The 57671-nt window shown below is 70.8% G+C and carries 50 protein-coding genes and 1 pseudogene (1 of these 51 running past the window's edge); 15 read left to right on the forward strand and 36 right to left on the reverse strand.

Annotated features, from left to right (window positions below):
• The coding region (locus GWI24_RS01705; RefSeq protein ID WP_210944095.1) for an ABC transporter permease at window positions 1-2512 on the forward strand (2512 nt) is incomplete at its 5' end.
• A gap of 44 nt (window positions 2513-2556) precedes the next feature.
• Here GWI24_RS01705 and GWI24_RS01710 read toward each other — a convergent pair.
• From GWI24_RS01710 to GWI24_RS01730, 5 genes are all read right to left on the reverse strand, one after another.
• Window positions 2557-3738: a serine hydrolase gene (locus GWI24_RS01710; protein ID WP_210944096.1), complete on the reverse strand. Its 1182-nt coding sequence runs from the start codon at window positions 3736-3738 to the stop codon at window positions 2557-2559.
• Between the two features lie 96 nt (window positions 3739-3834).
• Window positions 3835-4545, reverse strand: a complete 711-nt coding sequence (locus tag GWI24_RS01715; RefSeq protein WP_210944097.1) for a response regulator transcription factor — start codon at window positions 4543-4545, stop codon at window positions 3835-3837.
• On the reverse strand, window positions 4542-5687 hold the full coding sequence (locus GWI24_RS01720; RefSeq protein ID WP_210944098.1) for a sensor histidine kinase: 1146 nt from the start codon (window positions 5685-5687) through the stop codon (window positions 4542-4544). The genes GWI24_RS01715 and GWI24_RS01720 overlap by 4 nt, the downstream gene beginning before the upstream one ends.
• 18 nt (window positions 5688-5705) lie before the next feature.
• Entirely contained in the window at window positions 5706-6281 is a 576-nt protein-coding gene (locus GWI24_RS01725; RefSeq protein WP_210944099.1) for a TetR/AcrR family transcriptional regulator, read from the reverse strand.
• Between the two features lie 42 nt (window positions 6282-6323).
• Window positions 6324-6797, reverse strand: a complete 474-nt coding sequence (locus tag GWI24_RS01730; protein ID WP_210944100.1) for a nuclear transport factor 2 family protein — start codon at window positions 6795-6797, stop codon at window positions 6324-6326.
• Window positions 6798-7064: 267 nt separating this feature from the next.
• On the opposite strand from GWI24_RS01730, the gene GWI24_RS01735 reads away from it, so the two are divergent.
• A complete protein-coding gene (locus tag GWI24_RS01735; RefSeq protein WP_247615738.1) occupies window positions 7065-8396 on the forward strand; it encodes an FAD-binding oxidoreductase in 1332 nt (443 codons plus the stop codon).
• 149 nt (window positions 8397-8545) lie between these two features.
• Window positions 8546-9352 carry an alpha/beta fold hydrolase gene (locus GWI24_RS01740; RefSeq protein WP_210944102.1) on the forward strand — a complete coding sequence of 269 codons (807 nt, stop codon included), beginning with the start codon at window positions 8546-8548 and terminating at the stop codon, window positions 9350-9352.
• A gap of 130 nt (window positions 9353-9482) precedes the next feature.
• Here GWI24_RS01740 and GWI24_RS01745 read toward each other — a convergent pair whose 3' ends face one another.
• Window positions 9483-10829, reverse strand: a complete 1347-nt coding sequence (locus tag GWI24_RS01745) for an MFS transporter (RefSeq protein WP_210944103.1) — start codon at window positions 10827-10829, stop codon at window positions 9483-9485.
• 240 nt (window positions 10830-11069) lie between these two features.
• A complete protein-coding gene (locus GWI24_RS01750; RefSeq protein ID WP_210944104.1) occupies window positions 11070-11861 on the reverse strand; it encodes a thioesterase family protein in 792 nt (263 codons plus the stop codon).
• A 110-nt stretch (window positions 11862-11971) separates the two neighbouring features.
• On the opposite strand from GWI24_RS01750, the gene GWI24_RS01755 reads away from it, so the two are divergent.
• Window positions 11972-12628 (forward strand): YceI family protein, encoded by a 657-nt coding sequence (locus tag GWI24_RS01755; protein WP_210944105.1) that lies wholly within the window; start codon window positions 11972-11974, stop codon window positions 12626-12628.
• Between the two features lie 86 nt (window positions 12629-12714).
• Here the strand turns inward: GWI24_RS01755 and GWI24_RS01760 are convergent, their stop codons facing one another.
• On the reverse strand, window positions 12715-13089 hold the full coding sequence (locus GWI24_RS01760; protein ID WP_044579634.1) for a helix-turn-helix domain-containing protein: 375 nt from the start codon (window positions 13087-13089) through the stop codon (window positions 12715-12717).
• Window positions 13090-13227: 138 nt separating this feature from the next.
• On the opposite strand from GWI24_RS01760, the gene GWI24_RS01765 reads away from it, so the two are divergent.
• Together GWI24_RS01765 and GWI24_RS01770 are read left to right on the forward strand one after the other, a co-directional pair.
• Window positions 13228-14196, forward strand: coding sequence for an NADP-dependent oxidoreductase (locus GWI24_RS01765; RefSeq protein WP_374103253.1), 969 nt, complete (start codon window positions 13228-13230; stop codon window positions 14194-14196).
• Window positions 14197-14261: 65 nt separating this feature from the next.
• Complete coding sequence (locus GWI24_RS01770; RefSeq protein ID WP_210944106.1) at window positions 14262-14582, forward strand: NIPSNAP family protein; 321 nt, start codon at window positions 14262-14264, stop codon at window positions 14580-14582.
• Between the two features lie 127 nt (window positions 14583-14709).
• On the opposite strand, the gene GWI24_RS01775 is transcribed toward GWI24_RS01770, so the two are convergent.
• Complete coding sequence (locus tag GWI24_RS01775) at window positions 14710-16065, reverse strand: MFS transporter (RefSeq protein WP_210944107.1); 1356 nt, start codon at window positions 16063-16065, stop codon at window positions 14710-14712.
• A 214-nt stretch (window positions 16066-16279) separates the two neighbouring features.
• Here GWI24_RS01775 and GWI24_RS01780 point away from each other — a divergent pair, with 214 nt between their 5' ends.
• Entirely contained in the window at window positions 16280-17554 is a 1275-nt protein-coding gene (locus GWI24_RS01780; RefSeq protein WP_210944108.1) for a glucarate dehydratase family protein, read from the forward strand.
• Between the two features lie 229 nt (window positions 17555-17783).
• On the forward strand, window positions 17784-19646 hold the full coding sequence (locus tag GWI24_RS01785) for a glycoside hydrolase family 9 protein (protein WP_210944140.1): 1863 nt from the start codon (window positions 17784-17786) through the stop codon (window positions 19644-19646).
• 76 nt (window positions 19647-19722) lie between these two features.
• Here GWI24_RS01785 and argG read toward each other — a convergent pair whose 3' ends face one another.
• The 13 genes and pseudogenes from argG to GWI24_RS01850 all read right to left on the reverse strand — a co-directional run.
• Window positions 19723-21171, reverse strand: a complete 1449-nt coding sequence (gene argG, locus GWI24_RS01790) for an argininosuccinate synthase (protein ID WP_210944109.1) — start codon at window positions 21169-21171, stop codon at window positions 19723-19725.
• A gap of 170 nt (window positions 21172-21341) precedes the next feature.
• Window positions 21342-23528, reverse strand: coding sequence for a discoidin domain-containing protein (locus tag GWI24_RS01795; RefSeq protein WP_210944110.1), 2187 nt, complete (start codon window positions 23526-23528; stop codon window positions 21342-21344).
• A 54-nt stretch (window positions 23529-23582) separates the two neighbouring features.
• A complete protein-coding gene (locus GWI24_RS01800; protein WP_210944111.1) occupies window positions 23583-25181 on the reverse strand; it encodes a glycoside hydrolase family 13 protein in 1599 nt (532 codons plus the stop codon).
• Between the two features lie 30 nt (window positions 25182-25211).
• Window positions 25212-26087 carry a carbohydrate ABC transporter permease gene (locus GWI24_RS01805; protein WP_210944112.1) on the reverse strand — a complete coding sequence of 292 codons (876 nt, stop codon included), beginning with the start codon at window positions 26085-26087 and terminating at the stop codon, window positions 25212-25214.
• Window positions 26084-27040: a carbohydrate ABC transporter permease gene (locus GWI24_RS01810; protein WP_210944113.1), complete on the reverse strand. Its 957-nt coding sequence runs from the start codon at window positions 27038-27040 to the stop codon at window positions 26084-26086. Before GWI24_RS01810 ends, GWI24_RS01805 begins: the two co-directional genes overlap by 4 nt.
• A gap of 4 nt (window positions 27041-27044) precedes the next feature.
• Window positions 27045-28388: an ABC transporter substrate-binding protein gene (locus tag GWI24_RS01815; protein WP_210944114.1), complete on the reverse strand. Its 1344-nt coding sequence runs from the start codon at window positions 28386-28388 to the stop codon at window positions 27045-27047.
• Window positions 28389-28605: 217 nt separating this feature from the next.
• Complete coding sequence (locus tag GWI24_RS01820) at window positions 28606-29604, reverse strand: LacI family DNA-binding transcriptional regulator (RefSeq protein ID WP_210944115.1); 999 nt, start codon at window positions 29602-29604, stop codon at window positions 28606-28608.
• A 498-nt stretch (window positions 29605-30102) separates the two neighbouring features.
• Window positions 30103-30537, reverse strand: coding sequence for a hypothetical protein (locus tag GWI24_RS01825; protein WP_210944116.1), 435 nt, complete (start codon window positions 30535-30537; stop codon window positions 30103-30105).
• A gap of 2 nt (window positions 30538-30539) precedes the next feature.
• A complete protein-coding gene (locus GWI24_RS01830; protein WP_374103254.1) occupies window positions 30540-30887 on the reverse strand; it encodes a substrate-binding domain-containing protein in 348 nt (115 codons plus the stop codon).
• 145 nt (window positions 30888-31032) lie between these two features.
• Window positions 31033-32577: a rifampin monooxygenase gene (gene rox / locus GWI24_RS01835; RefSeq protein WP_210944117.1), complete on the reverse strand. Its 1545-nt coding sequence runs from the start codon at window positions 32575-32577 to the stop codon at window positions 31033-31035.
• Between the two features lie 381 nt (window positions 32578-32958).
• The gene (locus GWI24_RS01840) at window positions 32959-33690 is read right to left on the reverse strand and encodes a DUF1775 domain-containing protein (RefSeq protein ID WP_308343344.1); all 732 of its coding nucleotides are present in this window, start codon (window positions 33688-33690) and stop codon (window positions 32959-32961) included.
• Window positions 33691-33848: 158 nt separating this feature from the next.
• Window positions 33849-34361, reverse strand: coding sequence for a DJ-1/PfpI family protein (locus GWI24_RS01845; RefSeq protein ID WP_308343346.1), 513 nt, complete (start codon window positions 34359-34361; stop codon window positions 33849-33851).
• A gap of 88 nt (window positions 34362-34449) precedes the next feature.
• Window positions 34450-35073: pseudogene (locus GWI24_RS01850) on the reverse strand (lantibiotic dehydratase); the annotation flags it as partial.
• Here GWI24_RS01850 and GWI24_RS46040 point away from each other — a divergent pair.
• Window positions 35024-35149 (forward strand): hypothetical protein, encoded by a 126-nt coding sequence (locus GWI24_RS46040; protein WP_281788791.1) that lies wholly within the window; start codon window positions 35024-35026, stop codon window positions 35147-35149. The pseudogene GWI24_RS01850 and the gene GWI24_RS46040 overlap by 50 nt on opposite strands.
• Window positions 35150-35410: 261 nt before the next feature.
• On the opposite strand, the gene GWI24_RS01855 is transcribed toward GWI24_RS46040, so the two are convergent.
• From GWI24_RS01855 to GWI24_RS01865, 3 genes are all read right to left on the reverse strand, one after another.
• Window positions 35411-36922 (reverse strand): MFS transporter, encoded by a 1512-nt coding sequence (locus tag GWI24_RS01855; RefSeq protein ID WP_210944118.1) that lies wholly within the window; start codon window positions 36920-36922, stop codon window positions 35411-35413.
• A 118-nt stretch (window positions 36923-37040) separates the two neighbouring features.
• Window positions 37041-37529, reverse strand: coding sequence for a MarR family winged helix-turn-helix transcriptional regulator (locus GWI24_RS01860; protein ID WP_210944119.1), 489 nt, complete (start codon window positions 37527-37529; stop codon window positions 37041-37043).
• A 72-nt stretch (window positions 37530-37601) separates the two neighbouring features.
• Window positions 37602-38456 carry a LysR family transcriptional regulator gene (locus GWI24_RS01865; RefSeq protein ID WP_210944120.1) on the reverse strand — a complete coding sequence of 285 codons (855 nt, stop codon included), beginning with the start codon at window positions 38454-38456 and terminating at the stop codon, window positions 37602-37604.
• A gap of 68 nt (window positions 38457-38524) precedes the next feature.
• Between GWI24_RS01865 and GWI24_RS01870 the strand changes: the two genes are divergently transcribed.
• Window positions 38525-39508 carry a DMT family transporter gene (locus tag GWI24_RS01870; RefSeq protein WP_210944121.1) on the forward strand — a complete coding sequence of 328 codons (984 nt, stop codon included), beginning with the start codon at window positions 38525-38527 and terminating at the stop codon, window positions 39506-39508.
• A gap of 116 nt (window positions 39509-39624) precedes the next feature.
• Here the strand turns inward: GWI24_RS01870 and GWI24_RS01875 are convergent, their stop codons facing one another.
• The 6 genes from GWI24_RS01875 to GWI24_RS01900 form a co-directional block, all read right to left on the reverse strand.
• The gene (locus GWI24_RS01875) at window positions 39625-40395 is read right to left on the reverse strand and encodes a nucleotidyltransferase domain-containing protein (RefSeq protein WP_374103255.1); all 771 of its coding nucleotides are present in this window, start codon (window positions 40393-40395) and stop codon (window positions 39625-39627) included.
• A gap of 199 nt (window positions 40396-40594) precedes the next feature.
• A complete protein-coding gene (locus tag GWI24_RS01880) occupies window positions 40595-41677 on the reverse strand; it encodes an aldehyde reductase (protein WP_210944122.1) in 1083 nt (360 codons plus the stop codon).
• Between the two features lie 78 nt (window positions 41678-41755).
• Window positions 41756-42214, reverse strand: a complete 459-nt coding sequence (locus tag GWI24_RS01885) for a MerR family transcriptional regulator (RefSeq protein WP_210944123.1) — start codon at window positions 42212-42214, stop codon at window positions 41756-41758.
• Between the two features lie 96 nt (window positions 42215-42310).
• Window positions 42311-43813 carry an MFS transporter gene (locus GWI24_RS01890; RefSeq protein ID WP_210944124.1) on the reverse strand — a complete coding sequence of 501 codons (1503 nt, stop codon included), beginning with the start codon at window positions 43811-43813 and terminating at the stop codon, window positions 42311-42313.
• A complete protein-coding gene (locus GWI24_RS01895) occupies window positions 43810-44451 on the reverse strand; it encodes a TetR/AcrR family transcriptional regulator (RefSeq protein WP_247615734.1) in 642 nt (213 codons plus the stop codon). Before GWI24_RS01895 ends, GWI24_RS01890 begins: the two co-directional genes overlap by 4 nt.
• A 108-nt stretch (window positions 44452-44559) precedes the next feature.
• Entirely contained in the window at window positions 44560-45459 is a 900-nt protein-coding gene (locus GWI24_RS01900; RefSeq protein WP_210944125.1) for a LysR family transcriptional regulator, read from the reverse strand.
• A gap of 167 nt (window positions 45460-45626) precedes the next feature.
• Here GWI24_RS01900 and GWI24_RS01905 point away from each other — a divergent pair, with 167 nt between their 5' ends.
• Both GWI24_RS01905 and GWI24_RS01910 read left to right on the forward strand, forming a co-directional pair.
• Window positions 45627-46127, forward strand: a complete 501-nt coding sequence (locus tag GWI24_RS01905; protein WP_210944126.1) for a hypothetical protein — start codon at window positions 45627-45629, stop codon at window positions 46125-46127.
• A complete protein-coding gene (locus GWI24_RS01910; protein ID WP_210944127.1) occupies window positions 46124-47635 on the forward strand; it encodes an FAD-dependent oxidoreductase in 1512 nt (503 codons plus the stop codon). Before GWI24_RS01905 ends, GWI24_RS01910 begins: the two co-directional genes overlap by 4 nt.
• A gap of 49 nt (window positions 47636-47684) precedes the next feature.
• Here GWI24_RS01910 and GWI24_RS01915 read toward each other — a convergent pair whose 3' ends face one another.
• Entirely contained in the window at window positions 47685-48140 is a 456-nt protein-coding gene (locus GWI24_RS01915; RefSeq protein ID WP_308343351.1) for a DUF6010 family protein, read from the reverse strand.
• 243 nt (window positions 48141-48383) lie between these two features.
• Window positions 48384-50783: a beta-L-arabinofuranosidase domain-containing protein gene (locus GWI24_RS01920; protein ID WP_210944128.1), complete on the reverse strand. Its 2400-nt coding sequence runs from the start codon at window positions 50781-50783 to the stop codon at window positions 48384-48386.
• 138 nt (window positions 50784-50921) lie between these two features.
• Here GWI24_RS01920 and GWI24_RS01925 point away from each other — a divergent pair, with 138 nt between their 5' ends.
• Both GWI24_RS01925 and GWI24_RS01930 read left to right on the forward strand, forming a co-directional pair.
• Complete coding sequence (locus GWI24_RS01925; RefSeq protein ID WP_210944129.1) at window positions 50922-51659, forward strand: class I SAM-dependent methyltransferase; 738 nt, start codon at window positions 50922-50924, stop codon at window positions 51657-51659.
• A gap of 394 nt (window positions 51660-52053) precedes the next feature.
• Window positions 52054-52908, forward strand: coding sequence for a hypothetical protein (locus GWI24_RS01930; RefSeq protein ID WP_210944130.1), 855 nt, complete (start codon window positions 52054-52056; stop codon window positions 52906-52908).
• 40 nt (window positions 52909-52948) lie between these two features.
• Here the strand turns inward: GWI24_RS01930 and GWI24_RS01935 are convergent, their stop codons facing one another.
• Together GWI24_RS01935 and GWI24_RS01940 are read right to left on the reverse strand one after the other, a co-directional pair.
• Window positions 52949-53344 carry a hypothetical protein gene (locus GWI24_RS01935; protein ID WP_210944131.1) on the reverse strand — a complete coding sequence of 132 codons (396 nt, stop codon included), beginning with the start codon at window positions 53342-53344 and terminating at the stop codon, window positions 52949-52951.
• A 105-nt stretch (window positions 53345-53449) separates the two neighbouring features.
• Window positions 53450-55204, reverse strand: coding sequence for a glycoside hydrolase 43 family protein (locus GWI24_RS01940; protein WP_374103256.1), 1755 nt, complete (start codon window positions 55202-55204; stop codon window positions 53450-53452).
• A gap of 247 nt (window positions 55205-55451) precedes the next feature.
• Here GWI24_RS01940 and GWI24_RS01945 point away from each other — a divergent pair, with 247 nt between their 5' ends.
• Complete coding sequence (locus GWI24_RS01945) at window positions 55452-56468, forward strand: polysaccharide lyase family 1 protein (RefSeq protein ID WP_247615736.1); 1017 nt, start codon at window positions 55452-55454, stop codon at window positions 56466-56468.
• A gap of 13 nt (window positions 56469-56481) precedes the next feature.
• Here GWI24_RS01945 and GWI24_RS01950 read toward each other — a convergent pair whose 3' ends face one another.
• A protein-coding gene (locus GWI24_RS01950; protein WP_374103257.1) for an FAD-dependent monooxygenase crosses the window boundary here: on the reverse strand, window positions 56482-57671 show its 3' portion. Its footprint extends 22 nt past the window's final position; 1190 of the gene's 1212 nt are visible here — the last part of the coding sequence; the start codon falls outside the window, past its right edge; it ends in the stop codon at window positions 56482-56484.

Genomic DNA, 57671 nt, shown 5'->3' on the forward strand with positions numbered 1-57671 from the left:
CAACGTCCTCGCGCACAAGGCCCGTCTGCTGATGACCATGCTCGCCGTCCTGCTCGGCGTGGCCTTCGTCGTGGGCACCCTCGTCTTCACCGACACCGTCGGCAACGCCTACAAGGAGCGCTTCCTCACCACCCTGCGCGATGTCTCGGTCCAGGCCACACCGCCCTACGACGAGAAGGCCGGCGAGCGAGGAACGGTGGAGGAGGACACACTGCGGCGCCTGCGACGGCTGCCCGGCGTGGCGTCCGTCACCGGCTCCGTCGAGGGGTTCGCCGCCGTGGCCGCGAAGGACGGCCACCCCCTCGGCGAGGACCATGTGACCGCGGGGGGCAACTACTTCCCCCAGGCCGACGGCAAGGACACCCGCCACCCGCTGACCGCCGGGCGCGCCCCCACCGGGCCCGACGAGGTGCTGCTGGACACCGCCACCGCCGACCAGGGCGGCTACCGGGTCGGCGACACCGTCCGGCTGGCCGTCGACGGACCGGTGCTGCACAAGAAGCTCGTCGGCATCGTCCGCACCGACGACACCCACGGCTCCGGCGGCACCCTGGCGCTCTTCGACGACGCCACCGCGCAGAAGCTGTTCCTGAAGCCCGGCCGGTACGACGGAATCACCCTCGAGGCCGACCGCGGCACCTCGGAGGCGAAGCTCGCGGCCGAAGCGCGCCATCTGCTGCCCGGGGACTCCGACATCAGCACCGGGGCGCAGTTGCGCGAGCGGCAGCGGACCGAGGCGGCCGAGGGGACGAAGGGGCTCAGCCAGGTGCTGCTCGTCTTCGCGGCCATCGCCCTGTTCGTCGGCATCTTCGTCATCGGCAACACCTTCACCATGCTCGTCACCCAGCGTTCGCGGGAGATGGCCCTGATGCGGGCCGTCGGCGCCGAGCGCCGCCAGGTGACCCGCTCCGTCCTCATAGAGGCCGGCCTGCTGGGGCTGTGCGCGGGCGCCGCGGGGTTCCTCCTCGGTATCGGCGTGGCTTTGGGCATCCGGCAACTGTTCGCGTCCACCGGATCCGGCCTCCCGGACGGGCCGTTGGCCGTCTCGCCCAGCACCGTACTGATCTCGTTCCTGGTGGGCGTCGTCGTCACCATGCTCGCCGCCTATGTGCCCGCCCGCCGCGCCGCCGCCGTGCCTCCCGTGGCCGCCATGTCCGCGATCCACATGCCCCCGCCGGCCCGGAGCCTCCGCAGGCGCAACGCGATCGGTGTGGCCCTGATCGCGATCGGTGTGCTCGGCGTGGTGTTCACGGCGTCCAGTGGCGAGCAGGGCAGGACCATCGTGCTCCTTCCGGCCGCCCTGCTGCTCATCGGCATCATCGTGGTGACACCGGCGCTCTCCGGCCCGGCCGTCGACCTGGCCGGACCCCTGCTGCGCCGCTTCGGAGTCCCGGGCACGCTGGCGCCACGCAACGCCCGGCGCAACCCCCGGCGCACCGCCTCCACGGCCTCGGCCCTGATGATCGGTCTGTCCCTGGTCACCGGCCTCACGGTGGTCGCGGTGTCCGCCACGACATCGCTGCGCGAGCGGGCCGAGAACTCCGTCACGGCCGACTTCGAGATCTCGTCGAAGAACAGCGGCCACCTGCCCGCGTCGGTCCACGACACCCTGGCGAAGTCCTCGGCCGTGACCTCCTCCAGCCCGCGGCGCCAGGGCGCCGTGCGGATCGGCGGAGACGAGGTGACCCTGACCGGTGTGAATCCCCGGACCATCGGCGACCTCCTCGACCCGAGCTTTGTCTCGGGTTCTCTCGCGGCCCTGGGCTCGGGTGGAGGCAAGAACCTGCTGATCGACACCTCCATCGCCGACATCTACGGATGGACCACGGGACAGCGGGTTCCGGTGGTCTACGACGACGGCAGCCGAGGCTCACTGGAGATCGGCGGCGTCTACCACGACGACGAATACCTTCCGTCCACCATGATGCCGCTGGCCACGCTGCAGCCCCATCTGAAGGAGACCGAGGACGCCTCGGTCCTGGTGCGCACCAAGGCCGGTGGCGGCGACGCGGCACGGCGTTCCCTCCAGCGCACCCTCGACCAGAACCCCGTCATTCAGGTGCGGAACACCGACGACCTGGCCGAGGCGGCCGGTGGCGAGGCCATCACACTGCTCCTCAACGTCCTCTACGGGCTGCTGGCCATGGCGGTGGTGATCGCGGTCCTGGGAGTCGTCAACACCCTCGCGATGTCGGTGTTCGAGCGCACCCGTGAGATCGGGATGCTGCGCGCGGTGGGGCTCCAGCCCGAACAGACGAAGCGGATGATCCGTCTGGAGTCCGTGCTCATCTCGCTGTTCGGGGCCCTTCTGGGCATCGGCGCGGGCATCTTCCTCGGCTGGGCCGCGGGCAAGCTCGCCTCCGACAGCATCCAGGGGTACGAGATGGTCATCCCCTGGGGGCGTATCGCCGTGGCCCTCGCGGGCGCCGCGCTCGTCGGAGTGGTCGCCGGACTCTGGCCCGCCCGCCGGGCGGCCCGGCTGAACATCCTCACGGCCCTCAAGGCGGACTGAGGCGCGCCGCGGGCGCGGGGCGACGCGCCGCCGTGAGGCGCCGCTCAGGGGGTGCCGTAGGCCGCCACCATGATGTTCCGCACCACCGTGTTCATCTCCTGGCCCTTGGCATCGGTGGAGTTGACGCTGTAGACGAGGGTGCGCGAGCCGTCGCGGGTGGAGACGATGCCGGTGTTGTAGCCCCAGCGGCCGCCCGACTTCCCCCACACCTCACGGCCGCCCAGCTTCTTCATCGAGAGGCCGACCGAGTAGGCGGCCGGGTCGCCGGTGGTGAAGTCCGCCACCTTCGGCAGCGTGAACATCTCCAGCAGCAGCGGGCCGCGCACCACCCGCCCCTGGAACAGGGCCTTGGTGAACCGCTCCAGGTCCGCCGTGGTCGAGATGAGGTCCCCGGCCGCCCAGCCGTCCGTCGGGCCCCACACCGACACATCGCGCAGCCCGGTCGTGCCGTCGTCCAGTCGCATCGTCTGGTAGCCGTGGTTGTGCTCCCCGGCGATGCGCGGATCCGCCCCCGGCAGGTAGGTGTCGCGCAGCCCCAGGGGCTTCAGGATCCGATGGGTCACCTGGTGTTCGTATGTGTCGCCCGTGATCCGCTCGATGACCAGAGCGGCGACGGTGTAGCCGATGTTCAGATAGTGCTGCTTCTCGCCGGGCGCGAACTCGCGCTTCTTCGCGGTCGCCGAGCGGACCATCTCCTCGGGGTCATGTATCCGGAAGCGGTCGGCGTACCGCTCCTCGACCGTGTCCCCGGGGAGATCGGCGGCCGGGATGCCGTGCGTGTGATTGAGCAGCTGCCGTACGGTGACCTTCCCGTACGACGCCGGGATCAGCTCCGGCAGATACGAGCGTGCGGTGCGGTCCAGGTCGAGTGTGCCCTCGGCGGCCAGTTGCAGGGCGACCGCGGCCGTGAAGACCTTGGTCACCGAACCGGCGCGGAAGCGGCCCGCCGGATCGGCCGGCCGGCCGGTCGTGAGGTCGTGCACGCCCGAACTGCCTCTCCAGACGCCCTCGGTGCCCCCGACCCGTACCAGCGCGGCCGTGGCATCGCTCGTCGGCAGATCCGCGATGGCGGCCTCCAGCTCGGGAATCCCGGACCGCTCGGAGGCCGCGGGGGACGAGGTGGCCGCGGGCGACGAGGTGGCCGCGAGGGCCGGCGGCACCGCCGGGCCCGCCACGACGCCCAGGACGAGCGCCGCGGCCAGCAGGGTGCGACTGGTGCTCTTCATGGTCAACTCCAGTGAAATGAGCCGTTGTTCTCGGTGGCTCCATCCTGGTGACCGGCGGCCCGGCGCGGATCGCCCGCGCGAGCGGTGTTGCCGGTGTCAGTTCCTCGCCGACGCGGGGGAGGAGCCGGGCCGGGACGCTCCCCCGGGCGGGGGATCCCCGGCCGTGATCAGGCCCGTCTCGTAGGCGCAGATCACCGCCTGGATCCGGTCCCGCAGCCCCAGCTTGGCGAGCACATTGCCGACATGCGTCTTGACCGTGTGATCGCTGACGACCAGCTCCGCGGCGATCTCGGCGTTCGACAGCCCCCGCGCGAGCAGCAGCAGCGTCTCCCGCTCCCGCCCGGTCAGCGCGTCCAGCCGGGGGTCGGGCCGCCGTGGCCGGGCGGTGGCCCGGGTGTACTGCTCCACCAGACGCCGGGCCACCGACGGCGCGAGCAGCGAGTCGCCCCGCGCCACCACCCGTACCGCGTGCACCAGATCGTCCCTGCGCACATCCTTCAGCAGGAAGCCGCTCGCGCCCGCGTGCAGCGCCTCGTAGACGTACTCGTCGGAGTCGAAGGTCGTCAGCATCACCGTCCGGCAGGCGCCGGACGCGGCGATCTCGCGGCATGCCTCGATACCGTCCACACCTGGCATCCGGATGTCCAGCAGGGCCACATCGGGCGTGTGCCGCCGCACCGCCTCGATAGCCTCGGCCCCGTCGCCCGCCTCCGCGACCACCTCGATGTCCGGCTGGGCGTCCAGGATCATGGCGAAGCCGCTGCGCACCAGCTCCTGGTCGTCGGCCACCACCACCCGAATCGTCAACGCGCCACCTCCGCCGCGGAGGGTACGGGGAGATGGACCCGTACCTCGAAGCCCCGGCCGTCCGGGCCCGGCCCGGTGACCGCCGTACCGCCGTGCGCCGCCGCCCGCTCGCGGACCCCGATCAGACCGTGGCCGCCATCGGAACCGGACCGCGGTCCGCGTCCGTCGTCCAGCACCCGGATGTCCACCGCGCCTTCGCCATAGGTGAGTTGGACGGAAACGGCACGGGCCGCCGCGTGCTTGACCACATTGGTCAGGGCCTCCTGGACGATCCGGAAGACATTCGCCCCGGTGGCCTCCGGCAGCGGCCGCACGGCCCCCGCCGATTCGTACGCCACATCGAGGCCACTCGCCCGTATCCGGTCGAGCAGGTCGGGCAGACCGGCCAGGCCCGGCTGCGGCTCGCGCGGGGCGCGGCCCGGCTCATCGCCGTCGCGCAGCACACCCAGCATCCGGCGCAGCTGGGTCATGGCGTCCCGGCCCGTGGCGGAGATGGCGTCGAAGGCGGCCTCGGCCCGCTCCGGGGCCGTCCGCACCGCCACCGGGCCGGCCTCCGCCTGCACGATCATCAGGCTCACCGCATGGGAGAGGATGTCGTGCATCTCCCGTGCGATCCGGGCCCGTTCGCGCGCGGCGACCCGCTCCGCCTCGATCCGGTGCTCCCGCTGCCGGGCATCGGTCAGGCGTCCGAAGACATAGGCCGCCGCGAACACGAAGAGGGAGAAGGTCAGCTCACGCGCCGTCCGGGTGTTCAGCCACACCGACACCGGCACGGCGACCGTCAGCAGACCCCCGGCGACCAGCCGCTTCCACGGCGGTGAAACGGCGGCGATCGTATAGATGATGACGAGCCCGGTGTACGGCAGCGGCTGTCCGGGCCCCTCCACCGCCAGCTTGTACAGTGCGCTGGTCGCGATGATCGCGGTCAGTACCGCGAGGGGAGCGCGCCGGCGCCAGACCAGGGGGACGACGGTGAGCGTGGTCAGCCCGTAGGCGGGCCAGGTCGCCGGCTCCTGATCGGGTGGCCGCGGCACCACGAACGGCATCGTCATGGCCGCCTGGACCAGGAGCGCGATCCCGATGTCCACGGCCTGGGGGTGGGCTGCTCCCAGCGCCCTGCCCCGCTCCCACCACCCCCGCATGAGACTGGATGGTAGCGGCTATGCCCTTGGTGGTGACGGCTGTGCCGCCTCCAGCAGGACGCGTGCGGCCGCTTTCGCCTGATGCGCGGGTTCCGCGCTGCCGGTGATCGCCGCGGTGGTGATGGCGCCTTCGGCCAGCAGGGCCAAGTGGTCGCCCAGCGAGGCCGGTTTGCCCGCGGCCGCCGTCAGCTCGGCGAGGTAGCGGAAGAATGCCTCCTTGTGCGCCCGGGCCGTCTCGGCGACGGCCGAGGAGGTGGCGCCGAGTTCCCCGAAGGAGTTACTGAAGGCGCAGCCGCGGTAGTCCGGCTCGCCGAACCACTCGTGGAGCCAGTCGAAGACCGCCAGGATGCTCTCCTCGGGGGTGGCCTGAGAATCGGCGTACGCGGCCAGCTTCCGGCGCCAGCGGACGTCGCGCCGCCGCAGATACGCCTGTATGAGCTCACCCTTGGACGGAAAGAGCTGGTAGAGCCGCTTGAGGGAGACGCCTGACGCGGAGCGGATCTCATCCATGCCCACCGCCTGGATGCCCCGTCCGTAGAACAGGGTCTCGGCCGCGTCGAGGATCCGGAGCTCCGCGGTCTCGGGACTGATCATGTCATCGCTCTCCTGGTGTCCGGCCGGTCAGAAGCCGAGGTCTCAGAGGCCGAGGTCGCTCAGCCCGGGGTGGTCGTCGGGGCGGCGCCCGAGCGGCCAGTGGTAAAGGCGTTCCGACTCCTTGATGGGGAGGTCGTTGATGCAGGCGTAGCGCAGACGCATCAGACCGTTGTCGTCGAATTCCCAGTTCTCGTTGCCGTAGGAGCGGAACCAGTTGCCGGAGTCGTCGTGGGATTCGTAGGCGAAGCGTACGGCGATGCGGTTGCCGTCGAAGGCCCACAGCTCCTTGATGAGCCGGTAGTCCAGCTCCCTCGCCCACTTGCGGGTGAGGAAGGCGACGATCTCCTCGCGCCCGGTGGCGAACTCCGCGCGGTTCCGCCAGCGCGAGTCGACGGTGTAGGCCAGGGCGACCTTCTCCGGGTCACGGGAGTTCCAGCCGTCCTCCGCCAGCCGGACCTTCTCGATGGCGGTCTCGCGGGTGAACGGGGGGAACGGAGGGCGAGCGGCGTCGGTCATGTCGACTCCTCGAGTCGTGGCGAGGGGAGTGGAGGGGAGGGGAGGGGAAGGGAGGGGAGAACGAGTATTCTCCCGTCGGGAACGACACTAGGAGAACGATGGTTCTCGCGCAAGTGCCGACCCGTCGCCGTTCCGGAGACAGGGGGTGGTGATCACGCTTTCCGATGGCGGTGGGTACCGTGCGAGCGGGAAGTACCGTGCTCGACGACAAGGCAGGGGGCCGGCGTGTTGATCGATGATCTGCGGCAGGAGCTGCCGGACGGCCGGATGGTCGAGGACCCCGGTGTCGCCGCCGGGTTCATCCACGACGAGGCGGAGTGGGCGCCGTACGGCACGCCCCGCGTGGTGGTGCGGCCACGTACGGCGGCGGAGGTGCGCTCCGTGGTGCGGGCCTGCGTACGGCACGGCGTTCCGCTGGTCACCCGGGGCGCCGGCACCGGTCTCTCCGGCGGTGCCAACGCCGTCGAGGGCTGTGTGGTGCTCTCCACCGAGGCGATGGACACCATCCACGAGATCGACCCCGTGGAGCGCCTCGCGGTCGTCGGACCCGGGGTGGTCAACGACGATCTGCGGGCCGCCTGCGCCGAGCGGGGGCTGTGGTACCCGCCGGACCCGGCGAGCGCGCCCTGGTCCACCATCGGCGGCAACGTGGCGACCAACGCGGGCGGGCTGTGCTGTGTGAAGTACGGCGTCACCCGCGACTATGTCCTCGGCCTGGAAGTCGTGACCGGCACCGGTGAGCTGGTGCGGCTGGGCCGCAGGACCGCCAAGGGCGTGGCCGGGTACGACCTGGCGGGGCTGATGGTGGGCTCCGAGGGCACCCTGGGAGTGATCACCGAGGTCACGGTGCGGCTGCGGCCGCGGCGCGAGGCGGAGCGCACGGTCGCCGGATACTTCTCCTCGGTCGTGGCGGCGGGACGCGCGGTGGCCGCGATCGGGGCTGCGGGGCTCACCCCGTCCGCGCTGGAGCTGATCGACCGGCACTGCCTGGCGGCGGTCGACAAGTGGAAGAACATGGGCCTGTCCGTCGACGCGGACGTGGTGCTCCTCGGACGTACGGACGCCCCGGGCCCGGCCGGAGAGCAGGAGGCCGAGCGCATGCTCGCCTGTTTCGAGGAGGCGGGGGCGACCTGGGCCGCGCAGTCCACGGACCAGGAGGAGGCCGACGCGCTGTTCGCGGCCAGGCGACTCGCCTACCCGGCCCTGGAACGGCTGGGCCCGGTGCTCACCGAGGACGTGTGCGTGCCCAAGGCGGCCGTACCGGAGATGCTGGCGCGCATCGAGCGCGCCGCCACCCGCCATGACACGCTCATCGCCAACATCGCCCACGCCGGTGACGGCAACCTCCATCCGCTGCTGATCACCCAGCCCGGCGACACCGCGGCCCGGGAGCGGGCCCAGGCCGCGTTCCACGAGATCATCGCGGACGCCATCGACCTCGGCGGCACGGTCACCGGCGAACACGGTGTGGGCCTGCTGAAGCGGGACGGTCTGGAGCGGGAGCTCACCCCGGCCGTTCTGGACATGCACCGCGCGGTCAAGGCGGCCCTCGACCCGCACGGCATCCTCAACCCGGGCAAGGTCATCGCCCGCGGCTGAGCGCGTGGCGGGGGAGTGGGATCACTCCAGTCCGCAGGCACCGCCGTGCGAACCCGACGTATGGCGCTCGATCGTCCTCGGGACGTCGCGGACCACGCGGACCGCGCACACCGACGACACCTGAAAACCCCGAGAGACGAGAGACACCCATGCCACACACCGACGTCCCCCAGCAGGTCAGCGGCCACGCCCGCGCACTGGACGGCACCCTCCTCGCCTACCAGCGCCAGGGCACCGGAGCGCCGCTGGTGCTCCTGGCGGGCCAGGCCAACAACCACCACTGGTGGGACGGCGTACGGGCGGACTTCCACGCCACGCACTCCACCCTCACCATGGACTGGCGCGGCACCGGGGAGAGCGGTAAGCCCGACCGCCCCTACGCGACACGGGACTTCGCCGACGATGTGATCGCCGTCCTCGACCATCTGGGCATCGAGTCCGCCGATCTGTACGGGACCTCCATGGGAGGGCGGGTCGCCCAGTGGGTCGCCGCCCGCCACCCGGACCGGATCCGGCGGCTCGTCCTCGGCTGCACCTCACCGGGCGGGCCACGGGCGACGGAGCGCGACATGGCGGTACGGCGCTCCCTGGCCCAGGCCGACGCGCGGGCGGCGAGGGAGGCGCTGATCGACCTCATGTACACCCCGGCCTGGCGGTCCGGGCACCCCGGGCCGTATACGACCCTCGGCGACCCCGCCATGCCCCCGCACGCCCGGCGGCGCCATCTGGTGGCGAGCAATGAACACGACGCCTGGGACGTCCTCCCGCTGATCGGCGCGCCCACGCTGATCCTGCACGGGGCGGACGACAGGCTCACCCCGGCGGCCAACGCGCCGCTGCTCGCCTCCCGTGTTCCCCGGGCGCGGACGCACATTTTCGAGGGCGCCCGGCACGGCTACTTCGAGGAGTGCCGCCCGGAAGCCGGGGCGATCGTGTCGTCGTTCCTCACCGACTGACCCGCCTTCGCTGTCAATCCCCTGCCACCGCTGGGCACCGGCTCTACTTCCTGTGGTGGCCCGCCCAGCGGGAGCTCGGCACCGACGGGCGGCGACCGTAAGGCCGCCGCCCGCGCTCGCGGGGCGTCGCTCAGGAGGCGGTGTCCGCCGTCTGGAGCGAGGCGGAGTGGGCATCGGCGGTGCGCTGGTCCTGGCGTATCGCCGTGGTGGTGCCGCGCGGTGCGATGCGGGCGCGCAGGGACACCACCGTCAGCAGGGCCAGGGCCGTGCCGACGAGCGGGACGGTGAACGCGGCGCTCGCGCCGAAGCCGTCCGCCACCTGTCCGCTCGCCGTCACCGCCGCGGCCTGCCCCAGCGCGACCGAGCCGGTCAGCCAGGTGAACGCCTCCGTCCGGGAAGCGGCCGGGACCAGCGCGTCCACCAGGGTGTACCCGGTGATCAGCGCCGGTGCGATGCACAGGCCCGCCAGCAGCCCCAGCCCGCCCAGCGGCAGTGGTGCGGACACCGCCCAGAGCGTCGAGCAGATCAGCGTCAGCGCGGCGTAGGCGGTCAGCAGCCGCCGCCGCGGGGAGGTGCGCCAGGTGATGGCGCCGCAGGCCACGCCCGCGAGCATGTTGCCCGCCGCGAAGACGCCGTACAGCACACCGTTCAGGCCCGGTTGACCCTGCTCCTGGGTGAGGGCGGTCAGGGCGACCTGCATCCCGCCGAACACCGAGCCGATGCCCAGGAAGGCCACGGCCAGGACTCGCACACCCGGCACGGACAGGGCCGAGGCGTGCCGCTCCCGCGCGTCGGCCCGCGCCGGGCGCGGCGGTGGCGCGGTACGGCGCCGGGCCGCGAAGAGCAGCCCGCCCACCAGTGTCAGCGCGGCCTCCGCGATCAGTCCGGAGGCCGGGTGCACGGCGGTGCTCAAGGCGGTGGCGAGGACGGGGCCGATGACGAACGTGAGCTCGTCCGTCACGGACTCGAACGCGGCCGCGGTCGCCAGCAGCGGATGGCGTCCCGGGCGCGGCCCGGATCCGCCCGGCGCGCCGTCCCCGAGGGCGGCGGCCCAGCGGGCCCGCACCATGGGCCCGACCTGTGGGACGGAGGCGCCCGTGGGCACCGCGGCGGCGATCAGCGCCCACAGCGGCGCGTGGGCCAGTGCGAGCGCCGTCAGCAGTGCCGCGGCCGCCGCGTGGAGCAGCACACCCGGCACCAGGACCGCGCGCTGCCCGTGGCGGTCGGCCAGCTTGCCGCTCTGGGGCGCGAACAGCGCCATGGAGACGCCGGTGACCGCCGCGACCGCACCGGCGACACCGTACGACCCGGTGGTGTGGCGCAGCAGGAGCACGATGCTGATCGTCAGCATCGCGAACGGCTGCCGGGCGGCGAACCCGGGCAGCAGGAAGGTCCACGCGCCCGGGGTGCGCAGCAGTTGCCGGTAGCCGACGCGCTGTACGGGGGGAGGGGTGTCGCTGGAGACCGCGGATGCCACGGCCGACGCCTTTCCGCCGCCTGGTAGCGCACCCGGGCCGGCATGGCGGAGTGCGCCGAGAGCTGTCCTCTCGCGCTGGACCGGGGTAGATACCGGGTCCGCGCCGATCAGGGGGCTTGAAGGACCGCGGCCGCCGAGCGGTCGCGCCAGCTCTGCGTCAGGCAGAGTGGTTCGTTGCTTGCGGGCTCATCGTACAGGGGGAGCCGCCACCTCGCCGGTGGCGGCCGGTCCCGTGCGCGGTCAGGTGCCGGGCAGAGGCCGGACGGTGAGGATCTGCTGGGCGTGGCCGACCGGACCGCGCAGGTCGTGCAGCACGGTGCTGGTGATGCCCTGGCCGGTGCTGCCGAAGGTGACCGTGGTGTCCAGTCCGGTCCAGCGGCCCTCGGGCTGCCGGTGGAGGTGGATGGTCAGGTCGACGTTCGGGAACATCCAGGCGGTGGGCGACTGCCGTACGGCGATGCCGTTGGCGGTGTCCACGAGCGCGATGTACGAGGCCAGCGGGGTGCTGGTCTGCCCGGCCACCAGGTCGAGCGGGGTGGAGACCCAGAGGGTCGCGCGGCCCGGCTCGCGCGGCGCGAGCGGACGGGAGTCCAGGGAGGCGATGTACCCGCCGGGCCACAGCGAGGCCATCGCCCAGGGGTCGAGCTGCTCGGGAGGGGTGAGCCGGTCCCCGGCGCCACCGGCCACGGCCGCGGTGTCCACGGCGGCGAGGAGCCAGGCGCGGGCCCGGACCACGGGGCGGTCCGCGATGAGCACCACGGCCTCGAGGAGTTCGATGGTGCGGCCGGGCCGGATGCTCTCCACCCGGATCTCGCACTCGTCGAGGGCGAGGCGTCCGAGGATGTCGAAGCTGATCCGGCTGAGCAGCAGCCCGGTGTGCGGACGGGTGGCGAGGTGGCGGTCGATGGCGTGGACGATGAGCCCGCCGAGCGGGCTGAAGTGCTGTTCGTCGGTGCTCCAGGCGCCACTGACGTGGGCGGTGGGCTTGTAGCGGTACTCGTCGATCGGCTCGTAGTAACTGTCGGTCGTCAAGGGGGACTTCTCCTCGGGGGGAACATCGCAGACACTTCCTCAAGATCCTTGAGTATCTCCTCTTGATCAAGGGTTGCGTCATCCCCTAAGTTGAAATAACAACGGGTGGCATGAACCTGTTCAGCCGCAGTACCGCGCGCCGCGCGATCACCAGCGCCGCACCGGCGGCCCCCACTACTCGGGCGACATCCGGCACCGTCGCTCTGCCGGATCCCGGCCTCGCGGCTCTCACCGGAGAGTGGATCGTCGATCCGGCGCACAGCCGGATCGGTTTCTCCGTCCGGCACGCCATGGTGAGCACGGTGCGTGGCGCCTTCACGGAGTTCGAGAGCCGACTCTACTTCGACGGCCGCGACCCGCGCCGTTCCCGTGCCGAGGTCCTGCTGTCCACGGCCAGTGTCCAGACCGGCGTCGAGCAGCGCGACGACCACTTGATGGGCCGGGATTTCCTGGACGCCAGAACCTTCCCGCACATCCGGTTCATCAGCACCGCCGTGGAGGTCGCGGGCCCGGACGTCTACCGCATGGCCGGGGACCTCACGATCAGAGACGCCACCCGCCCCGTCGTCCTGGAGCTCACCTACATCGGACATGTCACGGATCCCTTCGGCTACCAGCGGGCGGGCTTCGACGGCACGACCACCATCAACCGCTCCGAATGGGGGCTGACCTACAACGCCAGGCTGGCCGAGGGCGGCGCCCTGGTGAGTGAGAAGGTCCGCCTCCAGTTCGACATCGCCGCCATCCGCACCGCCCCCACCGCCTGACAGGGCCCGGACCAGGGCGCCCTCTCGTTCTGCGAGGAGGGTGCTGAGGGGGGGCCGGGCGGCGACCGGCAGGGGAACCGGCGCCGTCACATCGGCTTCGCGGCCGTGGTGGTGAGATCCAGATTGTCCTCCACCCACAGACGCAGATTCCTGAGCGGAACGGACGCGCTGTGGCCCAGGGAGGAGAGCTCGTACTCCACATGGAGCGGAACGGCCGGGTAGACGGTCCGCTCCACCAGCCCGGCGTCTTCGAGGCGCCGCAGTGTCTGGGTGAGCACCTTGGGGCTGACCCCCTGAAGTCGGCGCTGCAGCGCACCGAATCGGAGGGGGCCGTCCTCCAGGGCGCCGATGGCCAGCGCCGACCATTTGTTCGCCAGCAGATCCAGCATGGCGCGGCACGGGCACTGGGCCTCGTACACATCATGGTGGGCGTGCTGGCCCGTGTGGCATCGCGTACTCATGGAGGAAACCTTCCGGGTTGCTTCGTACTACCCAAAAGGTAGCAGTGTCCCTTGCGGGTAACCAGGTCCCTGAAGTTAGCGTGCGAGCGCGTTCGGAGAGCGGGCGTGAACGATACGGATGAGCTCAGGAGGCACAACGTGTCCAGGTCCATGATGCGTGCGGTGGTACAGGACGCGCCCGGCGGCCCGGAGGTGCTGCGCGTCGCGGAGGTCGCGCGGCCGGAACCGCTGCCCACCGAGGTGCTGGTGCGGGTGCACGCCGCCGGCATCAACCCGGTCGACTGGAAGACCCGTCAGGGCGGCGGTATGGCGGGCGTGCTCGGCGAGCCGCCGTTCACCCTGGGCTGGGATGTCTCCGGTGTGGTCGAGGAAGTCGGGTTCGGGGTGACCACGCTGGCCCCCGGCGACGAGGTGTACGGGATGCCGTGGTTCCCCCGTCAGGCCGGCGGCTACGCGGAGTTCGTGACGGCCCCCGCCCGTCAGTTCGCCCGTAAGCCCGCCACGTTGAGCCATGAGGCGGCGGCCGCCGTGCCGCTGGCGGCGCTGACGGCATGGCAGATCCTGGTGGACACCGCCAAGTTGGAGGCGGGTCAGCGGGTTCTGGTGCACGCCGCCGCCGGTGGCGTCGGCCACTTCGCCGTCCAGTTCGCACGGCACCTGGGGGCGACGGTCGTGGGGACCGCCCGGGAGAGCCGCCACGAATGGCTCGGCCGGCTCGGGGCGGCGGAACTGATCGACTACACCAAGCAGCCCTTCGAGGGCACGGTCGAGGACGTCGATGTGGTGATCGACCTGCTGGGAGAGGAGCACGACGCCACCAGCACCCGTTCCCTGGAGGTGCTCAAGAAGGGGGGACTGCTGGTCGCCGTCCCCAGTGGCGTCAGCCCCGAGCTGCGGGAGGCCGCGGACGCCCGCGGCGTGCGCACCAGCCCCTTCCTCGTCGAGCCGGACGGCGCCGCCCTTACCATCATCGCCGGACTGATCGACCAGGGCGCGGTCGAGGTCGAGGTCGAGGACGTCTTCCCGCTGGAGGAGGCCGCCCGCGCCCACCGCCAGGGGGAGGACGGCCACACCCGCGGCAAGCTGGTGCTCCGTACCGGCGCCTGACCGCTCCCCGGCCGACGGCCGACGCCACTTCGCACCACCCATCACACCAGCCCCAGGAGACGCGCATGTTCTACGAGATCCGCCGCTACCAGACCAGGCCCGGCCGCCGGGAGGAATGGGTCACCTTCATGGAGGAGGTGGTGATCCCCTTCCAGACGTCGCAGGGGATGAACGCCATCGCCTCGTTCATCGACGAGGAGGACCCCGACGGCTATGTGTGGATGCGGCGCTTCGCCGACGAGGCGGAGCGGGTGCGGCTCTACGAGGCCGTCTACCAGAGCGAGCGGTGGCAGCAGGAGATCGGCCCCCGGGTCGACGAACTGCTGTTCCGGGAGAAGATCCAGGTCACGCGGGCCGTGCCCACGCCCGCATCCGGGCTTCGCTGACCGCGACGACGCCACCAACGGGACGGCCGTACGCCGGTGACGCCGTCCACGGCCCCGGAATCACACGGCCTCGGAATCACACGGCCCCGCCCGGAACCACACGGCTCCGGGCGGGGCCGCGCCGGGGTCACCCGGAGACGGTCCGGACGGGGGCGGGTGCTGCGGCCTCGGCCCCGCCACGGCCGCTGCCGCGGCGGATGAAGTAGACGCCGACGGTGGCGAGCAGTGAGGCCGCGGAGAGCGCATAGAGGCCGCCGTTGGTGCTGCCCGTCGTCTCCTCCAGATAGCCGAAGAGGGTGGGGGAGACGAAGCCGCCGAGGTTGCCGAGGGAGTTGACGACGGCGAGCCCCGCGGCCGTGACCTTGAGGTCGAGCGTGGACTGGGCCAGCGGCCAGAAGAGGTTGGCCGCGCACTTGCTGCCGACGGCGGCCAGAGTGACGGCCGCGAGCCCGAACCACGGGGCGCCCAGGGTGGCGAGGAAGGTGCCGATGGCGGACAGCACCAGCACGATGGCGAGGTAGGGCCGCCGGTCCGGAACCCGGTCGGTGTAGCGGCTCATCGTGTACATCGCGATGACCGCGCAGATCCACGGGATGGCCGTGAGCAGCCCGATCTGGAAGGACGAGAGCCCGCCGATGTCGTCCACCAGGCTCGGCAGCCAGAAGGTGATCGCATATCCGGTGAGCGCCATGGCGAAGAACACGCCGGTCAGCAGCGCCACCTGGGGGTGGACCACCAGCCGCAGCCTGGACACCTGGGGCTCGCGGCTGCGCGCCTCGCGGTCCCGCTCGACCGCCGCGCTGAGGGCGGCCTTCTCCTCGCTGCTCAGCCAGCGGGCGTCCCTGATCCGCGAGACGAGGAAGAAGGCGGCGACGAGGCCCACGGTGATCGAGATGGCGCCTTCCAGTGCGAACATCCAGCGCCAGCCGGCGAATCCGCCCAGGCCGTGCATTTCCAGCAGCGCGCCGCTGACGGGGCCGGTGACGATGTAGGCGGTGGCCGAGCCGCCGAGGAAGATGGCGCTGGCCCGGCCGCGCGCGGAGTCCGGCAGCCAGGTGGTGAGGTAGTACATCACACCGGGGAAGAACCCCGCCTCCGCGATGCCCAGCAGAAACCGCAGGACGTAGAAGGAGGTGGACCCCGTCATGAAGCACATGAGGACGGTCACCGCGCCCCAGCTGATCATGATCCGGGTGAGCCAGACACGGGCACCGAAGCGCTCCATCAGCATGTTGCTGGGGACTTCGAGCAGGGCGTAGCCGATGAAGAACAGCCCGGCGCCGAGCCCGTAGGCCGCGCTTCCGATGCCGATGTCGGCCTTGAGGTCGTCCTGGACGAAGCCGACGTTGGTGCGGTCCATCTGGTTGACCACGAGCATGATGACCAGGATGGGCATCACACGTCGCAGAAACTTGGTCACGGACCGTTGGACGAGCTCCGAGGAGGCGGCCGGGTCACGGTCGGGGGCGGGGGGATTCACCATGGCGGCTCTCCTCGCTTCGTTCATGCACATGAACCCACTGGCGGTGGGGTGCAGACCTTACGATCAGCCGTTCCCTCGGTCAATGACTCCGGAAGCAACAATTCCACGCGGAATCACATGAGTTGTGATGGGTGTTTTGGCTGCTCGTCGGTGGGGCAGCCCCTTGATAGGGTTCACGCACTTACTATCTGTTCAACCATATGAATGGACGTCGATGTCTGACGGAGCACCCCTGCGCATCACGGATGTCACCATCACCCCCGTCGCCTTCCGCGACCCGGCCCTGCTCAACTCCGTCGGCGTCCACGAGCCCTTCGCGCTCCGCTCGATCGTGCAGATCCACACCGACGCGGGCCTGACCGGGCTCGGCGAGACCTACGCGGACGAGCTCCACCTGGAGCGCCTGGCGGCCGTCGGACGCGAGATCGTCGGGCTGGACGCCTTCGCCACCGAGGAACTGCACCAGCGTGTCCAGCGGGTCATCGACCGCGTGGGCGGCTCCGGCGGCTCCGGGCTCACCGGCATGATCACCACCAGCAGCACCGTCGACCGAGTCGTCTCCCCCTTCGAGGTGGCGCTCCTGGACATCCAGGGCAAGGCCATCGGCCGCCCGGTCAGCGACCTGCTCGGTGGCGCCGTGCGGTCCGCCGTCCCGTTCAGCGCGTACCTCTTCTACAAGTGGGCCGCCCACCCCGGCCAGGAGCCCGACGAGTGGGGCGAGGCCCTCGACCCCGACGCCATCGTGGCGCAGGCCCGCCGGATGGTGGACGACTACGGCTTCACCGCGATCAAGCTGAAGGGCGGCGTCCGGCCCCCCGAGGAGGAGATCGAGGCGATCCGGGCGCTGCGCCGCGCCTTCCCCGACCATCCGCTGCGCCTGGACCCCAATGCCGTATGGACGACGGAGACCTCGGTGAAGGTCGGGCGCGCGCTCGAGGGCGTGCTGGAGTATCTGGAGGACCCCACCCCCGGGATCGACGGCATGGCCGCGGTCGCCCGCGAGGTCCCCATGCCGCTGGCCACCAACATGTGCGTGGTCGCCTTCGACGAGCTGGCCCCCGCGGTGGCCGCCGACGCCGTCCAGGTCGTCCTCTCCGACCACCACTACTGGGGCGGGCTGCGCCGTTCCAAGCTGCTCTCCGGCATCTGCGACACCTTCGGCATGGGCCTGTCCATGCACTCGAACTCGCACCTGGGCATCAGCCTGGCCGCGATGACCCACCTCGCCGCGGCCACCCCGAACCTCACCTACGCCTGTGACACCCACTGGCCGTGGAAGACCGAGGACGTGATCGTGGACGGCACGCTGACCTTCGTGGACGGCGCGGTGCCCGTGCCGGGCGCCCCCGGCCTCGGTGTGGAGCTGGACCCCGACGCCCTGGCGCGCCTGCACGAGCAATACGTCCGGTGCGGACTGCGCAACCGCGATGACACCGGGTACATGCGGCGCTTCGACCCGTCCTTCCAGGCGGATCTCGCCCGCTGGTAGCCCGCCGCCACCCCGGCTCATCTCCCGCAATACCTCGATTGAAGGAGGCCGGCCTCGGTCACCTGATGTACCCGGATTTCGACTAAGCGTACGAAGCTGCAGGCCAGGGCCTCTTCTTAGCCTCTGAGGGACGGAAAAGACGCCGAACCCCCGGAAGTGCTGAGTCTTGTCTGCTGCTGCTCCCCGCGTACGGATCACCCCTGATCGGACCGACCGCCGCCGCCGGCGCATGGTGGGCGCGGCGGTCGCGGCCGGACTGACCCTCGGTGCCCTGGCCGCACCCGCGGCGAGCGCCGCGGACCACCACGCGCGGCTCGGCGCCGGGACGGCCGCTCCCAAGGCCGACACCGGCTCGCCGGTGCGGGTGAACCAGGTCGGCTATCTGACCCACGGCCCCAAGAAGGGCACTGTGGTCACCCCCGCCAGCAAGCCGCTGACCTGGACGCTCCGGGCCGCCGACGGCACCGAGCGGGCGAGCGGGACCACCACCCCCGCGGGCGTGGACCCCAGCTCCCGGCGAGACGTCCAGACCTTCGACTTCAGCAAGGTCACGGACGCGGGCGAGGGGTACACCATCACCATCGACGGGAAGAAGAGCGAGCCGTTCGCCATCGGTGACCACCTCTACGACTCGCTGCGGAGCGACGCGCTCGCGTACTTCTACCACAACCGCAGCGGCATCAAGATCGACGCGGACCTCGTGGGCTCCGCGTACGCCCGTCCCGCGGGCCATGACAAGGCGGCCCCGCACCGGGGCGACACCGACGTCCCGTGCGTCAAGGGCGTGTGCGACTACCGCCGGAATGTCGCCGGTGGCTGGTACGACGCCGGTGACCAGGGCAAGTACGTCGTCAACGGCGGTATCTCGGTGGCCCAGCTGATGTCCGCGTACGAGCGCGCCCGCACCACCGAGGGCGTCGACGCCGCGCCGCTGGGCGACGGCCGGCTGCGGGTGCCCGAGCGTGGCAACGGCGTCCCGGACATCCTGGACGAGGCCCGCTGGGAGATGGAATTCCTCCTGCGCATGCAGGTGCCGAAGGGCAAGCCGCTCGCCGGTATGGCGTTCCACAAGGTGCACGACAAGCGGTGGACCGGGTTCCCGACCCGGCCGGACCAGGACCAGCTCCAGCGTGAGCTGCACAAGCCGTCCACCGCGGCCACGCTCAACCTGGCGGCGTCCGCCGCGCAGAGCGCCCGGCTGTTCAAGTCCTACGACCCGGAGTTCGCCGCCCGCTGTCTGCACGCGGCCCGGGTCGCGTGGGACGCGGCCAAGACACATCCGAAGATCTACGCCGGCGACAAGGACTCCACGGGTGGCGGTGCCTACGGCGACCGGTACGTCGGCGACGAGTTCTACTGGGCCGCGGCCGAGCTGTTCATCACCACCGGCGACCACGCGTACGCCAAGGCGGTGCTCGACTCGCCGCTGCACCGCGACGTGGGCGCGCTCTTCCCGCGCGGCGGCGGCATGTCGTGGGCCTCGACCGCGGGCCTCGGAGCGCTGGACCTGGCCACCGTCCCCAACAAGCTCACCCCGAAGCAGCGCGCCGAGGTGCGCGCGATGGTGACGAAGGCCGCCGACCGCTACGCCGCTGACTCCGCGAAGTCGGCCTACGGCGTGCCGTACGCGCCGAAGGACGGCAAGTACGAGTGGGGCTCCAACAGCCAGGTGCTCAACAACATGATCGTGCTCGCCACCGCGCACGACCTGACGGGCAAGGACCGCTACCTCGACGCGGTGCTCCGCGGCATGGACTATCTGCTGGGTGGCAATCCGCTCAACCAGTCCTATGTCACCGGCCACGGCGAACGGGACTCGCACAACCAGCACCACCGCTTCTGGGCCCACCAGCGCGACCACCGGCTGCCGCATCCGGCGCCCGGCTCGCTGGCGGGCGGTCCGAACTCCGGGCTGCAGGACCCGGTGGCCAAGAAGAAGCTGAAGGGCTGCGCCCCGGCGATGTGCTACACCGACAGCCTGATGGCGTTCTCCACCAACGAGATCACCATCAACTGGAACGCCCCGCTGGCCTGGATCGCCTCGTACGTCGACGGTCTGGGCGGCGGCACGGCGGAGCAGCCCGTGCGCTGACCCGGCCCGGCCGGAAACGCCGCCGCCCACCCGCGCTCGGGCGCGGGGTGGGCGGCGGACCGGGGAAGCGGGGAGGTCAGTCGGCGCCGAACTCCATCGCGGCGCGGTCGAGCAGCTTGTCCTGCCCGGACACCTGTCCGTCCGAGGCGATCGCCTCGGAGGCGCCCTGCGGCATCGCGCCGATCAGCCCGGTGGAGGCCGCCTGCGCGGCGCCGATCAGCGCCGGGTGCGAGCTGCCGACCATGCCGAGACCGGCGTACTGCTCCAGCTTGGCGCGCGAGTCGGCGATGTCGAGGTTGCGCATGGTCAGCTGGCCGATCCGGTCCACGGGACCGAAGGCGGAGTCCTCGGTCCGCTCCATGGAGAGCTTCTCCGGGTGGTAGCTGAACGCCGGTCCGGAGGTGTCCAGGATGGAGTAGTCCTCACCGCGCCGCAGTCGCAGGGTCACCTCGCCGGTGATCGCCGCACCGACCCAGCGCTGCAGCGACTCGCGCACCATCAGCGCCTGCGGGTCCAGCCAGCGGCCCTCGTACATCAGCCGGCCGAGGCGGCGCCCCTCGGTGTGGTAGGTGGCGACGGTGTCCTCGTTGTGGATCGCGTTGACCAGCCGCTCGTACGCCGCGTGCAGCAGCGCCATGCCCGGCGCCTCGTAGATGCCCCGGCTCTTGGCCTCGATGACGCGGTTCTCGATCTGGTCGGACATGCCCATGCCGTGCCGGCCGCCGATGGCGTTGGCCTCCAGCACCAGATCGACGGCTGAGGCGAACTCCTTGCCGTTGATCGTCACCGGCCGGCCCTGCTCGAAGCCGATCGTGACGTCCTCGGCCGCTATCTCGACCGACGGGTCCCAGAACCGCACGCCCATGATCGGCTGGACGATCTCGATACCGGTGTCGAGGTGCTCGAGCGACTTGGCCTCGTGGGTCGCGCCCCAGATGTTGGCGTCGGTGGAGTACGCCTTCTCCGCGCTGTCCCGGTAGGGCAGGTCATGGGCGAGCAGCCACTCCGACATCTCCTTGCGGCCGCCGAGCTCGCTGACGAAGTCGGTGTCCAGCCACGGCTTGTAGATCCGCAGGGAGGGGTTGGCCAGCAGGCCGTAGCGGTAGAACCGCTCGATGTCATTGCCCTTGAAGGTGGAGCCGTCGCCCCAGATCTGCACATTGTCCTCGAGCATGGCGCGCACCAGCAGGGTGCCGGTGACCGCCCGCCCGAGCGGGGTGGTGTTGAAGTAGCTGCGGCCGCCGGAGCGGATGTGGAACGCCCCGCAGGCGAGGGCCGCGAGCCCCTCCTCCACCAGGGCCGCCCGGCAGTCCACCAGACGGGCGACCTCCGCGCCGTACGTCGTGGCGCGCCCGGGGACCGAGGCGATGTCGGGCTCGTCGTACTGGCCGATGTCGGCGGTGTAGGTGCAGGGCACCGCGCCCTTGTCGCGCATCCACGCGACCGCTACCGAGGTGTCGAGGCCGCCGGAGAAGGCGATCCCGACGCGTTCGCCGACAGGGAGGGAGGTGAGAACTTTGGACACAGCAGGAGTATGCAGTCTTACGCATGATCATGCAAGGCCTCCTGGTGATCGCCATGATCCACACCTCGTTCCCCGCGCTTCGCCGGGCCGGGGGCCGGGGTGCCCGGGCGGTTCCGGGCGGCTCCGGGCGGCTCCGGACGGTTCCGGGCGGCGAAGCGCGGGGGTGAGGATCACGAGGTCAGATACGCCTCCACCTCACTGACCTGGGCCGCCGGCCAGCCGGTGTTGCCGGTGACGTTGAGCCTCAGGTAGCGCACATTCGTGCTGTCGGGCAGGGCGACGGTGACCTTGTTGCCGGACGCCGGGTCGAAGCGGTAGCCCTGCGAGCCCACCACCGTCGAGTACGAGGAGCCGTCGGTGCTGCCCAGCACGGACAGGGTCTGGGTACGGGCGCCCCACGCCGAGGAGGGCGGCAGCTTCAGCACCAGCCGGCGGACCGCCTGGCCGGAGCCGAGGTCCACGGTCAGGGCCTGCGGAAAGGCGTTGTTGGCCGACTCCCAATAGGTGTTCGCGTCGCCGTCGACCGCCTTGCCGGGGGTGTAGACGTCTTGGGAGCCGGTCGCGGTGGCCGGGCGGCCCTTGGCGAGGTTGCGGCCCGGCTCGGGATCCGGGTTGCCCTGGCCGGGCTGGGGCCAGCTGGAGCAGTCCGACCAGGTGCTGCTCCAGCCGGAGTTGCCGCCGCCGTCGGTGAGGTCGAAGGTGCCGGAGCCGGTCGGGTACGGGCAGTTGTAGACGCCGGCCGCGCCGACGCTGGAGGCTGTGACGTTGCTGAACTTCGCCGTCCCCTGCGCCTCGGCCTGGACGACGACCGTTCCGGGGTTGGTCACGGTCGCGCCGGACACATTGACGTTCTTGACCGCGTAGCCCCGGCCGCCGCCGGAGACGAACTCGAAGGCGCTGTACGGGCTGTCGGTGATGGTCGTGTTGGTGATGTTGACGGTGGCCTCGATCGCGCTGTCGTAGGAGTCGACGCGCAGGGCGCCCATCGGGTGGTTCCAGTTGGGGTTCATGGCGCCCGCGCGGATCAGCGTGTTGCCGTCGACCGTGATCGTGCCGGCCAGCGGGTGGAACGGGTCCATGAACTTCTGGTTGGAGATGGCGATGCCACTGCCCAGGGCGTTGGTGTCGGAGATCAGGTTGTTCTTGACCGTGATGTCCGTACCGCCGTAGATGGCGATGCCATTGGCGAGGTTCGGCTGCGAGATGGTGTTGTTCTCGAAGCTGCTGTTGGTGTCCGGCGAGTTCAGCGACCACATGGCGAGCGCGTCGTCGCCCTGGTTGCGCAGGAAGTTGTTCCGGACCCGTACGTTCTTCGCGGTGCCGTTGAGGTTGAGGCCGTCGGCCGTCATGTCCAGGAAGCGGTTGTTCTCGACCACGAGGTTGTCGTTGTTGCCCGTCAGCCAGAGACCGACCTTCAGATGCTGCAGCCACATGCCCGACACGCTGGATCCCGGACCGAGCGAGCCGTTGACGAAGTTGTCGGGGTTGGAGTCGACGCGCTCGGTGACCTCGCCGATGACCGCGAAGTCCTTGATGTGCACGTTGCCGGAGGAACTGGACTGGTCGATGAACCGCGAGGTGTGCACGACGGAGTGCCAGCTGCCGGCGCCCTGGAGGGTGACGTTCTGGACACCGTTCAGGGAGGAGGTCAGCTTGTAGTCACCTGGCGGGATCCAGACCACTCCGCCCTGGGCGGCCGCGATGGCGTCCCGGAACGCCTGGGTGGAGTCGCCCTGCCCGCTGGGGTCGGCGCCCTTGGAGGTGACGGACACCGATCCGGCGGGCTGGGAGGCGGCCGCCGCGACCTGCTCGAAGTCGGCCACGTCCACGGTGACCTGGGTGTTCGCCGCCTCGAAGGCGATCTTGTCACCGGCCTGGACGTTCTGGCCGAGCAGCAGCCGGGCGTTGTCGTAGAGGTGGTGGGTCTTCGATCCCGCGATCCAGCCGGTGTCCACGTACGAGTACTTGGACGTGACCGCGATTGTCTTGGCCAGCTTGGTGCCGTTGACATAGACGTTGAGCGTGCCGGACTGGCCGTCGGGCACGTTGTAGGCCACGTTCACCGCGTTGGCGGCGCGCGGCGCGGTGAACTCCACGCGCTGCCCGGAGGCGAGGCGGACGGCCTGGCGCCCGGATGCCTCGGAGGCGAGCGTGCCCTGGGTGAAGTCGGGGCCGATCTTCGTCCCCGTGGTGGTGGCCGACTCGGCCTCGGCCGAGGTGAACGGCAGGGAGGCGCCCGCGGCCGCGTGTGCCGCCGTGGGGGTCAGGGTGACGAGCATGCCGGCCGCGAGGGCGACGGCCACGCCGATCGCCGACAGGCGTTTGCTGGATGCCGATGCGGTGCTGCTGCGGTGCATGTGCTGATCCCTTCGTGGTGGGGGTCGTGGGATAGCGCGGTGTGGGGGTGCGGCTCAGCGGAGCAGCCAGGCCGCCGTGTCCTGTGGGAGGCGGCCCCGGTCGTCCAGCGGGCCGCTGCTGAGCAGAAGCCGGTAGGTGCCGTCCAGCTCGGCAGGGGTGTCCGCGAGGTTGACCACGCAGACCAGGCCGTCCGTACGGGCGAAGGCCAGCACACCGTCGGCCGAGGGGAGCCAGGTCAGCGGCCCGTCGCCGAAGCCGGGGGTGGCGCGGCGGATGCGGATCGCCGTGCGGTAGAGGCCGAGCATCGAGCCCGGGTCCTCCGTCTGCAGATCGGCCGCGTACACCGCCCAGTGCGCGGGCTGCGGCAGCCACGGCTCCTCGCGCGAGCCGAAACCGGCGTACGGCGCCTCCGCCGCCCACGGCAGCGGCACCCGGCAGCCGTCGCGGCCCGGGTCGGTGCCGCCGGAGCGGAAGTGCATCGGGTCCTGAATGCGGTCGCGGGGGATCTCGGCCTCGGGCAGGCCCATTTCCTCCCCCTGGTAGACGTAGACCGCGCCGGGCAGGGCCAGCGACAGCAGGGCGGCGGCCCGTGCCCGCCGGGTGCCGAGGGCGAGGTCGGTGGGGGTGCCGAAGACCTTGGTGGCGAAGTCGAAACCGGTGTCCTCGCGCCCGTAGCGGGTCACCGTGCGGGTCACATCGTGGTTGCACAGCACCCAGGTGGCCGGAGCGCCCACCGGAGAGTGTTCGGCGAGCGTCTCGTCGATCGACGTCCGCAGCCGCCGGGCGTCCCAGGGGCAGGTCAGAAAGGAGAAGTTGAAGGCGGTGTGCAGCTCGTCGGGGCGCAGATAGCGGGCGAAGCGCTCGCTGTCCGGCAGCCACACCTCGCCGACGAAGACACCGCCGTACTCGTCGGCCACGCCGCGCCAGGAGCGGTAGATGTCATGGAGCTCATCGCGGTCGACGTACGGATGCGGATCGCGGCCCTCGACGAAGTCGGGCAGCCGGGGATCCTTGGCCAGCAGGGCGGCCGAGTCGATGCGCACCCCCGCGACACCCCGCTCGAACCAGAAGCGCAGGATGTCCTCGTGTTCCTGGCGTACGGCCGGGTGGGCCCAGTTGAGGTCCGGCTGCTCGGGGGCGAACAGATGCAGATACCAGTGGCCGTCGGGCAGCCGGGTCCACGCCGGGCCGCCGAACTCCGACGTCCAGTCGTTGGGCGGCAGTTCACCGTGGTCGCCGCGGCCCGGGCGGACGTGGAAGAGCTCGCGTTCGGCGCCGCCCGCGAGGGCGGCCCGCCACCAGGGGTGCTGGTCGGAGACGTGGTTCGGCACGATGTCGACGATCGTACGGATGCCCAGCTCACGGGCCTCGGCGATGAGCTTCTCCGCCTCGGCCAGGGTGCCGAAGGCCGGATCGATGGCGCGGTAGTCGGCGACGTCATAGCCACCGTCCTTCATGGGCGACTGGTACCAGGGGCTGAACCACAGTGCGTCGACGCCGAGTTCGGCGAGGTACGGCAGCCTGGCGCGGACGCCCGCGAGGTCGCCGGTGCCATCGCCGTCCCCGTCGGCGAAGCTGCGCACATACACCTGGTAGATGACGGCGGAACGCCACCAGTCGTTCGGTGTCCGGGCAGGGGTGGGCTGGGCCACGGTGGGAGCCTTTCTGTCGAGGGGGCGGTGTCAGCCCTTCGTGCTGCCCGCGCTGATCCCGGCGATGATGTGCCGCTGGAAGACGAGGAACAGCGCGACCATCGGGATGCTGGCGATGACCATCGCGGCGATGAGCACGGTCAGCTGGATGTTCTGCGACAGCTGGACGAGTGCCACGCTGATCGGCTGCTTGCCGGTGTCGGAGAAGACCATCAGCGGCCACAGGAAGTCCTGCCACACCGCCACCAGCGCGAAGATCGACACAACGCCGAGCACCGGGCGCGACATGGGCAGCACGATCGACCACAGGGTGCGCAGCTTCCCGGCACCGTCGATCTCGGCGGCCTCCAGCACATCGCGCGGGATCTGGTCGAAGAACCGCTTGAGGAGATAGAGGTTGAAGGCGTTGGCGACGGCCGGCAGCCAGATCGCGAGCGGGTCGTTGAGCAGGCTGGTGTGGATCAGCGGCAGGTCGGCGACGGTCAGGTACTTCGGCACGACCAGCGCTTGGGCCGGGACCATCAGCGTGGCCAGGATGCCACCGAGGATCACCTTGCCGAAGGCGGGTTTCAGCCTGGACAGGGCGTAGGCGGCGGCCGTGCAGAAGACCAGCTGGAACAGCCAGGCGCCGGCCGCCTGGACCACCGTGTTCCACAGGTGCTGCGGAAGCTGCATCAGGTCCCAGGCGTCGCTGTAGCCACTGAGGTGCCACTCTTTCGGAGCGAGGGTGGGTGGTGTCCGCGCCACCTCGTCCGGCGACTTCATCGCACCGGTCACCATCCAGTAGACCGGGAAGAGGAAGGCGATGGCGAACAGCACCACCACGGCGGTGAAGACCGTCCAGTAGATGGCCCGGCCGCGGGGACGGGCCAGGGCGGCGGGGGAGACGAGGGTCCGGGTGCTCATGCGTCGTCCTCCCCGGAGCGGGTGAGCCGCAGATAGAGGGCGGAGAAGGCGCCGAGCAGCACGAGCAGCATCACGCTCAGCGCACAGGCGCCACCGAAGTCGTTGTAGAGGAAGGCGTACTTGTAGATCAGGTAGAGGACGGTGACCGTGGCGTTCTCCGGGCCACCACCGGTGATGACGAACGGCTCGGTGAAGACCTGCATCGTCGCGATGATCTGCAGCAGCATCAGCATGAGGATCACGAACCGGGTCTGGGGGATCGTGACGTGGCGGATGCGCTGGAGCAGGCTCGCACCGTCGAGTTCGGCCGCCTCGTACAGCTCACCGGGGATGGACTGCAGCGCCGCCAGGTAGATCAGGACGGTGCCGCCCATATTGGCCCAGGTGGCCACGATGACGAGGGAGACCAGGGCGGTGTCGGCGCCGTTGGACCAGTTCGAGGTGGGCAGGTGCAAAAAGCGCAGTGCCTCGTTGGCCAGCCCGGCGCCGGGGTCGTAGAACCACTTCCACAGCAGGGCGCTGACCACCGGCGGGATCATCACCGGCAGATAGACCACAACCCTGAAGAACGCCTTGGCGTGCCGGAGTTCATTGAGTACGAGGGCGAGCAGAAACGGGATCGCGAAGCCGATGAGGAGTGCCAGCAGGGTGAAGGTGAGGGTGTTCCGCCAGGCCGCGGTGAACTCCGGATCGTGCAGGACGCGGGTGAAGTTGGCGGTGCCGACCCATTCGGGGGACGAGCCGGGCGTGTACTTCTGGAAGGCGATCACGACCGCGCGGATCGCCGGATACCAGGAGAACAGCGCGAAGCAGATCAGGCCGCCGAGGAGGAAGCCATAGGCCCTGACCTGGTCGGCGAGACGGCGCCGCCCCCGACCCCCCGCCGGGGGCGGCGCCTGCACCGGGTGGACGGCGATCGCCTCGGCGGGCGGCCGCGCAGCGGTCTCGGTCATCGGGTCAGCCCCGGGCCAGAATGTTGTCGATCTTGCCGGAGGCTTCCTTCAGGAGCTGGTCGACATCGGCGTCCTTCTTGGTCAGGACGGCGGAGACGGCCCCGTCGAGCACGGAGTAGATCTGCTGGGCGTGCGGCGGCTCGATCTTCATCCGCAGCTTCTGGTTGCCGTCGAGGAAGGTCTGGTAGTTGCCCACGGGGACGTTGGCGTTGGCCTTCTTGATCTGCTGGTCCTTGGCGTCGGCGGCGCCGGTGAACAGCCGCGGCTCGGGCAGGCCCACGGGGGCGTCCCGCTTCTTGGCGCGGACGTAGTCGCCGAGGAAGCCCTTGCCCGGGGTGAGGAACATGTGGTCGAGCCACTTGAGACCGGCCCGGATCTGGGCGGGCGTGTCCTTCTTCTGGAACATGTAGCCGTCGCCGCCGATGAGCGTGCCCTTGCCACCGGGCATGGGGGCGATGGCGAGGTCCTTGTAGTTGCCGCCCTTCTCCTTCACCAGGATCGGGAGGTTGTCGGGCGCGGCCAGATACATGCCCAGCTTGCCGGAGCCCATGAGCTGCTGGGCGTCGTTGATGACCAGCAGCTGCTTGCTGCCCATCGAGTCGTCCACCCAGCGCATGTCGTGCAGGTTCTGCAGGACCGCGCGCGCCTCGGGGGTGTCGATGGTGGCCTTCTTGCCGTCCGCGCTGACGACATCGCCGCCCTGTGAGTACAGCTCGGCGGTGAAGTGCCAGCCGCCCTGGTTCTGGGCGCTGTAGTCCGCGTAGCCGACCGTGCCACCGCCCAGCTTGGCGATCCTCTTGGCGTCGGCGCGGACCTCCTCCCACGTCATCGGCGGCTTGTCGGGGTCGAGTCCGGCCTTCTCGAAGAGCTTGCGGTTGTAGATCAGACCCATCGAGTAGCCGGTGCGCGGGATGCCGTAGATCTTGCCGTCGACCGTGTAGATGTCGCGCAGCTGCTTGCTGAGGGTGGAGTAGCTCTTCAACTCCTTGACGTACGGGGTGAGTTCGGCCGCCTGGTTGATGTCGACCACATGTCCGGCGTCGGTGAAGTACGTGTAGAAGACGTTCTCCATCTGGCCCCCGGCCAGCTTGGCGTCGAACGTCTTCGGGTCCTGGCAGGGGAACGCGTCATGCGCGACGACGTCGATGTCCGGGTTCTGCTTCTCGAAGGAGGCGATGTCCTCCTCGAAGAACTCGCGGTCGACCTTGGCGCTCTTGGGCGGCATGCAGTTGACCGTGATACGCGTCTTTCCGCCCGCCGATCCGTCGCCCGACCCACCGCAGGCGGTGAGGGCGAGGGAGAACGTGCTGAGCGCGATGAGAGTACGACGGAACCCGGTGCTTCTCATGGGTGGACCCCTCTGTACAGGAGCAGGGAAGCCCCACGGCCGTGAGCGGGACGCACACAACCGTGAGTGCGCCGCACACTCAAGCACCGACGACATCGGCACGCAAGATGTCGCGTAGATTCTGTAATTATTCAACTGCGCTGCGAATCATGCGGATTGAGTCTGTCGGCGTCTCTCGGCCGCCCTTTCGATCATCCCGCGACGGTCCTCCGCTCTCTCACTCCCGTGGCGCCTGGGCGGTGGAGCCGCGGACCACCAGCTCCGGCTCGAACAGCAGTTCCTCGGACGGTACGGCCACCCCGCCGATCTGCGCGTTCAGCACCTCCACCGCCGCCCTGCCCATGGCCTCGATGGGCTGGCGGACGGTGGTCAGCGGCGGCTCGGTGCAGTTCATGAACGCGGAGTCGTCGTAGCCGACCACGGACACCTGCGACGGCACGCCGAACCCCTTGCGGCGCGCGGCTCGTATCGTGCCCAGGGCCAGCGGGTCGCTGGCGCAGATGATGCCCGTGACGCCCCGGTCGATCAGCCGGGAGGCCGCGGCGTGGCCGCCCTCGATCGAGAAGATCGCCCGGGCCACGAACTCGTCCGGAAGGTGGCCGGCGATGGCCCGCGCGGCGGTCAGCTTGCGTGCCGACGGCATGTGGTCACCGGGCCCGAGCACCAGGCCGATCCGCTCGTGGCCGAGGGAGGCCAGATGCCGCCACGCCTGCTCCACGGCCACGGCGTCGTCGCAGGAGACGGCCGGGAAACCGAGGTGCTCGATGGCCGCGTTGACCAGCACCACCGGGATGTTGCGCTCGGCGAGCAGCCGGTAGTGGTCATGCGGCGCGTCGGCCTGCGCGTACAGCCCGCCCGCGAACACCACCCCGGAGACCTGTTGTTGCAGCAGCAGGGCGACATAATCGGCCTCGGAGACCCCGCCCTTGGTCTGGGTGCACAGCACCGGAGTCAGTCCGAGCTGTGCCAGCGCCCCGCCGATGACCTCGGCGAACGCCGGGAAGATGGGGTTCTGCAGCTCGGGCAGCACCAGCCCCACCAGCCGGGCCCGATCGCCCCGCAGCTGCGTGGGCCGCTCGTAGCCGAGGACGTCCAGCGCGGACAGCACCGCCTGCCGGGTGGCTTCGGAGACCCCGGGCTTGCCGTTGAGTACCCGGCTGACCGTGGCCTCGCTGACACCGACCTTCTTCGCCACTTCAGCAAGTCGTCGCGTCATGGCCGCAAGCGTAGCGCAAGAATTGCAAGTCGCTTGCGTAAGAGGGGTGTAGAACGTGTGACTCCGGCGGTGGCCCCCGGCTCCATCGCAGTAGCGCGATTGCTGGATCGCAGTAGCGCGGGTGCTGGGCGTCGGTGATGCCGGACAGCGGGATGCCCTTGCTCTGCCGACGTCGGCGGGCACGGCCATGGTGATGCGGTGGCCCATCGCCTACGGGTAGCCGAGTGGAAATCTCCGCGGCGCCGCTGACGAGCGGATCTGGCGGGCGGGTGAGTTCGCGCAGGTCGGCAAAATGATCGACCGGCTGACCTCCGGGATTGCTGCCTTGAGCCGCGGGGAAAACGACTACTCGGCTCCCGCGCCGAGGGGGCGTGCTCGGGATCGACCAGCCACTGCTGGGTCAGTCCGGCGATCAGGGCCATGTGCACCGGCCCGACCGCACGGGCCGCCTCGCCCTCCTCCGCGCCCTCGATGCCGTGCAGATCGGCCGCCAGCGTCTCAAGAGCCGAGCCGGCCGCCGGTCAGCCGTGCCAGCGGGCGGCGACGACGAGCCGCGCGCCTGCGCAGGACGACCGCGGTGGTGGCGCCCGCCGCGGCGGCACCGGCACCGGCGGCGGCTGCCAGAACCTTCCGCGCCTTGATCATCATCCAGGCCGAACCCGCCGCCGCAGCCGCCTTCTTGGGCGCCTCAGCGGCCACGGCACGACCGGTGGTCACGGCCTTCCCGGCGGCCATTTGAGCCTTGTCGGCTGCGACATGTGCGGTGTGCGCCGCGGTCGTCGCCGCACTGGCCGCGGCGGTCTTCGCCGTGGTCTCCGCCTTGCCCGCGGTGTCCTTGGCCTTGTCCGCGGTCTCCTTGGCCTTGGTGGCGGTGGCCTTCGCGCTCGCGTTGGCACTCCGGGCAGTGGTGTGTGCGTTCTTCTTCTCAGTCATGTTCACCGCGTTACCACTCGACCCGACAGCAAACCCGCGCCCCGGGGCAATTGGCGCGGCGCGTCACCGGCTCGTGAACCCGTCATGGCCGGAGCCGGGTGAGCGTCACGGCGTGGACGGCGCCTGGGCCGTCGAGCCCCGCACCACCAGTGGTGGCGGGGGACCACCTCGCGCGGGGTGGTCCGGCCCTCGTCGAGGCGTTCGACCGCGGCGGCCACCGCGCGCCGGGCCTGCTCCTCGGCGCCCTGGCTGACGGTGGTGAGACTGAAGCAGCTCAGCCGGGAGAGTGCGTCGTCGTCATAGCCCGCCACCGACACCTCATCCGGGACGGCGACACCGGCGCCGTCCACGGCCCACTTGCCGCTGATCTTCTCCTCGAAGGCCTTCAGGCAGATCGGGGTTCATGTTCGACAGACGGCCGTTAGACGAACGCACGGCCGCCTGCGCCGATCCACTCCGCGGTGCTCACGGGCCTTTCCGGTTGCTCAGGCGAAATCAGTTGGCGGGCTTGCCGAACCAGCGGGAGAGATGGTCGTCCAGGGCCTGCTGATCGTCGCCGATCCAGGCGACGTGGCCGTCGGGGCGTAGCAGGACGCACGGAACATCCAGTGCCGCGGTGGAATCCGCGAGGTGGTCGACCCGGTCCGACCAGCCGCCGACGGTCAGGCGTTCGGTACGGTCGAGCAGCAGTCCGCGGCCGCGATGCAGCAGACCGTAGAGGTGGCCCTGTTTCACGTCGATGTCGGGCAGCCGGCGGCCGAGCAGGTCGGGGCCTTCGCCGAAGTCGTAGCGGATGCCGATCGCGGTGATCTTCTCGATCAGGAAGCGGTTCACCTCGTCGAAGTCCATCAGTTCGGTGAGCAGCCTGCGTACGGCCTGCGGGCCCGGTTCGGTGGAATGCAGTTCCATCTGGGCGCGGGTGTTGTCCAGCACGTCCTCGGCGACCGGATGACGTTCGGCCTGGTAGGTGTCCAGCAGCGTCTCCGGCGCCCAGCCGCGGATCTGTGCGGCCAGTTTCCAGCCGAGGTTGAATGCGTCCTGAACGCCCAGGTTGAGGCCCTGTCCGCCGGTGGGTGGATGGATGTGTGCCGCATCACCGGCCAGCAGCACCCGTCCGACCCGATAACGTTCGGCCAGCCGGGTGGCATCACCGAAGCGGGACAACCAGCGCGGGGAGTGCACGCCGAAATCGGTTCCGGCGATGGCGCGTAGCTGTTGCCTGAAATCCTCGAGGGTGGGCGGTTCCGTTCGGTCGCTGACTCCCGCGGCGGGGACTACGACGCTATAGACCCCTTCGCCGAAGGGCCGGAGCCAGAATCGCTGATGGGTCTCGCGGATTTCGGTCACCTTGGCGGCGATCTCCTCCTGCGGCACACCCACTTCCATCTCGCCCATCAGCGTCTCGGTCCGCGAGGGCTCGCCGGGGAAGCCGACGCCGAGCAGTTTGCGCACCGTACTGCGTCCGCCGTCACAGCCGACGAGATAGCCCGCACGCAGCTGTTCGCCGTCGGCCAGCTCGACGGTCACCCCCTCGTCGTCCTGCTCGAAACGGGCCACCGCACAACCGCGCCGGACCTGCGCACCGAGTTCGATCGCATGCTTTTCGAGCAGGTCGACGATGACCGGCTGCGGGATGCCCAGCAGATAGGCGTGCGCGGAATCCAGGCCCTTGGGTGCGGGTTTGGGGATGGCGGCGAAGAATCCGCCGGCCGGACGCCGTCTTCCCTTTTCGAGAATGTGATCCAGCAGTCCGCGCATTGCCATCAGCTCGATACTGCGAATATGCAGACCGACGATGCGGACGAACGACGCGGGCTCGGTTTCCTTCTCCAGTACGAGTACCCGCACACCGTGCAGCCGCAGTTCGGCGGCCAGCATCGCGCCAGTCGGCCCGCACCCGGCAATGATCACGTCGAACATGAGGGGCGAGCGATCAGCGCCGGAGGCCGACGACCGGAGTCCGGGGACGTCGCCCACGGTGAAGTCGCGCTCGACCGTATCGTTCGACGACGGCTCGGCGGTGAACTGCGGAGAGTCCATAGGTGTTGCCTTTCGGGAGTGCCTTGTTGTCGAGGCGCTCCCGGCGACACCTACGTCAATCGCCCGACCGTGACGGGAAGGGGGAGCACCCACATCGATACAGCGTTCATGGGTCTCACCTCCTCGGGCGGTGTCACGGTCCACTGCAAGCTACAAGCCCGAGCATCACCCGTCCAATCCTTTTCCAACGGGTGATCACGACTCCAAACGGGCCCGTGCGGTCGCAGGGCGAATCCGGCGACCGTGGGTCAGAGATAGGAGACCGGGGCCGTTTCGGGGTGTCTCCGAGGGCGGCGCCGTGACCTTCGCAACCGCTACATCCGGCCGCCTCGGCGTGACGATCCGAGGGGCGGCGCACCGGCAGGCGCGCCGCCCCTCGGCTCATTCGGTGTCCGAGCCGCCCGAACCACCCGAGCCGCGCCGCTGCTGGAACAGGACAAATCCTCCGGCCAGGGCGAACAGACAGACGCCGATGATGATGCCCACGGCGGGCCACGCGGATCCGCCGTCGGATGTCGAGGCCTTCGAAGGCTCCTTGTCGTCCGAGCCCGGCGCCTCGCTCTCCGGCTTCGGGGAGGGCGAGGCCGAGGGCGAGGCGTCCGGAGTGGCGCCGGCGGCCGCGGCCTTGAGCTTCAGCAGCGGCGCGGGATTCTCCGGCTCCGGCTCTCCGTCGCGGGCCACCTCGATCCACCGGGACACCTTGCCGCCCTCGTAGGTGTCCACGGTCTTGAAGGCCAGCGATGTGGCATCGGGCAACTGCCTCACGACGACGCTGTGTTCGGCGTTCTCGCCGGGTGCGAGCGCCGGGCCGCCGACCGAGTAGCCGTCATCGGTGGGCTTCAGCTTCCAGCCCTTCGGGGCCTGCTTCAGCCGCACATCGCCGGGGTCGATGCCCTTGGGCAACACGGTCCGGATCTCGGTGAAACCGGCCCCCTCGTCCTCCGCCTCCGACTCGAACGTCAGCGTGACGTTCTTCGCCAGGGCGCGGGAGTCGGAGGCGCTCACCTCGGTGTGGGCCAGGGCGGGGGCCGCCGTGGCGAGGACGAGCGCCGAGGTGGCGATGGCCAGGGCGCCGATCCGCCGCGGGCGGGGCGGCAGACGATGTGCTTTCACGGTATCTCTCCTCGTCCAAGGGGCGGACACCCGAGCCCTCCTCGCCGGTCACCCGGCGCGCTCACCAGGTGCGTTCACATTCCCCGGTACGTACGGCCCGGGCGCGATGTTCATCGTCGCCCAGGCCGGAAGCCCGCTTGCCACGCGGGGGAGCCGGGCTACGACGAGGAGGCCGTCCAGACCGTCCCGCGCGCCTCGTACTCCAGCGTGCCCTCCACCCCGATCGCGGCGTCCGCTCCGAGTTCGCGCCTCACCAGCCACAGGCCCAGCTCCAGCCCGGAGGTGACGCCCGCGGCGGTGACCAGGTCCCCGTCGTCGACCACGCGAGCGTCCTTGACGAGGCCACCCTGCGCCTTGAGATCCGCCTTCGCACCGTGATGTGTGGTGCAGGGACGGCCCTTGGTCAGCCCGGCGGCGGACAGCAGCAACGCGCCCGTGCACAGCGAACTGACCGTCAGCCCCCTGCGCGGCGCCGCGGCGAGCGCCCGCGGCAGCACGCCACTGGCGATCTCCGCCCAGACACCGGGGCCGTCGCGGCGGCCGTACCCGCCGCCGGGCACCACGATCACATCCGCTTCCTCCGGGGCCCAGCGGTGTGTCACCTGGATTTCCGTGCCATACGCCGCACGTACCCGCCGGGGCCGCCCCGTGGTGACGTAACGGACCTCCACCCCGTCCGGATCGTGCTTCGCGGCGGGACACGCCCGCGCCGAGCGGTTCGGCCTCGCAGCCCTCCGCCAGCTTCGCCACCCGGGCGACGGTATCGGCCTTCTCGCTCTCTCCGGCGGACGTCAGCACGTCCCGGAGGTAGGCCAGCGGGTCGGTGCGGGTCAGTGGCGGACGCAGCTCGGTGAGCAGGAAACCCTGCTGTACGAGGCAGATGAGCAGCCCCTCCACGACCTCCCTTCCGACCGCCGGGTACGCCGTCGTCAACCGCTCGGCGATCTCACTGGCACCGATGGGCCGTTGCGCGCACTCCAGCGCCAGCCCGACCGCGGGAGTGCCGCGTACGGAGACCTCCTCGGTGCGGGACGTCGGCGTATCGCCCTCGTCCGGGGCGGGGGTGAACGGCAGCACCCAGCGCTGTCCGCGCCGGAACGCCAGGCCGTTGGTGACCACGCGCAGCTTGCGCAGCAGCGCCGGTTCGCTCTCCCACGGCCGGATCAGCCCGAGCAGCCAGCCACCGTCCGGCCGTACCGCGCCACGATGGGCGTCACCCACCCGCGCCCGGCAGTCATCCGAGAAGGCGACCGGCGCGACACCGGCCATCAGGCCGAACGGAGTGGGACGGCCGGCCGCACGCAGGACGTAGCGTGTCGTCCCCAACACCAGTTTGCGCAAGGCGGCGGGCTTCATCGGCGCCCCGCTGAACAGGGTGTGCAACGCGTGGCCGAGCGAGGGGCTGGAGATCGCGAGCGCCTCGCGGACCCGCTCGTCGGCGGTGAGCGCGGTGATGTAGCGCTCGACCTGCGCTCTGTCCCGCGGATCGAATTCCACGTCCGCCGCGACGGTCTTCTCGACCATGGTGTGCGGCAGCAACGGCAGGCGGAGCATGCCGACTTCCAAGGCGCGGAACGAAACGTTGTCGCCGGACGAAGACACGGCCATTCTTCCCCTCTGGAGGAGGTGGCGCAGAGCCGGTACGAGGCTCGGAGGCTTCGGACCGGCCCTGCGCCCCTGGTGGAATCAGGAGCTGATGCCGGACATCAGCAGCCCGAGATCACCGAGCAGAATCATGAGCTGGTCCAGGGGCCATCAGGGGTCTGGCGTCCTGCGGGTCGGCGTTCCGTGGCGCGGCGGAGAATTTCCGCGCGGGCGGCCGCAAGACGGTGAACGCCACCGCGAAGGCCGCCACGATGAGCCCCGTTCCGACGGCGAAGGCCAGGTGGTAGCCGCCGGTCAGCGCCTCGGCCCGACCCTTGCCCCGGGCGAGCAGGGCGTCCGTGCGGGAGGCGGCCAGGGTGGACAGCACCGCGACGCCGAGCGCCATGCCGATCTGCTGGGTGGTGTTGAACAGCCCGGAGACGAGCCCGGCCTCGTCCTCCTTCGCACCGGACATTCCGAGGCTGGTCAGCGCCGGGAGCGCCAGCCCGAAACCGGCGGCGAGCAGCATCACCGGGAGGAGGTCGGGGACGTACCGGGCGTGCACGGGGACGCGGATGAGCAGGCCGAGGACGCCGGTCAGGAGGGCCAGCCCGGTCAGCAGCACCGCGCGGTCGCCGAAGCGGGCGCTGAGTCGCGCGGAGACGCCGAGGGACACCGCGCCGATGGCGATGGCGGCCGGGAGCATGGCCAGACCGGTTCTGGTGGCGTCGTACCCCTGCACATTGCGCAGATAGAGGGCGACGAGGATCTGGAACGAGAAGAGCGCGGCCACCATCAGGAGCTGGACGAGATTGGCCCCCGCCACCCCGCGCGACCGCAGGATCCGCAGGGGCATCAGCGGGGTGCGGGCGGTGGCCTGGCGGACCAGGAACAGGGCGATCAGGAGGATCGAAACGGCGCCGAGGCCGAGTGTGCGCGCCGCCGTCCAGCCGTAGTCCGCCACCTTGACCACGGTGTAGATGCCCAGCATCAGCCCGGCCGTGACGAGCAGGGCGCCGAGGACATCGGCGCCGGCCGCGAGGCCCGGCCCGCGGTCGGCGGGCAGGACGGGTAGGGCGACCGCGAGCGTCAGCAGCCCGATCGGCAGATTGATCAGGAAGATCCAGTGCCAGCTGAGCGCGTCGGTGAGGAGGCCGCCGAGTACCTGGCCGATCGACGCTCCGGCGGCGCCGGTGAAGCTGAACACGGCGATCGCCTTTGACCGTTCGGCTGGTTCGGTGAAGAGCGTGACGAGGATGCCCAGGCTGACCGCGGAGGCCATCGCGCTGCCGACCCCCTGGAGGAACCGTGCGGCGATCAGTACCGCGGGGGAGGTGGCCACGGCCGCGAGCAGCGAGGCCGCGGTGAACACCGCGGTGCCGGTCAGGAACACCCGCTTGCGGCCGATGAGATCGCCGATGCGGCCCCCGAGCAGCAGCAGACCGCCGAACGCGATCAGGTAGGCGTTGACGACCCAGCTGAGCCCGGCGGGGGAGAACCGCAGATCGCTCTGGATGGCGGGCATGGCCACGGTCACGATGCTGCCGTCGAGGATCACCATCAGCATGCCGGTGGCGATGACCCCGAGGGCCAGTTGGCGTGAAGGGGGGACGCGGGGAGACGTCGGGTCGGAAGAGGTGGCGGACATGCGGACACTCCTGTCAGTAGGCGCGACAGGAGTGACCGTAGCAGATAGTTTTGTTGCAGACTATTTGTTTCGGCTCTACTTATGGCCGCGTGGCGGGCCGCGCGGTTGTGTCTCCGCTCTACTTCTCGCGCTGCCGCGCCCTCCGGGCCGGGCGGGGACTCTCGGCGGGCGTGGCCAGATGTCCCTCGGACAGCCGGGTCAAAGCCCTTACCAGCGCGGCGCGTTGGGTCTCTGGGAGCGCCGCCAGTGCCTCACGGTGGACGCGGTCCACAATCTCCTGGCTCCGCTCGGCGATCCGTGCGCCCTCCTCGGTGACCGCGATGATCCGGGCCCGGCGGTCGTGGGTCGAGGCGCGCCGCTCCGCGAGGCCCGCCTTCTCCAGGGCGTCCACCGTCACCACCATCGTGGTCTTGTCCATGTCGCCGATCTCGGCGAGCTGCGCCTGGGTGCGCTCCTCCTCCAGGGCGTGGACCAGTACGCAGTGCATCCGCGGCGTCAGCCCGATCTCGGCGAGCGCGGCCGACATCTGGGTGCGGAGGACGTGGCTGGTGTGGTCGAGGAGGAACGACAGGTCGGGTTCGGTCTTGGTGGGCGCCATGGCGGTCATGTGGCCCAGGGTAACAATTCGATCCGTACTGGATTATCCGGAAGAGTCCATATGGAGCGGCGGGGGCAGGAGTCAGCCGTTGCGGTAGAGGGTGGTGAGCAGCTCGACCGCGGTCTGGGTGGCGGGGTGCGGGTCGTCCCGCCACCAGGCGAGGCGTACCGCGATCGGCTCGGCGTCGCGGACCGGCCGGTAGGCGATTCCGGGCCTCGGATATTGGTTGGCGGTGGACTCCGCCGTCATGCCGACGCAACGGCCCGCCGAGATCACGGTGAGCCAGTCCTCCACGTCGTGGGTCTCCTCCGTGGCCGGCCGTGAGTCGGGCGGCCACAGCTCCGCGGTGGTGGTGCCGGTCCTGCGGTCGACCAGCAGGGTGCGTCCGCTGAGGTCGGCCAGCCGGACCGAGCGGCGCCTGGCGAGCGGGTCGTCGGCGGCCACGGCGCACAGCCGCCGCTCCAGCCCGACGATGGCGGAGTCGAAGCGGCGCTCGTCGAGCGGTCTGCGCACCACGGCCAGGTCGCAGGCGCCCTCCGTAAGCCCCGCGGTGGCGGAATTGACGCGGACGAGGTGCAGCTCCGTCTCGGGATACGCCTGCGCCCAGCGACGCTGGAAGGCGGGGGTGTGACGGCCCAGAGCGGACCAGGCGTAGCCGATCCGCAGATGGGCGTGGCCCGATACGGCCTCCCGGATCAGCCCGTCCACCTCGGCCAGCACCCGCCGGGCGTGTGCCACCACGCGCAGCCCGGTGCCCGTCGGGGTCACCTCACGGGAGGTCCGCCGCAACAGCCTTGTCCCCAGGGCGCGTTCGAGCGCGGCCAGGGTCCGGGACACGGCCGCCTGGGAGACGCCGAGCGCGATGGCGGCGTCGGTGAAGGTGCCCTCGTCGACGATCGCGACGAGGCAGCGCAGTTGCCGCAGCTCCACATCCATACGTCCAGCGTATAGATAGGGCTCCGAACGCATTTTGCGCATGCGTGGGCCGGGCGCACGATCGACGCATGCGACTCGCCCCCGCGTCACGCACCCCGTCCCCACGAGCGGCGGAAACCGCACACCGGACCGCGCCGCCCCCTGCCGACTCCGACCTGGGGCAGGGCCTGGACCCGGGCCTGGACCCGGGCCTCGCCCCTGACCTTGATCAGCGGCCGACCGGACGGCGGTTGGCCGGTGTGGCCACGATGATCGGCAGTGGGCTGTCCAACCAGACCGGTGCCGCGATCGGATCCCAGGCCTTCCCCGCCATCGGCCCGGTCGGGGTCGTCGCCGTCCGCCAGTACGTGGCCGCGATCGTCCTGCTGGCCGTCGGCAGGCCCCGGCCGCGGAGCTTCACCTGGTGGCAGTGGCGGCCGGTGGTGGGGCTCGCCGTGGTGTTCGGCACCATGAATCTGTCCCTGTACAGCGCCATCGACCGCATCGGCCTCGGGCTGGCGGTGACCCTGGAGTTCCTCGGCCCGCTGTGCATCGCGCTCGCCGGCTCACGGCGCCGCGTGGACGCCTGTTGTGCGCTGGTCGCGGCGGCCGCCGTGGTGACCCTCATGCGCCCGCGCCCCTCGGCCGACTACCTGGGCATGGGGCTGGGGTTGCTGGCCGCCGTGTGCTGGGCGTCGTACATCCTGCTCAACCGCACCGTGGGGCGGCGGGTCCCCGGCGCCCAGGGGTCGGCGGCGGCCGCGGGAATCTCCGCGCTGATGTTCCTGCCGGTCGGGATCGCCGTCGCCGTCCACCAGCCGCCGACCGTGAGCGCCGCGGCGTACGCCATCATCGCGGGCGTCCTCTCCTCGGCCGTGCCGTACCTCGCGGACCTGTTCACGCTGCGCCGCGTGCCCGCCCAGGCGTTCGGGCTCTTCATGAGCGTCAACCCTGTCCTTGCCGCGCTGGTCGGCTGGGTCGGTCTGGGGCAGAGCCTGGGGTGGACGGAGTGGATCAGCGTGGGTGCCATCGTCGCGGCCAACGCGCTGGGCATCCTGACCCGGCGCGACTGAAAGACCAGCGGGGCCGGCCCGGCGCCTCGGATGAGCTGGACCCGGGGGCGGAGGCGCGCTCCGCCCCCGGGCCACCGCTCCGCCCCCGGGCCACCGCTCAGCCCGCGGGCCACCGCTCAGCCCGCGGCCTCGAACAGCGCCTCCGCGGCGGCGATCGCCTCGGCCAGGGCGGTGGGCTCCGGCCGCAGCCCCGCCACGATCGTGTCGATGGCACGCAGGTCCGCCCACTGGAGGAGCCGCTTCTCGTTGGTGGCCCACTCACCGCGCGCCGCCAGCACCGCGTGTGCCGTCTGCAGGGCGGCGGTCGCCACCGCCCCCGCGACCTCGGTGGCCTGGCCACGTCCCACGTACGCGGCCGAGGCGTACCGCAGGGTCAAGGCCGCGCGCCCACGCCACACCGGCGGCGCCGCCGCACGCAGCGCCGCCGGGTACGCGGGGCGGGGCAGGGTGCCCCGCAGCACCTGGTTGAGGGCGAGTTCGGCCACCACCAGATAGCTGGGGATGCCCGCGAGGTGGAACATCAGCGGCTCCCAGTGGAAGCGGCCCTGCCGCGACTCGGCGAGTTCGTGTTCCACCACCTCGAGGTCGCGGTAGTGGATGTCCACGCGCCGTCCGTCGATCGTCAGCCAGGCGCCCCCGTTGAAGACACCACCGCCCCACTCGCCGAGCTCGGAGACCTCGCCCTCCCAGCCGATGGCCCGCAGCGTGGCCGGGTCGAAGGCGCCCCGGTAGTACAGGGCCAGGTCCCAGTCGCTCTCCGGGGTGTGGATGCCCCGCGCACGCGAGCCCCCGAGGGTGACGGCGTGCACGGCGGGCAGGGCGGCGAGTCGCTCGGCGACATCGTCGAGGAACATGTCGTCGGTCATGAGGAACATGTCGTCGGTCATACGGATCCGATCGTGTGAAGTGGATGACCTGTGCCGCGGGCACACCGAACACACGCCGGAGCGCAGGCTCCAACGTCGGTGTTCATACGGATCGGTGTGCCGGGTCATCACTCCATGACGCCGACCTTACCGCCCCCGCCAGGGAGCCCATGGCGATGGAACACCGATGGACGGCGGGGCGGTACGGGCCAGGGGCGGATCAGCCCTTCACCAGGCCCAGGCGGAACAGGCTCTCCGCGGTGTCGAGGATGGTCGTCACCGGGTCGCGCGGGGTCCAGCCGAACACGGAACGCGCCTTCTCGGTGCGAAGGATCGGTACCCGTTCCGTCACGCCGACCGCTTCCCGCGCTCGTTCGTCGTCGAACTCCCGCGTGGGCACCCGGGCGGCGCGCTCTCCGAGGTGCTCGGCCAGCACCCGGGCGATCCACAGGAAGCTGACGGCCCGGTCGCCGCTGGCGAGGAAGCGCTGTCCCGCCGCGGCGGGATGTGCCATGGCACGGAGATGGAGATCGGCGACATCGCGTACGTCCACCATGCCGAAGTGTGCGCGGGGGACGGCCGGCATCGCCCCCTCCAGCATCGCCCGGACGTGCTCCGCCGAGGCGGACAGCCGGGGGCCGAGTGCCGGACCGAAGATCCCGGTCGGGTTGATCACCGTCAGTTCGAGGCCGTCCCCCTCCTTCGCCACGAAGTCCCAGGCGGCCAGTTCCGCGATGGTCTTGGAGCGGATGTAGGGCGGGTTGTCGTCCTCGGGGTCGGTCCAGTCGCTCTCGTCGTACTCGTCACCGTCCTTGTGGCTGTATCCCACCGCGGCGAACGAGGACGTCATCACGACCCGCTTCACACCGTGGTCCCGTGCGGCCCTCAGCACACGAAGGGTGCCGTCGCGCGCGGGGACGATCAGCTCGTCGGCGTTGTCCGGCTGGACGGAGGGGAACGGTGACGCGACGTGGTGGACATGGGTGCACCCCGCCATCGCGTCGTCCCAGCCGTCATCCGTGGTCAGGTCGGCGCTGACGATGTCGAGCCGCCCGCCGGGATCGACACCGGAGGCCGCGATGGCCGATCGGACGCTCGCGGCGGCACTCGCGGCGGCGCTTGTGGCCGGGCCGTGTGAACGGACCGTGGTGCGGACCCGATGGCCGCTCCGCAGCAGGCCGCTGATCACATGGGTGCCGACATAGCCGCTGCCTCCTGTCACCAGGACGAGTTCGCCACCACCGGCGTCGGCACGGGGGTCGGCACCGGCGTCAGCGGACACGGGGGTCGTCTTGCCTTCCATGGGTTCCTTCGGATTCCTTCCCAAGTGTGTTTCTCGCAGCCGTGTTTCTCGCAGCCGTGTTTCTCACGGCTGTGTTTCTCACAGCGCGTCGATGACGTCCATGAGCTCGTCGATCGCCCGGCGCTCGGCACCGGCGTCGGCGCACTCCCGCGCGTCCCACATGTCCGCCTTGAGCCGCAGATAGCGCAGGCGGACCTCCATGAGCGCGATCTCCCGCTCCAGGCGGTCCGCGTTGCGTTGGAAGAGGTCACGCAGGGGAGCCGCGCCCCGCGCGCCCTCGTCGAGGAGGCTGAGGTAGGCACGCATGTCCCGCACGCTCATGCCGGTGGATCGCAGGCACCCCAGCGACTTGATCGTCTCCACCACGCGGGGGTAGTAGCGCCGGTGGCCACTGTCCCGGTCGCGGTCCACCGCGGGTATCAGGCCGATCTTCTCGTAGTAGCGCAGTGTCGGCTCCGAGAGGCCGCTCAGCCTCGACACCTGCTGGATGGTCATCGGGGAGCCCCGGACCTCGGCCTCTGTCTCTGTCGCCGTCATATGACGAGCATCCGACACTTGAAGCGCTTGAGGTCAAGTGAGCGCCTGAAGTCCTTGAGGGCAGGTGAGCGCTTGAGGTCGGCTGAGCGCTCGCGATCAAGCGCGCCGATCGGCCTTCCGCGCCGCTGCGGAGACGGCGGGCGGGGGAGTGGGCGCGCCGGGGCGCTTCCCGGCCGTGGCGATGGGGATGTCGCGCATGAGGAGCAGCGCCCCGAGAGCGAGGAACCCGGCCGCGCCGCCGCTCCAGGCGACGGTGGAGCCGATGGCCGCCGCGGTGGGCGCGGCCGCGCCGGAGTGGCCGATCAGGGACTGGGCGCAGGCCAGGCCGACCGCGCCACCGATCTGCTTGGTGAGCGCGGAGCCCGCGGTGGCGGTGCCCATGTCGGCACGCGGGACGGCGTTCTGGGTGGCGATGGTGAGCCCGCCCATGGCCGGTCCGGTGCCGAGCCCGACGAGTAGCAGCAGAACCGACGTCAGTACGAGAGGCGTCGTGGCCCGCAGGGCGACGAAGGCGGCGGTACCGGCGGTGAGCAGCCCCGCGCCGATCAGCAGGACCGGCTTGACGTGCCCGCTGCGCAGCACGGTGGCGGCCGTGAGCCGGTTGCCCAGGGTCATGCCGATGAGCAGGGGGAGCAGCAGCAGACCGGAGGTGGTGGCCGAGTGGCCGCGGATGTGCTGGAAGTACAGCGGCAGGAAGATCCCCACCGGCAGTGCGGCGACCTGGAAGAAGAAACCGGCGGTCAGCAGGGCGGTGTAGGTGCGGTGCCGGAACAGCCGCAGGGGCAGGACGGGGACGGCGGCCCGCCGTTCGACCGGTATGAGCGTGGCGAGCAGTGCCAGACCGCCGAGCAGACAGCCCAGCACGGCCGGGTCCGTCCAGGAGGGCGCGTGTCCGGCGGTCGCGTTGCCCTTGAGACTGAGGCCGGTCAGCGCGAGGGAGAGCCCGGCGGCGAGCAGGAGGATCCCCGCCACGTCGAGCCGGCCGGACGGCGGGGTGGCGGGACGGCGGTCGGGCAGGGCCAAGGCGATGACGGCGCCCGCGGCCAGCCCGAGCGGGAGGTTGAGCCAGAACGCCCAGCGCCAGCCGATGTGATCGGCGAGTAACCCGCCGAGGAGCGGGCCGCCCACCATGCCCAGGATCATCATGGCGGCCATCGCCGTCTGCATCCGGATCAGCCCCTGGGGGCGGGACGGCGGGTGGAGGTCGCGGACCAGCGCCATGCCGAGGGTCAGCAGGGATCCGGCGCCCAGGCCCTGGAGCGCGCGGGAGAGGATCAGGGCGGGCATGGAGGCGGACAGGCCGCAGGCGATGGAGCCGATCAGGAAGACGGCGAGCCCGCCGATCAGCAGCCGGCGGCGGCCGTGGAGGTCGGAGAAGCGGCCGTAGACCGGCACGCTGACCGAGGAGGTCAGCAGATAGGCGGTGACGAGCCAGACGTACCAGGAGTCCCCTCCGCCGATCTGTTCGACGATGCGGGGCAGCGCGGTGCCGACCACGGTGCCGTCCAGCATGGCCAGGAAGGCGCAGCCCAGCAGGGCGAGGGTGACCAGGGTCCGACGGCGGTGCGGGAGCGCTTCGTACGCGTCGGGTGCGGTCACCGGGCCTCCCCGGGCGCCGCGAGCGCGCCGTGCAGGAAGAGGTCCACGACTTCCTCGGTGGTCAGCGGGTCGGGGGCGCCGAGGCGCCCGGCCGACATCAGCGTCAGCTGGAAGGCGTCGGCGAGCCGTTCCGGGGCGAGCCGCAGGCGGTCCCGGTCGGGTTCGAACAGCGCGGCCAGCGCGGCGCGCGGCCGGACCAGGCTCGCCGCGCGGTCCGGGAGGCGCCCGTCCTTGCCGGGCTTGGGCGCCATGCGCTCCAGCCGCCCCGCCGCCGCGAGCGCTCCGGCGACCGCGCCGATGCGCGCCATGTGTCCGCGCACCACATCGGCCGCCTCGGCGAGTCGGTCCGCCAGTGGCTGGTCCAGGGCGATCGACTCCAGATGGGCCACGGTGTCATCGGGCCGCACGGCCTCGGCCATACAGGCCGCGAGCAGGGCGTCCTTGTCCTCGAAGACGCGGAAGATGGTGCCTTCCCCGATGCCCGCGGCCCGGGCGATCTTCGCGGTCGTCACGGTGGCGCCGTATTCGACGACGAGGGGGAGCGCCGCGGCGACGATCATCGCGCGGCGCTGATCGGGATCCATGGCCGGTGCGCGGCGACGGGGCGGGGTGGCGGGGTTCTCTGCCTTCTCTGTCATGCCGGATAGGTTACGGAGTGAGTACTCACTCCGTCAATGCGTGGCGCGTAGCCACAAGGGGAGTGCAGATGAGAGCCGTAGGGAGACCTTCGGCTTCGACGTTGTCGGTCAGCGCGCGGCGAGCAGGGCCCGGCGCAGGGCGCGGCCCGCTTCGGACGGGGGATGGTTGCGCGAGGCGGCGAGGCCGAGACCGTGGATCGGCGGTGGATCGGCGAGAGCGACCTGGGCGAGGCCGGGGTGTGAGGCGATGGCCTCCTCGGCCACGAAGGCGAGCCCGAGACCTCGCCGGACCATGGTCAGGGCGGTCGTGGTGTCGACGACCTCCAGCGCCACGGTGCGCTGGACTCCGGCGGTACCGAAGAGGCTGTCGACGATGGTGCGGTCGCCCCATCCCGTGGGGAAGTCGATGAAGCGGCGGTCGGCGAGGTCGGCGTAGGTCACGCCGTGGGCCTCGGCGAGGGGGTCGTCGGTCCGGCAGGTCAGCCCGAGGCGTATCCGCGACACATCATCGATGATCAGATCCGGGCCGAGGACGGCGGGGCCGTGCGGGGGCACGGGCAGCAGCATGAGGTCGAACCTGCCCTCGCGCAGGGCGGTGGCGTGTCCGGCCAGCGGACCGGTCGAGTGGCGCAGCCGCACCACCACATCGGGATGCTCGGCCTGAAACGCGCTCAGCGCCCCGATCAGGTCGAACGACCCGGTGGACAGGACCATCCCGAGGGTGACCGTGCCGCTGAGCCCCCCGGTGAGACGGCCCATGTCATCGCGCGCCCGCTGCGCCTCCGCGAGCAGGATCCGGGCCCGGGCCAGCAGGGTGCGCCCCGCGGTGGTCAGCTCCAGGGTGCGGTGCGAGCGGTCGAAGAGCGCGGTCTGGAACTCCTGCTCCAGCCGGGCCACGGCGGCGGAGGCCGCCGACTGGACGACGTGTTCCCGCTGGGCGCCGCGGGTGAAGCTGCGCTCCTCGGCCACCGCGACGAAGTACGCCAGCTGCCGGAGCTCCCCTGCCATCTCCATTCGCGATGCCACACAGCACACATCATCGTTGGACACGATACCTATGGGCCCGCCACCGTGGAGGGGAAGCGGAACGCCCCGGCCGGACGGCCCGGTTCGGCGCCGCGCACCCCGACTTCCCCCTGCGCCAGGGCACTTCACCGCGGAAGGCATCCATCGTCATGAGCGTCTCAGCCATCCAGATCGGGCTCCACCCCGATGCCATCGACTACGAGGCGCCGGAGTTCGCCGCCTTCGCCGGTCTGAGCCGGGAGACGTTGCGCGTCGCCAACGACGACAACCTCGCCCTGCTGCGCGACGCCGGATACGAGGCGGACGGATGTCAGATCGACTTCGGGGAGACCGCCCTCGACACCATCCGCGCCATGCTCGGCCGCAAGCGCTACGACGCGGTCCTCATCGGCGCCGGGGTACGGCTCACCTCGGGCAACACGCTGCTCTTCGAATCCATCGTCAACCTCGTCCACACCGCGCTGCCCCACGCGCGGTTCATCTTCAACCACTCCGCCGCGGCCGCTCCGGACGACATCCGCCGCCACTACCCCGACCCGGCGTCCACTGTTCCCCTCGACATCCCCCGCGACCTCGAGGAGGCCGCGCTGAAGAACCCCGGCAACGCCGCCCGCCCCGAAGCCGCCCACGGCCCGCGGGAGACGCGGTGACCGCCCCGGCCCGGCCCCACGACGAGGCGAACCCGGACCTCCACCTCACGGATGTGCTCGTCGTCGGAGGCGGACCGACCGGAATGACCCTGGCCGGGGATCTGGCCCGGGCCGGACGCGCGGTCACCGTGCTGGAACGCCGGCCGGCGATCCATCCGTCCAGCCGTGCCTTCGTCACCATGCCCCGCACCCTGGAAGTCCTCGACAGCCGTGGTCTGGCCGACGACCTCTTGGCCGAGGCGAGCACCACCGGAGCCGTCCACCTGTTCGCGGGCGCCACGCTCGACCTGACACATCTGCCCTCCCGCCACCGGTACGGGATGATCACCCCGCAGACCAACGTGGACCAGGCGCTCGAACGGTACGCCCGTGACCAGGGCGCCCAGGTGCTGCGCGGCACCGAGGTCACCGGCCTCGCACAGGACACCGACGCGGTCACCGTCACCGCCCGCCCCAACGGCGGTGGACCCGCGTCCACGTGGCGAGCCCGGTACGTCGTAGGGGCGGACGGGGCACACAGCACCGTCCGCGGCCTCCTCGGCGCCGGCTTCCCCGGCAAGACGGTCCTGACCTCCGTGGTGCTGGCCGATGTCCGCCTCGCCGACGGCCCCGCCGGAAACGGGCTCACCCTGGGCAACACCCCCGAGGTCTTCGGCTTCCTGGTGCCGTACGGGAAGGCGCGCCCCGGCTGGTACCGGTCGATGACCTGGGACCGCCGCCACCAACTGCCCGGCAAGGCCGCCGTGGAGGAGGCGGAGGTGACCCGCGTACTGGCCGAGGCCATGGGGCGCGACGTCGGAGTCCGTGAGATCGGCTGGCACTCCCGGTTCCAGTGCGATGAACGCCAGGTCCGCTCCTACCGGCACGGCCGGGTCTTCCTCGCCGGGGACGCCGCCCACGTACACTCCCCGATGGGCGGCCAGGGCATGAACACCGGCATCCAGGACGCGGCCAACCTCGCCTGGAAACTCGACCTCGCCCTCGGCGGCGCCGACCCGGCCATCCTGGACACCTACCACCGGGAGCGCCACCCCGTCGGCCGCCGTGTCCTGCTCCAGAGCGGTGCCATGATGCGCGCAGTCACCCTCGGGCCGCGCCCGGCGCGGTGGCTGCGCGACCATCTGGCCCCGGCCGTGCTGGGCGTCGGCCGGGTGCGCGACACCATCGCCGGAAGCTTCACCGGCGTCACCCTGCGCTATCCGCGCGGACGAGGCCGGCACACACTGGTGGGCACCCGTGCCACCGAAGTCCCCCTCGCCGAGGACCGGTTGACCGAACTTCAGCGGACCGGTGGCTTTCTGCTGATCCGCGAGCAGGGCGCGTCGCGCGTCGACACCGCGGTGGCCCAGGCCCAGCGCACCGACTCCGGCCCCGCCCTGCTCGTCCGCCCCGACGGCTATATCGCCTGGGCCGGACCCGATGTCCGTACGGACGGCCCCGACGGCTGGCACACCACGTGGCGGGCCTGGACCGGCCCGGTCGCCGAAGCGGTGCGCGCCGGGCGCTGAACAGGAGATGCGGAGATGGCGCCGGGTGGGCGGCCCGGCGCCGATGCCCTCATCCGTTCCCCGCCGCCTGCCCGGTGGGCAGGGAGTCGGACAGGGCAGCGGCGGCCCGCTCCTCGGGCCGTTCCTTGCGGAAGAACCGGAGCAGCGACGGGCCGCCCCGGAAACACCACAGCGCGATGACCGGATCGCAGATCGCACAGCCCAGCGACGAGCCATGGGCGAAGGGAACGATGGGGTTGCCCTTGATGTGATGCACGATGTCCCACGCGGTGTGCAGCAGCCAGCCGATGCCGATGAAGGTCCATGACTCCAGGCCGCGGTAGGCCACATAGGTGGCGACCACGGTGAAGGCGAACTCCCAGCCGTCGAGGCCGCCGCCGCTGAGGTAGGCGGCACCCGCTCCGCCGACCATGATCGCGTTGAAGCGCCGGCGGTGGGGTTCGCGGATCAGGGACATCAGGAGCGCGTAGAGGACACCGATGAAGACCGGAGCGATGTATTGGATCATGCGGAAGAACTTCCTGCGGGTGACGGAACGTTGGCCGCCCGCACGGCGAAACGCACCGTCCGCGCCACCTCCACGGACGGGTCGGTGGCACGACCGGGAACCGGCGCGGCGACGGTTCACCACGCTAGATCCGCCCCCGGTCGCCCCACAGGGCCATTCCCGACACGTTCCAACGGATAATCGCCGGGGCCGGATCATCGCCGTGGCCACGGCCTCCGCCCGGCCACGCTCAGGACCCGATCACACCAGCCGCCACAGATGGTCATCGGTTCCGTTGTCGTCGTACTGCACCACCTGGGCGCTGTTGGCGGTGGACATGCCGTCGACCCCCAGCACCTTCTGGCTGTTCTTGTTGAGGACGCGGAACCAGCCGTCGCCGTTGTCCACCTTCCGCCAGAGGTGATCGGCCGTGCCGTTGTCCTCGTACTGGACGACGATGGCGCTGTTGGCGGTGGACATCCGGTCGACGCCGAGGACCTTGCCGCTGTGGCCGTTGCGGATCAGGAACCAGCCGTCGCCCCGGTCGATCCACTGCCAGGCGTGGTCGCCCGTCGGTGTGTTGTCGTACTGCACCACGCGGGCGCTGTTGGCCGTGGACATCTCGTCGACGGCGAGCACCTTGCCGCTGTGCTTGTTGAGCAGGCGGCGGAAGGGCGGCTCCGGGGTCCATGCCCGCCCGTCCGGCGCGGCTGTCGGAAAGCAGGTGATGCGCAGCCGGGCCGCACCCATGGGGATGAGGGTGACCGTCTCCGCCGGTGTATCGGCCCGGGCCGGGCTCTGCTGCAGCGGGGTGACCACATGCTCGTCGTCGGAGACCCACTCGGCGATGCGGCGCGCCTGGGCGGTCATACGGACCGGGGTGCCCTCGTGGGTGAAGGGATTGGCGGCGAGCGGACCGTCGTCGCGGGTGAGGACGGGGAGGGTTCCGGGGACGAGACCGTAGTTCCACGGTGTGGTGGCGTGCACTTCGTACTCGGGGAAGGTGTCGGTGCCGGCGTAGCGCACGAAGTCCTCGCCGATGCGCAGGGAGTACGTCAGCGGGCCGTGGTCGACGCTGACCGCGCCGTGCTGCGCGGACCAGGTCCGCAGGGTGGTGCGCTGCGGCAGACGGATCGTCACCACATCGCCGTCCGTCCAGCTCCGGTCGACCTTGACGAAGGCCGGGCCGCCGCGCGTGGCCACCGCCCGGCCGTTGACCTCGATCCGGGGGTTCTCGCACCAGCCGGGGACACGGAGATGGAGCGGGAAGGCCACCTTCTCGGGGGTGGACAGCGTGAGTGTGATGGTCTCGTCGAACGGATAGCCGGTGTCCTCGGTGACGGTGACCGTCGTGCCACCCGCCACCTTCGCGGACACCTGGCAGGCGGCGTACAGGGAGGCGGCGAGCCCCTTGTCGGGCGTGGCCAGCCACAGCTCCTCGGCGAAGTACGGCCAGCCCATACCGTAGTTGTGCGGACAGCAGCGGTACTGGTCGACGCCCGGCTGGTACGACTGCATCGCGAAGCCGTTCTGGAACTGCCCCTGGGACTTCACCGCGTTGTTCAGATCGATGCTGTTCGCGCTGGTGATGTAGTGGGTGCCGGTGCCCTGGGGGTCGAGTGCGGCGGGCAGCATGTTGAACGCCAGGTCCTCGCAGCGGTCGGCCCACACCGGGTCGCCGGTGATCCGGGTCAGCAGCTCATGGCTTGCCATGAACTCGACGATGCCGCAGGTCTCGAAGCCCTGCCGGGGATCGGCGAAACCCGGACGGTAGTTCTCGTCCCCGGCGAAGCCACCGCCCGGGAACTGTCCGTATGCGCCGAGCACCGAGGTATAGGCGCGGTAGGTCGCCTGTTCGAGCTCGGCGGAGCCGGTCAGCTGGGCGTACTGGGCGGGCTCGCGGAAGCCCTGGGCGATATTGACGTTGTGCGGGGTCGGGATGTTGTCGACCCAATTGGCGCCGTACGTGTGCATCTTCTGGACGAGGTCGAGGAGGAACGCCTCGCCGGTGCGGCGGTGGAGCCACATCGCGGTGTCGATTCCGTCGCCCCAGCGGTAGGAGACCCAGCTGGAGTCGAAGGCGCCCGGCCCCTGCGCGTTCATGAAGCGCAGGAAGCGGGTGAGGAAGGGGACGATGCGCTGGTCGCCGGTGAACTCCTCATGGGTGCGCAGGGCCATGAGGAGGGGGAGGAACGGCCAGAAGTCGGGGCCGCCGTTCAGCTTTGTCCGCAGGGAGCGCGGCCCGAAGAAGCCGTCGCTCTGCTGGGTGGCGAGGATGGCGTCGATCCATCCGCGGGCGTTGGCGAGCGCCGCCTGGTCGCGCGTCGCCACGGCCAGTGGGACATAGCCACGCAGCCAGTAGGGCACCTCCTCCCAGCCGTCCCGGTCCGGGTGGGTCCACCCGGTGGCGTTGATGTCGAGGAAGTGCGAGCGCTCCTCGTAGCGGCCGCAGAGGCCGTGGAGTTGGAGGCGCAGCTGCTCGGCCAGCCAGCCGCGCGGGGTGATGCTCCCGGACGGGAGCCGGTCGAAGGCGTCGGGCAGCGGGGCTCTTGGCCGCCGGGCCGGGGCTGCCACGGCGTCCGTGGCCAGGTGTCCGGCGAGCGCGGGGGCGCCGAGGGTGAGGGCGCTGGTGCGGAGGAAGCGACGTCGATCGAGGGGCATCGTGCGGCTCCTGTCGGTGGGGTGCCGAGGAAGACGGGTGGTGCCTGACATCGTTGTCGCGCATCACAGCACGCCACCGGCGCGCTGTCCATAACTTCGACAGGCCGCCCTGCCCCGATGGGCTCTATGCTGAGCGCGATGTCCGCACCTCAGGGCCAGGGCCCCACCTTCCGTGAACTCGTCGTCCAGGCGCTGTCCTCCGTCGAGCGCGGCTACGATCTGCTGGCCCCGAAGTTCGACCACACCGCGTACCGGACGTCGGCCTCGGTGCTGGGCTCCGTGACCGGCGCCCTGCGCCCGCTCGGGCCCTTCGACAGCGGCCTCGATGTGTGCTGCGGAACCGGCGCGGGCATGGGCGTGCTGCGCCAGGTGTGCCGGAAGCGGATCACCGGCGTCGACTTCAGCGCGGGCATGCTGGCCGTGGGCCAGGAGCGTACGCGGGCGGTGCCGGACGCCCCGCGCACGGACTGGGTACGTGCCGACGCGCGCGCCCTCCCGTTCGGGCCGGTCTTCGACCTGGCGGTGAGCTTCGGGGCGTTCGGCCACTTCCTGCCGCGCGAGCGGCCCGGGCTCTTCGCCCAGGTCCACTCCGTGCTCCGCCCGGGCGGCTGGTTCGCCTTCCCGATCGTGGCACCGGCCCGCCCGGGGTCCCGGCCCTACTGGTCGCTCCTGGCGTTCGACACCGCGATGCGGGTGCGCAACACGGTGTGGCGGCCGCGCTTTGTGATGTACTACCGGACCTTCCGCCTCGGGGATGTGTGGAAGGAGCTGATCGGGGCCGGGTTCGAGGCCGAGCTGCGTCCGCTGGAGGACCTCGGCCGCCGGGCGGACGGCAGCCCGCGCTGCCGGCTGGTGGTGGCCACCCGGCCGGTGTGAGCGGGCCGCACGCCACGGCCGTTAGCCCGGCATGACGTCCAGGCCGTGCGGGAGCCGTTGCCCGGCACGATGTCCAGGCCGTGCGCGGCGTGCGGGAACGCCTCGGTGGCCATGTGCTCCTCGGCCCCGACGACCCCTATGCCCGCCGCCCGCCGTCGACCGACAGGGCGATCCCGGTGACGTAGGACGCGGCGTCCGAGCAGAGCCAGTGCCTGGAACGAGCAGGATCGCCGGCCGCTGGTCGCGTCGTTCGTGGCCGCCGCGCTCGCCGCTCAGGTCCGTTCCGATACTCCCCGAGGGCCACACTCCCCGAGGGCCACACACGACGGCAACCGATGCGGCGGTGGCGGCGACCTGAGGCTGACAAACTGTCAGCTACTCAAGGGAGTTCACAGTGCGCTCATTCCTCGCGCGCCTGGCCACCGTGCCGGCCGCCTTGGCCGCGCTGGTCGCCGCGCCCGGTGTCGCGACGGCCGCCCCGTCGCGGGTCGCCGACGACTGGAATCCGCCCGCGAACCTCGTACAGCCGCTGGGCGAGGTGTGGAACCACGTCGAGTCGACCTATCCGGATCTCTACGGCTTCCGCAACTACGGCTGGGACCAGGTCATGGCCAACAGGGGAAGCGTCAACTACTGCGTCCGCTGGGAGTCCGACGCCCCGGTCAGCGCCGCGCTGCGCGACCAGATCCACGCCGTGCTGAAGAAGCAGTTCGCCAAGTGGATGGCGGCCATGGTGGAGAACGGCAAGGGCCACAACGCCTGGCCGTACACCAACGTCCCGGTCAACATCGTCGGCTGGGCGGTGAAGAACCGCTCGACGCTCCAGTGGACCGACAACTCGGTCGACATCTATGCCGGGAACCTCGACGGCGGTGGCGCCTCGCAGTGTTCTCCCGACTGCGGCCGCTTCTTCCACCAGGACGGCGACTACTCGCGCTGCCCTGGCGGCGCGGCCCACCACTACGACCAGTCGCTGTGGCTGACGAAGGGGTTCCAGGGCGGGGCCGGCGGGGACTGGGGCCAGCGCGTGGGACAGGAGTACTTCACCGGTGCGCTGAACCAGGAGAACATCCACATCTACCTGCATGAAGTCGGCCACACCTTCGGCCTCGACGACTTCTACGACTGGACTCCGACCGGTCAGTGCTGCTTCCTCATGATGGCGGGAAGCGCCACGCAGATCACGGATTTCGACAAGTGGATGCTCCGTGACTTCTGGCGCCACCTGAAGAGCCGCTACGGCCTTTGAGCGCTTCCCCTGCCCGGCCGGGCAGGGGAAGTCGGCCCGCTCAGAAATCGCATTCGCCGCGCCAGGTGAGGCTGGTGATGGTGGCGTGGTTACCGATGATCAACTTGTAGTCGCCGGGGCCGGGGTTGAAGTGGAGGCACCTGTCGTACGTCCGTCCATTGAAGACCCAGGTGGCCTGGATGTGATCGTGGCCCGGCTGATGGGTGCCGTTGTTGAAGATCGTGCTGCCGACGATGCTGGTCTGATGGGAGCCCCTCCAGTTGCCGGTCGTCTTGATCACGGCCGGACCGTCGGTGCTCGTGTTGCTGTCGAACACGCAGACGTTTCCTGAGGGGCAGTTGGGCGGACTGGGCTCGGCCGACGCGGTGGGCGCACTGGCGAGTACGGCGACGAGGGCCGCGGACATGGCTGCCGTGGCGGCGAGGCGCTGGTGCATGGTGTTCCTCCCGGGTTCCGCGGGGCGCCCTCCTGGGCGCCCCTTCCGGCAGACAGGGCACCACGATCCGCGGGGACTGGTCCCGAAGCGCCCGTCATCGGCCATCTATGGGGAAATCGGACCCACTCGGAACCAGTCGAACTCCGCCACACCACCCGTGCGTCCGGTCGCCACGCCACCCGTGCCGTCGGCCGCCGGGCTGGTGGCGAAGAGCCCCAGCGTCGCCCCGATCCACTTGCCCGCCGTCGCCGGAAACGGCGCTCCGAGCGGAGTGAACCCCCGCCCGTCCACATCGGCCGCGAACTGGCACACCGCACCCGGCCGCACACTCACCCGGAGCCGCACGGCCGAGCGCCCCCTCCGCAGCGCCACCGGCTTGACGGCGTCCACCTCGGCGGCCTCCTGCGCCGCGGTGCGGCATACGAGGACGATCCGGTCGCCGTCGTGGCACAGGCCCACCCAGGCGTAGGTCTCACCCAGGACCACCAGCCCGGCCCGGGACCCCGCCGTCGCGGTGGACAGGCTCATCGAGGTCGTCGCGGTGAACGACTCGGCGGGCAGCCGCTGGCCCAGCACATTGGGCAGCAGCCGGAGGTCATGGGTGACCGGGCTCGGCCGGCAGACCAGCGCGAGCCGGCTCGGGAAGCGGCGCAGCGACCACCACGCCGGATCGGCGTTCGCCTGCCACATCCACTGCTTCCCCAGCTCCGCCCCGGTGAACTCGTCGCTGGTGGCCGGCGCGGTCACCTCCGTCCGCCCGTTCACCCGCGGCTTGGTGTGCAGCAGCACCGGTGCGCCCCGGCCGCTGCCGTCGTCGGTGCCCATCACCGGCCAGCCATCCGTACGCCACCGCATCGGCTGGAGGTGCACCACCCGTCCGTAGGCCCCGCGGTCCTGGAAGTGCAGGAACCAGTCCTCGCCGCCCTCGGTGGTCACCCATGCGCCCTGGTGCGGCCCGTTGACGGGAGTGTCGCCCTGGGCCAGCACGATGCGGTTCTCGTACGGGCCCCAGACGGAGCGGGAGCGGAACGCTGACTGCCAGCCGTTGGTGACGCCGCCGGCCGGAGCGAAGATCCAGTACCAGCCGTCCCGCTTGTAGAGCTTCGGCCCCTCCAGCGTGGTGTAGTTGGGGAGGTCATCGCCGTTGATCACGATCCGGCCCTCGTCGAGCAGAGCGGTCCCGTCCGGGCTCATACGGTGCAGGGTGAGCCGGTTGTTGATGCCGCTGCGGCTCTTCGCCCAGGCGTGGATCAGATACGCCTGCCCGTCGTCGTCCCACAGCGGACACGGATCGATCAGCCCCTTGCCCGGCTTGACCGGACACGGTGTGCTCCATGGTCCTCGCGGGTCGGTGGCGGTCACCATGAAGATCCCGAAGTCGGGGTCGGGGTAGAAGATCCAGAACTTGCCGTCGTGATGGCGCAGGGCCGGGGCCCACACCCCTTCGCCATGCCTGGGCTCGCTGAAGTGGTCCTTGGGCAGCAACTCGGTCAGGGCATGTCCGATGACGGTCCAGTTGACCAGGTCGACCGACCGCAGCACGGGCAGTCCGGGAACGCGGTTGAAGGTGGAGGCCACCAGATAGAAGTACGGGCCCACGCGGATCGCGTCGGGGTCGGACCAGTCGGCGTTGAGCACCGGGTTCTGATAGCGCCCGTCGCCCAGATCGGCCACCCATGGCAGGTCCGCCCGGGCCGACTCCGGCTCGCCTCGCGTCACCGCGCCACCTTCCCCAAGTGGCCCGTCGGGCCGTGGTGTCGCCGAAGCCGGGGTGGCGCCGCCGATGGCGCCGAGCACCGTCGATCCGGCGACCGCGCCGAGGCCGGTCCGTAACACCTGCCTGCGACCGTGTTCGCTCACTGTTCCCTCCGGGGCGACTCATGGGTGTGGTGCGTCCGTCGGTAAGCGCTTGCTGCCGGAGTCTGTCAGCGCGTCGTGGCGTGGGCAAGACGGGGTGAGAATTCGCCACAGGACGATCGGCCGCCCCGGCAACCTCCTGGTGCGCGGTGGCGACAGTCGCACGGCAGGAGTCGTCGAGCAGTGGAAGTGAGAGGCCATGGAAGCCGAACGTCGAGGGGTGGGACGCGGCAGGCGCCGTGTGCTGGGGATGGCCGTCGGAGCTCTGGCCTTGGCCGGTGCGGTCGCCTTGCCGGGGCAGGGGGCGTTCGCCGAGGGCGGGCGGGGACCGGCCGCCGCGTCCTGGAAAGCCGATGTCGCCGACGGTTTCGCCTCCGTCAACGCGCTGGGGCAGAACGGTACGTACGGGGGCCGGGACGGCCGTACGGTCACCGTGCGCGCGCTCGCCGATCTCGAGAAGTACGCGACCGCACCCGAGCCGTACGTCATCGTCGTGGCCGCGGCGATCACCATGGAACCCAAGGGCAAGGAGATCAAGGTCGCCTCGGACAAGACGATCGTGGGCTCGGGCACGTCGGGCCAGATCGTGGGCGGAGGCTTCTTCCTGGGCCAGGGCGTGCACAACGTCATCCTCAGGAATCTGACGATCCGTGACTCCTACGAGGGCACCTGGAACGACAAGGAGCACGACTGGGACGCCATCCAGATGGACGGCGCCCACCATGTCTGGATCGATCACAACGAGCTGCGGCATATGGCCGACGGGCTGATCGACAGCCGTAAGGACACCACCTACCTCACGGTGTCCTGGAACCGGCTGCAGCAGAACAACAAGAGCTTCGGAATCGGCTGGACGGAGAACACCACGGCCGACATCACGATCCACCACAACTGGTTCCGCGAGAGCGAGCAGCGCAACCCGTCCGCCGACAACATCGCCCACGCTCATCTGTACAACAACTACCTGCAGGACGACCCCGGCACGGACATCAACTCCTCCTACGGCAACTACGCCCGGGGGAACACCAAGATGGTGCTGGAGAACAGCTACTTCCAGGGCTTCGAGAACCCCGTGATCAAGGACAGCACCGCCACCCTGGTCCAGCGCGGCAACGTCTTCGTCAACACCTCCGGCCGCAACGAGAGCGGTGGCACCGCGTTCGACCCGAAGGCGTACTACTCCTACTCCCTCGACCCCGCCGACCGGGTGCCGTCCATCGTGGGCTCCGGCTCTGGCCCCACCTCGGCCATCGGCGCCACCGGCTGACGCGACGCCGTCCTCATCGGGCGTCGTGGCCGTCGTAGCAGGGGAGGGTCAGCGCCGAATGCACGTCCCGGCCGGCACTGCTGAGCACGGCGGACGGCTCGCGCAGCGCCTTGTTGCGCCGTGCCAGGCCCTCGGCGGTGCGAGGGGAGAGGCCGGCGCTTCCTTCGCCGGCGAGGGCCTGGTTCCTCTCGACGAACGACCGCAGGGTGCGCTCGTACCCCTCGAAGGCGTCGGCGTGGCCGGCGTGTGCGGCCAGTTCACCGGCGAGGACGTACGCGCCGACCAGCGCCAGGCTCGAGCCCTGGCCGGAGAAGAACGACGGCGCGTAGGCGGCGTCGCCGACCAGGGCGACCCGGCCCGTGGACCACCGTGGCATATGGATCTGGCTGACCACGTCGAAGAAGAGGTCGTCGCTGTCGCGCATGGCGGCGACCATGCGCGGGACCTCCCACCCGTATCCGGAGAACACCCCGGCCACGAGGTCGCACTGGGCGGCGGGGTCGCGGAAGGCGTGGAAGGGCGGTTCGGGGCGCAGGAAGCTGAGGAAGGCGTGGACCCGGTCGTCGTCGCGGGGCGCGTAGAGGACGGCGGTCCGGCCCGGGACGTTCCAGGTGAGCCCCTCGTGTGCGAGCCCCAGGTGGTTGGGCATGGTGAATCCGGCGAAGCAGTGGTCGAGGTAGCGGTGGTAGCCCTCCTCGGGGCCGAAGGCCAGGCTCCTGGTGTGCGAGTGGATGCCATCGGCGCCGATGACCAGGTCGAAGGTGCGCCGGGCGCCGCTGCGGAAGGTCACGTCCACCCCGCCGTCGTGGTCGTGGAGAGTGGCGATGGAGTCGTTGAAGAGGATCTCGACGTCGTCCCGGATGGCGCCGTAGAGGATTTCGGCGAGCTCTCCGCGCGGGATTTCGAGGTCATGGCCTTCCTTGCCGCCGGAGATGGCCTCGGGCCGGAGGGCGGCTATCGGATCGCCTCGCTCGTCGAGGAAGGAGATCCGGCGGATGCCGACGTGGGCGTCGCGGAGCCGGGGGAGCACCCCCATCCGCCGGACGACCTCGACCGCGGTGCCGCGGATGTCGATGGGGTAGCCGCCACCGCGCAGTGTTGCCGCCTTCTCGACGAGGGTGACCGCGAAGCCGTACCGGCGGAGCCAGCAGGCCAGCGCGGGACCGGCGATGCTGGCGCCGGAGACCAGGACGGTACGCCGCG

Origin of the sequence: Streptomyces sp. MK37H (assembly GCF_018035285.1) — a bacterium.
Taxonomy (GTDB): Bacteria; Actinomycetota; Actinomycetes; order Streptomycetales; family Streptomycetaceae; genus Streptomyces; species Streptomyces endocoffeicus.

Bases quoted from the DNA above. Each gene is read 5' to 3' on its own strand.
- GWI24_RS01710 (WP_210944096.1), bottom strand. From the start codon at position 3,738: ATGAAGAGCACCAGTCGCACCCTGCTGGCCGCGGCGCTCGTCCTGGGC.
- GWI24_RS01720 (WP_210944098.1), bottom strand. From the start codon at position 5,687: ATGCGGGGGTGGTGGGAGCGGGGCAGGGCGCTGGGAGCAGCCCACCCC.
- GWI24_RS01725 (WP_210944099.1), bottom strand. From the start codon at position 6,281: ATGATCAGTCCCGAGACCGCGGAGCTCCGGATCCTCGACGCGGCCGAG.
- GWI24_RS01730 (WP_210944100.1), bottom strand. From the start codon at position 6,797: ATGACCGACGCCGCTCGCCCTCCGTTCCCCCCGTTCACCCGCGAGACC.
- GWI24_RS01735 (WP_247615738.1), top strand. From the start codon at position 7,065: ATGGTCGAGGACCCCGGTGTCGCCGCCGGGTTCATCCACGACGAGGCG.
- GWI24_RS01740 (WP_210944102.1), top strand. From the start codon at position 8,546: ATGCCACACACCGACGTCCCCCAGCAGGTCAGCGGCCACGCCCGCGCA.
- GWI24_RS01755 (WP_210944105.1), top strand. From the start codon at position 11,972: ATGAACCTGTTCAGCCGCAGTACCGCGCGCCGCGCGATCACCAGCGCC.
- GWI24_RS01760 (WP_044579634.1), bottom strand. From the start codon at position 13,089: ATGAGTACGCGATGCCACACGGGCCAGCACGCCCACCATGATGTGTAC.
- GWI24_RS01770 (WP_210944106.1), top strand. From the start codon at position 14,262: ATGTTCTACGAGATCCGCCGCTACCAGACCAGGCCCGGCCGCCGGGAG.
- GWI24_RS01775 (WP_210944107.1), bottom strand. From the start codon at position 16,065: ATGGTGAATCCCCCCGCCCCCGACCGTGACCCGGCCGCCTCCTCGGAG.
- GWI24_RS01780 (WP_210944108.1), top strand. From the start codon at position 16,280: ATGTCTGACGGAGCACCCCTGCGCATCACGGATGTCACCATCACCCCC.
- GWI24_RS01785 (WP_210944140.1), top strand. From the start codon at position 17,784: ATGGTGGGCGCGGCGGTCGCGGCCGGACTGACCCTCGGTGCCCTGGCC.
- GWI24_RS01795 (WP_210944110.1), bottom strand. From the start codon at position 23,528: ATGCACCGCAGCAGCACCGCATCGGCATCCAGCAAACGCCTGTCGGCG.
- GWI24_RS01805 (WP_210944112.1), bottom strand. From the start codon at position 26,087: ATGAGCACCCGGACCCTCGTCTCCCCCGCCGCCCTGGCCCGTCCCCGC.
- GWI24_RS01810 (WP_210944113.1), bottom strand. From the start codon at position 27,040: ATGACCGAGACCGCTGCGCGGCCGCCCGCCGAGGCGATCGCCGTCCAC.
- GWI24_RS01815 (WP_210944114.1), bottom strand. From the start codon at position 28,388: ATGAGAAGCACCGGGTTCCGTCGTACTCTCATCGCGCTCAGCACGTTC.
- GWI24_RS01820 (WP_210944115.1), bottom strand. From the start codon at position 29,604: ATGACGCGACGACTTGCTGAAGTGGCGAAGAAGGTCGGTGTCAGCGAG.
- GWI24_RS01825 (WP_210944116.1), bottom strand. From the start codon at position 30,537: ATGACTGAGAAGAAGAACGCACACACCACTGCCCGGAGTGCCAACGCG.
- rox (WP_210944117.1), bottom strand. From the start codon at position 32,577: ATGGACTCTCCGCAGTTCACCGCCGAGCCGTCGTCGAACGATACGGTC.
- GWI24_RS01855 (WP_210944118.1), bottom strand. From the start codon at position 36,922: ATGTCCGCCACCTCTTCCGACCCGACGTCTCCCCGCGTCCCCCCTTCA.
- GWI24_RS01860 (WP_210944119.1), bottom strand. From the start codon at position 37,529: ATGACCGCCATGGCGCCCACCAAGACCGAACCCGACCTGTCGTTCCTC.
- GWI24_RS01865 (WP_210944120.1), bottom strand. From the start codon at position 38,456: ATGGATGTGGAGCTGCGGCAACTGCGCTGCCTCGTCGCGATCGTCGAC.
- GWI24_RS01870 (WP_210944121.1), top strand. From the start codon at position 38,525: ATGCGACTCGCCCCCGCGTCACGCACCCCGTCCCCACGAGCGGCGGAA.
- GWI24_RS01875 (WP_374103255.1), bottom strand. From the start codon at position 40,395: ATGACCGACGACATGTTCCTCATGACCGACGACATGTTCCTCGACGAT.
- GWI24_RS01880 (WP_210944122.1), bottom strand. From the start codon at position 41,677: ATGGAAGGCAAGACGACCCCCGTGTCCGCTGACGCCGGTGCCGACCCC.
- GWI24_RS01885 (WP_210944123.1), bottom strand. From the start codon at position 42,214: ATGACGGCGACAGAGACAGAGGCCGAGGTCCGGGGCTCCCCGATGACC.
- GWI24_RS01895 (WP_247615734.1), bottom strand. From the start codon at position 44,451: ATGACAGAGAAGGCAGAGAACCCCGCCACCCCGCCCCGTCGCCGCGCA.
- GWI24_RS01900 (WP_210944125.1), bottom strand. From the start codon at position 45,459: ATGGCAGGGGAGCTCCGGCAGCTGGCGTACTTCGTCGCGGTGGCCGAG.
- GWI24_RS01905 (WP_210944126.1), top strand. From the start codon at position 45,627: ATGAGCGTCTCAGCCATCCAGATCGGGCTCCACCCCGATGCCATCGAC.
- GWI24_RS01920 (WP_210944128.1), bottom strand. From the start codon at position 50,783: ATGCCCCTCGATCGACGTCGCTTCCTCCGCACCAGCGCCCTCACCCTC.
- GWI24_RS01925 (WP_210944129.1), top strand. From the start codon at position 50,922: ATGTCCGCACCTCAGGGCCAGGGCCCCACCTTCCGTGAACTCGTCGTC.
- GWI24_RS01935 (WP_210944131.1), bottom strand. From the start codon at position 53,344: ATGCACCAGCGCCTCGCCGCCACGGCAGCCATGTCCGCGGCCCTCGTC.
- GWI24_RS01945 (WP_247615736.1), top strand. From the start codon at position 55,452: ATGGCCGTCGGAGCTCTGGCCTTGGCCGGTGCGGTCGCCTTGCCGGGG.